At 66.4% G+C, this 56614-nt stretch carries 49 protein-coding genes and 2 tRNA genes (1 of these 51 running past the window's edge); 32 read left to right on the top strand and 19 right to left on the bottom strand.

The window, feature by feature from the left end; all coding sequences use genetic code 11:
• Nucleotides 1-1132, top strand: partial view of an NAD(P)H-hydrate dehydratase gene (locus ACSQ3M_RS04285; RefSeq protein ID WP_436148818.1) — the 3' portion only. 383 nt of this gene lie to the left of the window's left edge; the window shows 1132 of its 1515 coding nt (coding positions 384-1515); its start codon lies beyond the left edge, outside the window; its stop codon occupies nt 1130-1132.
• 66 nt (nt 1133-1198) lie between these two features.
• On the opposite strand, the gene ACSQ3M_RS04280 is transcribed toward ACSQ3M_RS04285, so the two are convergent.
• Nucleotides 1199-1777, bottom strand: a complete 579-nt coding sequence (locus tag ACSQ3M_RS04280; protein WP_436148817.1) for a PRC-barrel domain-containing protein — start codon at nt 1775-1777, stop codon at nt 1199-1201.
• A 195-nt stretch (nt 1778-1972) separates the two neighbouring features.
• Here ACSQ3M_RS04280 and ACSQ3M_RS04275 point away from each other — a divergent pair, with 195 nt between their 5' ends.
• Nucleotides 1973-2236 (top strand): hypothetical protein, encoded by a 264-nt coding sequence (locus tag ACSQ3M_RS04275; protein WP_436148816.1) that lies wholly within the window; start codon nt 1973-1975, stop codon nt 2234-2236.
• Between the two features lie 46 nt (nt 2237-2282).
• On the opposite strand, the gene ACSQ3M_RS04270 is transcribed toward ACSQ3M_RS04275, so the two are convergent.
• Nucleotides 2283-2357: transfer RNA gene (locus ACSQ3M_RS04270), tRNA-Lys, on the bottom strand.
• A gap of 81 nt (nt 2358-2438) precedes the next feature.
• Here ACSQ3M_RS04270 and ACSQ3M_RS04265 point away from each other — a divergent pair.
• From ACSQ3M_RS04265 to ACSQ3M_RS04200, 14 genes are all read left to right on the top strand, one after another.
• A complete protein-coding gene (locus ACSQ3M_RS04265) occupies nt 2439-3545 on the top strand; it encodes a hypothetical protein (RefSeq protein WP_436148815.1) in 1107 nt (368 codons plus the stop codon).
• Nucleotides 3546-3579: 34 nt separating this feature from the next.
• Nucleotides 3580-3891 carry an FtsB family cell division protein gene (locus tag ACSQ3M_RS04260; protein ID WP_436148814.1) on the top strand — a complete coding sequence of 104 codons (312 nt, stop codon included), beginning with the start codon at nt 3580-3582 and terminating at the stop codon, nt 3889-3891.
• A 219-nt stretch (nt 3892-4110) separates the two neighbouring features.
• A complete protein-coding gene (pdhA, locus tag ACSQ3M_RS04255) occupies nt 4111-5208 on the top strand; it encodes a pyruvate dehydrogenase (acetyl-transferring) E1 component subunit alpha (RefSeq protein ID WP_436148813.1) in 1098 nt (365 codons plus the stop codon).
• 66 nt (nt 5209-5274) lie between these two features.
• Complete coding sequence (locus ACSQ3M_RS04250; protein WP_436148812.1) at nt 5275-6678, top strand: pyruvate dehydrogenase complex E1 component subunit beta; 1404 nt, start codon at nt 5275-5277, stop codon at nt 6676-6678.
• 466 nt (nt 6679-7144) lie between these two features.
• Nucleotides 7145-8491, top strand: a complete 1347-nt coding sequence (locus ACSQ3M_RS04245; RefSeq protein ID WP_436148811.1) for a pyruvate dehydrogenase complex dihydrolipoamide acetyltransferase — start codon at nt 7145-7147, stop codon at nt 8489-8491.
• 6 nt (nt 8492-8497) lie between these two features.
• A complete protein-coding gene (locus tag ACSQ3M_RS04240) occupies nt 8498-9190 on the top strand; it encodes an SGNH/GDSL hydrolase family protein (RefSeq protein ID WP_436148810.1) in 693 nt (230 codons plus the stop codon).
• Nucleotides 9191-9268: 78 nt separating this feature from the next.
• Complete coding sequence (gene lpdA, locus ACSQ3M_RS04235) at nt 9269-10708, top strand: dihydrolipoyl dehydrogenase (RefSeq protein WP_436148809.1); 1440 nt, start codon at nt 9269-9271, stop codon at nt 10706-10708.
• A 70-nt stretch (nt 10709-10778) separates the two neighbouring features.
• Nucleotides 10779-11552 (top strand): alpha/beta hydrolase family protein, encoded by a 774-nt coding sequence (locus tag ACSQ3M_RS04230; protein WP_436148808.1) that lies wholly within the window; start codon nt 10779-10781, stop codon nt 11550-11552.
• 136 nt (nt 11553-11688) lie between these two features.
• Nucleotides 11689-11937, top strand: a complete 249-nt coding sequence (locus ACSQ3M_RS04225; RefSeq protein ID WP_436148807.1) for a GlsB/YeaQ/YmgE family stress response membrane protein — start codon at nt 11689-11691, stop codon at nt 11935-11937.
• Between the two features lie 46 nt (nt 11938-11983).
• Nucleotides 11984-12319 carry a GlsB/YeaQ/YmgE family stress response membrane protein gene (locus tag ACSQ3M_RS04220; RefSeq protein WP_436148806.1) on the top strand — a complete coding sequence of 112 codons (336 nt, stop codon included), beginning with the start codon at nt 11984-11986 and terminating at the stop codon, nt 12317-12319.
• A 72-nt stretch (nt 12320-12391) separates the two neighbouring features.
• A complete protein-coding gene (locus ACSQ3M_RS04215) occupies nt 12392-12667 on the top strand; it encodes a GlsB/YeaQ/YmgE family stress response membrane protein (RefSeq protein ID WP_436148805.1) in 276 nt (91 codons plus the stop codon).
• A gap of 98 nt (nt 12668-12765) precedes the next feature.
• Nucleotides 12766-13764, top strand: coding sequence for a lipoyl synthase (gene lipA, locus ACSQ3M_RS04210; protein WP_436148804.1), 999 nt, complete (start codon nt 12766-12768; stop codon nt 13762-13764).
• A gap of 13 nt (nt 13765-13777) precedes the next feature.
• Nucleotides 13778-14248: a type II toxin-antitoxin system RatA family toxin gene (locus ACSQ3M_RS04205; protein ID WP_436148803.1), complete on the top strand. Its 471-nt coding sequence runs from the start codon at nt 13778-13780 to the stop codon at nt 14246-14248.
• A 48-nt stretch (nt 14249-14296) separates the two neighbouring features.
• On the top strand, nt 14297-16408 hold the full coding sequence (locus ACSQ3M_RS04200) for a fused MFS/spermidine synthase (RefSeq protein WP_436148802.1): 2112 nt from the start codon (nt 14297-14299) through the stop codon (nt 16406-16408).
• A gap of 18 nt (nt 16409-16426) precedes the next feature.
• Here ACSQ3M_RS04200 and ACSQ3M_RS04195 read toward each other — a convergent pair whose 3' ends face one another.
• The gene (locus ACSQ3M_RS04195) at nt 16427-16924 is read right to left on the bottom strand and encodes a CinA family protein (protein ID WP_436148801.1); all 498 of its coding nucleotides are present in this window, start codon (nt 16922-16924) and stop codon (nt 16427-16429) included.
• A 4-nt stretch (nt 16925-16928) separates the two neighbouring features.
• The gene (locus tag ACSQ3M_RS04190; protein WP_436148800.1) at nt 16929-18122 is read right to left on the bottom strand and encodes a bifunctional 2-C-methyl-D-erythritol 4-phosphate cytidylyltransferase/2-C-methyl-D-erythritol 2,4-cyclodiphosphate synthase; all 1194 of its coding nucleotides are present in this window, start codon (nt 18120-18122) and stop codon (nt 16929-16931) included.
• A 182-nt stretch (nt 18123-18304) separates the two neighbouring features.
• Here ACSQ3M_RS04190 and dusB point away from each other — a divergent pair, with 182 nt between their 5' ends.
• From dusB to hflX, 7 genes are all read left to right on the top strand, one after another.
• A complete protein-coding gene (gene dusB, locus ACSQ3M_RS04185) occupies nt 18305-19327 on the top strand; it encodes a tRNA dihydrouridine synthase DusB (RefSeq protein ID WP_436148799.1) in 1023 nt (340 codons plus the stop codon).
• Nucleotides 19328-19435: 108 nt separating this feature from the next.
• Nucleotides 19436-20488 (top strand): two-component system sensor histidine kinase NtrB, encoded by a 1053-nt coding sequence (locus tag ACSQ3M_RS04180; RefSeq protein ID WP_436149288.1) that lies wholly within the window; start codon nt 19436-19438, stop codon nt 20486-20488.
• Nucleotides 20489-20512: 24 nt separating this feature from the next.
• Entirely contained in the window at nt 20513-21964 is a 1452-nt protein-coding gene (gene ntrC, locus ACSQ3M_RS04175) for a nitrogen regulation protein NR(I) (RefSeq protein ID WP_436148798.1), read from the top strand.
• Nucleotides 21965-22229: 265 nt separating this feature from the next.
• Complete coding sequence (locus ACSQ3M_RS04170; RefSeq protein ID WP_436148797.1) at nt 22230-24479, top strand: ATP-binding protein; 2250 nt, start codon at nt 22230-22232, stop codon at nt 24477-24479.
• On the top strand, nt 24476-25843 hold the full coding sequence (gene ntrX, locus ACSQ3M_RS04165; protein ID WP_436148796.1) for a nitrogen assimilation response regulator NtrX: 1368 nt from the start codon (nt 24476-24478) through the stop codon (nt 25841-25843). Before ACSQ3M_RS04170 ends, ntrX begins: the two co-directional genes overlap by 4 nt.
• Before the next feature lie 197 nt (nt 25844-26040).
• Complete coding sequence (hfq, locus tag ACSQ3M_RS04160) at nt 26041-26289, top strand: RNA chaperone Hfq (RefSeq protein ID WP_069880868.1); 249 nt, start codon at nt 26041-26043, stop codon at nt 26287-26289.
• A gap of 3 nt (nt 26290-26292) precedes the next feature.
• Nucleotides 26293-27693 (top strand): GTPase HflX, encoded by a 1401-nt coding sequence (hflX, locus tag ACSQ3M_RS04155; RefSeq protein WP_436148795.1) that lies wholly within the window; start codon nt 26293-26295, stop codon nt 27691-27693.
• Nucleotides 27694-27744: 51 nt separating this feature from the next.
• On the opposite strand, the gene ACSQ3M_RS04150 is transcribed toward hflX, so the two are convergent.
• From ACSQ3M_RS04150 to ACSQ3M_RS04110, 9 genes are all read right to left on the bottom strand, one after another.
• On the bottom strand, nt 27745-29367 hold the full coding sequence (locus ACSQ3M_RS04150) for a phytoene desaturase family protein (RefSeq protein WP_436149287.1): 1623 nt from the start codon (nt 29365-29367) through the stop codon (nt 27745-27747).
• A gap of 55 nt (nt 29368-29422) precedes the next feature.
• Complete coding sequence (hspQ, locus tag ACSQ3M_RS04145; RefSeq protein ID WP_436148794.1) at nt 29423-29752, bottom strand: heat shock protein HspQ; 330 nt, start codon at nt 29750-29752, stop codon at nt 29423-29425.
• Between the two features lie 115 nt (nt 29753-29867).
• Nucleotides 29868-30917 (bottom strand): HpcH/HpaI aldolase/citrate lyase family protein, encoded by a 1050-nt coding sequence (locus ACSQ3M_RS04140; protein WP_436148793.1) that lies wholly within the window; start codon nt 30915-30917, stop codon nt 29868-29870.
• Between the two features lie 127 nt (nt 30918-31044).
• A complete protein-coding gene (locus tag ACSQ3M_RS04135) occupies nt 31045-32157 on the bottom strand; it encodes a DUF2865 domain-containing protein (RefSeq protein WP_436148792.1) in 1113 nt (370 codons plus the stop codon).
• A gap of 181 nt (nt 32158-32338) precedes the next feature.
• A complete protein-coding gene (locus ACSQ3M_RS04130) occupies nt 32339-35485 on the bottom strand; it encodes an efflux RND transporter permease subunit (RefSeq protein ID WP_436148791.1) in 3147 nt (1048 codons plus the stop codon).
• Nucleotides 35485-36750 (bottom strand): efflux RND transporter periplasmic adaptor subunit, encoded by a 1266-nt coding sequence (locus ACSQ3M_RS04125; RefSeq protein WP_436148790.1) that lies wholly within the window; start codon nt 36748-36750, stop codon nt 35485-35487. Before ACSQ3M_RS04125 ends, ACSQ3M_RS04130 begins: the two co-directional genes overlap by 1 nt.
• A gap of 215 nt (nt 36751-36965) precedes the next feature.
• On the bottom strand, nt 36966-37376 hold the full coding sequence (locus ACSQ3M_RS04120; RefSeq protein WP_436148789.1) for an MAPEG family protein: 411 nt from the start codon (nt 37374-37376) through the stop codon (nt 36966-36968).
• Between the two features lie 99 nt (nt 37377-37475).
• Nucleotides 37476-38969, bottom strand: coding sequence for an IMP dehydrogenase (gene guaB / locus ACSQ3M_RS04115; protein WP_436148788.1), 1494 nt, complete (start codon nt 38967-38969; stop codon nt 37476-37478).
• Between the two features lie 178 nt (nt 38970-39147).
• On the bottom strand, nt 39148-39480 hold the full coding sequence (locus ACSQ3M_RS04110; RefSeq protein WP_436148787.1) for a hypothetical protein: 333 nt from the start codon (nt 39478-39480) through the stop codon (nt 39148-39150).
• Nucleotides 39481-39775: 295 nt separating this feature from the next.
• Here ACSQ3M_RS04110 and ACSQ3M_RS04105 point away from each other — a divergent pair, with 295 nt between their 5' ends.
• The 3 genes from ACSQ3M_RS04105 to ACSQ3M_RS04095 all read left to right on the top strand — a co-directional run bounded on the left by ACSQ3M_RS04105 (nt 39776) and on the right by ACSQ3M_RS04095 (nt 43233).
• The gene (locus tag ACSQ3M_RS04105) at nt 39776-41215 is read left to right on the top strand and encodes an MFS transporter (protein ID WP_436148786.1); all 1440 of its coding nucleotides are present in this window, start codon (nt 39776-39778) and stop codon (nt 41213-41215) included.
• Between the two features lie 46 nt (nt 41216-41261).
• Nucleotides 41262-43064, top strand: a complete 1803-nt coding sequence (gene recJ, locus ACSQ3M_RS04100) for a single-stranded-DNA-specific exonuclease RecJ (RefSeq protein WP_436148785.1) — start codon at nt 41262-41264, stop codon at nt 43062-43064.
• Between the two features lie 94 nt (nt 43065-43158).
• Nucleotides 43159-43233 (top strand) — tRNA-Glu (locus ACSQ3M_RS04095).
• Nucleotides 43234-43326: 93 nt separating this feature from the next.
• Here ACSQ3M_RS04095 and ACSQ3M_RS04090 read toward each other — a convergent pair.
• Nucleotides 43327-45015 carry a hypothetical protein gene (locus tag ACSQ3M_RS04090; protein ID WP_436148784.1) on the bottom strand — a complete coding sequence of 563 codons (1689 nt, stop codon included), beginning with the start codon at nt 45013-45015 and terminating at the stop codon, nt 43327-43329.
• A 261-nt stretch (nt 45016-45276) separates the two neighbouring features.
• Between ACSQ3M_RS04090 and ACSQ3M_RS04085 the strand changes: the two genes are divergently transcribed.
• Both ACSQ3M_RS04085 and ACSQ3M_RS04080 read left to right on the top strand, forming a co-directional pair.
• Nucleotides 45277-46248: an AEC family transporter gene (locus ACSQ3M_RS04085; RefSeq protein WP_436148783.1), complete on the top strand. Its 972-nt coding sequence runs from the start codon at nt 45277-45279 to the stop codon at nt 46246-46248.
• 35 nt (nt 46249-46283) lie between these two features.
• The gene (locus tag ACSQ3M_RS04080) at nt 46284-47387 is read left to right on the top strand and encodes a CaiB/BaiF CoA transferase family protein (protein ID WP_436148782.1); all 1104 of its coding nucleotides are present in this window, start codon (nt 46284-46286) and stop codon (nt 47385-47387) included.
• A gap of 188 nt (nt 47388-47575) precedes the next feature.
• On the opposite strand, the gene ACSQ3M_RS04075 is transcribed toward ACSQ3M_RS04080, so the two are convergent.
• Together ACSQ3M_RS04075 and ACSQ3M_RS04070 are read right to left on the bottom strand one after the other, a co-directional pair.
• On the bottom strand, nt 47576-48748 hold the full coding sequence (locus ACSQ3M_RS04075; RefSeq protein WP_436148781.1) for a UbiH/UbiF family hydroxylase: 1173 nt from the start codon (nt 48746-48748) through the stop codon (nt 47576-47578).
• A gap of 60 nt (nt 48749-48808) precedes the next feature.
• A complete protein-coding gene (locus ACSQ3M_RS04070) occupies nt 48809-50509 on the bottom strand; it encodes a SulP family inorganic anion transporter (protein WP_436148780.1) in 1701 nt (566 codons plus the stop codon).
• 128 nt (nt 50510-50637) lie between these two features.
• Between ACSQ3M_RS04070 and ACSQ3M_RS04065 the strand changes: the two genes are divergently transcribed.
• The 3 genes from ACSQ3M_RS04065 to ACSQ3M_RS04055 all read left to right on the top strand — a co-directional run bounded on the left by ACSQ3M_RS04065 (nt 50638) and on the right by ACSQ3M_RS04055 (nt 53107).
• Nucleotides 50638-51609, top strand: coding sequence for a quinone oxidoreductase family protein (locus tag ACSQ3M_RS04065; RefSeq protein WP_436148779.1), 972 nt, complete (start codon nt 50638-50640; stop codon nt 51607-51609).
• An 87-nt stretch (nt 51610-51696) separates the two neighbouring features.
• Nucleotides 51697-52761: a hypothetical protein gene (locus ACSQ3M_RS04060; RefSeq protein ID WP_436148778.1), complete on the top strand. Its 1065-nt coding sequence runs from the start codon at nt 51697-51699 to the stop codon at nt 52759-52761.
• A 103-nt stretch (nt 52762-52864) separates the two neighbouring features.
• The gene (locus tag ACSQ3M_RS04055) at nt 52865-53107 is read left to right on the top strand and encodes a hypothetical protein (protein ID WP_436148777.1); all 243 of its coding nucleotides are present in this window, start codon (nt 52865-52867) and stop codon (nt 53105-53107) included.
• An 11-nt stretch (nt 53108-53118) separates the two neighbouring features.
• Here the strand turns inward: ACSQ3M_RS04055 and rimO are convergent, their stop codons facing one another.
• Complete coding sequence (gene rimO, locus ACSQ3M_RS04050; RefSeq protein WP_436148776.1) at nt 53119-54438, bottom strand: 30S ribosomal protein S12 methylthiotransferase RimO; 1320 nt, start codon at nt 54436-54438, stop codon at nt 53119-53121.
• Nucleotides 54439-54744: 306 nt separating this feature from the next.
• Here rimO and ACSQ3M_RS04045 point away from each other — a divergent pair, with 306 nt between their 5' ends.
• Nucleotides 54745-55275, top strand: coding sequence for a hypothetical protein (locus ACSQ3M_RS04045; RefSeq protein WP_436148775.1), 531 nt, complete (start codon nt 54745-54747; stop codon nt 55273-55275).
• Between the two features lie 27 nt (nt 55276-55302).
• On the opposite strand, the gene ACSQ3M_RS04040 is transcribed toward ACSQ3M_RS04045, so the two are convergent.
• Complete coding sequence (locus ACSQ3M_RS04040; RefSeq protein ID WP_436148774.1) at nt 55303-56166, bottom strand: sulfurtransferase; 864 nt, start codon at nt 56164-56166, stop codon at nt 55303-55305.
• Nucleotides 56163-56600: an OsmC family protein gene (locus ACSQ3M_RS04035; RefSeq protein WP_436148773.1), complete on the bottom strand. Its 438-nt coding sequence runs from the start codon at nt 56598-56600 to the stop codon at nt 56163-56165. The genes ACSQ3M_RS04040 and ACSQ3M_RS04035 overlap by 4 nt, the downstream gene beginning before the upstream one ends.
• Between the last annotated feature and the right edge of the window lie 14 nt (nt 56601-56614).

The following is a 56614-nucleotide window of genomic DNA, read 5'->3' as shown; positions in this document are numbered from 1 at the left end:
CGGCGCAGGACTCCGTCGCCCGATCTCCGGCGAGCTCGCGGCTCTGGTTGGGCGGGTCAACGCCGCGGGCCGGCCAGTCGTCGCGGTCGATGTGCCGAGCGGCGTCCACGGCGACACCGGCCTCGCCGAAGGCCCAGCCATCCGAGCAGCCGAGACCGTGACCTTCTTCCAGCTGAAGCCCGGTCATCTGCTTCATCCCGGCCGCGCCCTCTGCGGCGTCCTCACCTTGGCAGACATCGGGATCAACCCCGAGATCGTTTTTACGCCAGGCAAGGTCGCGCCATCCGCTTTCCGCAACGCTCCGGCCCTCTGGCGTGCACATCTGCCGGACCATGCCGCCGGGGTTCACAAATACGGCCGTGGTGCTGTTGCAGTCGCCGCAGGCGGACTTTCGGGCGTCGGTGCGCCGCGGCTCGGCGCGCGCGCGGCGCTACGCATAGGCGCGGGCCTTGCTACGATAATCTGCCGGCCTGAGGCGCTCGCCGCGCATGCAGCGCGGGGACCCGACGCATTGATGCAGGCTTCGGCCGGGAATGCTCCAGCCTTCGAGGCGATGCTTTCGGAGCGAAAGGTCGATGCGCTGCTGATCGGGCCGGCACTCGGGCTCGATGCCGAAGCACGATCATGGGTGGCGGCCGCCTTGCGCGGAGCCTGGCCCTGCGTCTTCGACGCCGATGCACTTACACATATCGGTGCGCATCGGGCCTTCATTGCCCAGCTGCGTCGCCGCGCCGGCACTGCTGTGCTGACGCCGCATGAAGGTGAATTCAAACGCATGTTCGGTGAGATCCCGGGCTTCGAGCCGGGACGCGGCAAGCTCGAGCGGGCGCGGAACGCAGCCCGGCTGACCGGAGCAGTCGTCGTTCTCAAGGGCCCGGATACGGTGATCGCGGCGCCCGATGGACGTGCAGCGATCAACGATACCGGCTCGCCCGCCTTGGCGACCGCCGGCTCGGGCGATGTCCTCGGCGGGATTGTCGCGGGCCTGCTGGCGCAGAAGGTGCCGGCCTTCGAGGCCGCCTGCGCCGCCGTCTGGCTGCACGGGCGCGCCGGTGAAGCGCTCGGCATGGGCCTCATTGCCGACGACCTGCCGGAAGCCCTCCCGATTATGCTGGCCCAGCTCGACGATTGACCCGTTGGGCAAAGAAAAGGCCCGCCCCGAAGGGGGCGAGCCTGTGATGGTCTGGTCGAGCCGTCCTCAGCGGGCGGCGTAGGTCACAGCCGGAGCGGACGTCAGCTGATCCTTGGTCATCGTGATCTTGCCGTGATCCGGATACATCTCCGGGCCCCTCTTGGCTGCCGGCGGCGCGTTCATCGCGGTGCTGCCAGCGGCGCTGCCGCCGCCCGCACCGGTGCCGCCCGCCGGAGCAGGCGCCGGTGTAACCATTGGCTCCTCGCTCCATTGCACCTGCTCGAACGGAATCGCCACATCCTTCGAGCCGATGCCGAGGAAACCGCCGACGCCGACGGTGACGATCTCGATCTTGCCGGCCTTGTCGAACACCACCTCGGTGACGTCGCCGACCTTCTTGTTGTCGGGACCGTAGATGTCGACACCCATCAGCTTCGACGCCCGCCATTTGCCCTGGCCGGCGAGATTGTTCTCCGGAGCCTTGGCAGTCTCAGCCGCTGGCGCCCGGGCAGCCGGCGCGCTGGTCGCGGGCGAGGTCGGCTGCGGGCTCGGCGGCTGATTCGAGGGCGCAGAGGTCTGCGCAACGGCAGCGGCGGCAAGCATGACGCCGCCGATAGCCGTCAATGCAACGTGACGCTTGTACATCGGTGTCCTCCTGTCGTTTCCGCATTTGCGGAATGACCAAACAACGCGCAACCGGAGGTTTGGTTCGCATATGGGCAGCCATGCGTCTGTCGTCTGACAGGCGGGAGCCAGCATCGAGAGCGGCACCTTAGTGCTTCGGTAAGAGCTGGGCGTCTTTGCTGGTTGTCGGCCGCGCTGGCCTCGGAGCCTGACAGGATGAGCAGGAAGTTCGCGATTCTGGGATTGGCCACCCTCGTTTCGGCCGCGATGGTGGAGCCCGCCGCGGCCTTCTGGCCCCGCTCGCAATGGCTCGCCTGCTCGGAAGCCGCGACGGCCGCGGATTACCAGCGCTGGCGCTGCTGGGAACTCGATGGCTATGCGGGAGCGATCGCGCCGGGTTTCGGCGGTGCTGGTACCGAGGGGCAGATGCCGCCGCAGCGTCGGATGCGTCCCCGGGGAACGGTCAGCCGTCTCGGCTGAGGCCGGCGTGCCGGATCGAAGCCGGCACCAAGGTCCTAGATCGGGATGGTGAGCGGGGAGGGGATCGAACCCTCGACCACATGATTAAAAGTCACGTGCTCTACCACTGAGCTACCCGCCCTCACTGGGCCGCTGACATAGGCAGGCCGCGCCCATCGGTCAACATTGTTCCGGCGGACGCATCGTGGCAGAAGCCGCGCCAATGGCGAACGAACGCAGGACAGCAGCAAATTCGACCGGTGCGCAGCAAGGCTGGCGCGGCTGGAGCAAGGCGTTCGCGCTCGCCGCTCTGTCGTTGGCGGCTTTGCTGTTCGGTTTCATCGCTGTGCTCGATCCCTATGGGGCGCGCGTGCAGGCCGGCCAGCCGGCCCGGCCGCTGATGGATCTCAACCAGCGCTTCATGTACCCGCAGATCGTCAGGTCTGGCGCCTTCGATTCGGCGCTGTTCGGCACCTCGACGCTGCGCCTGCTCGACCCGGCGATTCTGTCGACGGGGCTTTCGGCCCGCTTCGCCAATCTCGGCATGAACGCCGCGACGCCCTGGGAGCAGACCCAGCTCGCCAGCCTGTTCGCACGCCGCGTCGCGGCGCCGAAGATCGTGATATGGGGTGTCGACCAGACCTGGTGCGAAGCCGATGCGGCCAGCGAGGCGCGCCGGCTGACACCGCGGCCGTTCCCGCCTTGGCTCTATGACGACAGCGTCTGGAACGACTGGCCAAAGCAGCTCAACTTCACCACGCTCGAGATCGCCTTGCGCCTGGCTGCGCATCGGCTCGGCCTGCAGCCGCAGCGCCTGCGCGGCGATGGCTACGAGGTCTTCACCCCACCCGAAGCGACCTACGATCTCGCCCGCGCGCGTTTCCACCTTTATCACGGCCACGGCGGCCATGCGCCTGAACTGACGCCGCAATCGCCGCCCGCCGAGGTTCCTGTGGCCGAGCGCGCGAGCTGGCGTTTTCCAGCGCTGGCCTGGCTGGAACAGGGGCTGGCGGCCTTTCCGGCAACGACACGGCGCCTGATCGTGCTGCCGCCGGTGCACGCCAGCGCGCTGCCGCGTGAAGGCAGCGCCGCCTGGCAGCGCCTCAACGCCTGCAAGGCTGAAATCGCTGCGATCGCTGCGCGCCAGCGGGCCGTGATTGCCGACTATGCGCATCCCTCGGTGCTGACTCGCAAGGATTCCAACTACTGGGATCCCGCGCATTACCGGCTGCCGATCGCACGCCGGATCGAGGCCGACCTGATCGCGCTGGGACGGGGAGAGGCGGCCCCCGCCGACCCGGCCCTCAACGTCGTCGGCGCGCCTCGTTAACGGCGCATAAACCAAGCGATTCTACCGTGGTCGCATGGTCATCCGTCGCGGCCTCCGCTCCATCCTCGTCACGCTCGCGCTCTACCTCGTGTCGAGCGCCGTGGTCGGCTATTTCCTGTTCCATGCGCAGCATGGCGCTCGCGGGCTCGAGACCCTGGGCGGCCTGCGCGAGAAGTTCGGCGAGATGGAGGCCGAGATCGCCGCATTGACCAGCGAACGGCAGGACTGGGAGAAGCGCCTGACTCTGATGCGCGACGAAGCCGTCGATCGCGACGTGCTCGAGGAAAGGGCCCGCGCCATCCTCGGCCGCGTCCATCGCAACGACGTCGTGGTGATGGGGCGCTAGCGCTCGGCTCGCTCGTTGTGTGGGCTTCTCGTAACCGGCCAATGAGCCGGCTTTCCCAGCGTCAATGGTCGCAAAAAGGTCGATTAACCGATAATCAGTTAAACTGGATTATCGCAGAAATCATAATAGCTTAGTCAATGCTGCAGTGCGAGATACCCGTCTCGCCAAGGCTTGGGGCTTCCTCTACAACCAAAGCAGTAGAGCTTGGAGGAACCGTTCATGGCCATTGCCGCTCGGAAGACGAACGCAGGCGCGCCTGCGAAGGCCGCCGGAAAGACACCTGCCAGGGCGACGGCTAAGAGTGCGGCGAAGGGTTCCGCCAAGGCGATCCCGAACGTTCCGACCTTCACCAAGGACGAGGAACTTCACGCTTACCGCGAGATGCTGCTGATCCGCCGTTTCGAGGAGAAGGCCGGCCAGATGTACGGCATGGGCCTGATCGGCGGCTTCTGCCATCTCTATATCGGCCAGGAAGCCGTGGTCATCGGCATGCAGATGGCCTCGAAGGACGGCGACCAGGTCATCACCGGCTATCGCGACCACGGCCACATGCTCGCCTGCGGCATGGAATCGCGCGGCGTGATGGCCGAGCTGACCGGCCGGCGCGGCGGTTATTCGCGCGGCAAGGGCGGCTCGATGCACATGTTCAGCCGCGAGAAGAATTTCTATGGCGGCCACGGCATCGTCGGCGCGCAGGTCTCGCTCGGCGCCGGCCTCGGCTTCGCCAACTGGTACCGCCAGGACGGGCGAGTATCGATGGCCTATTTCGGCGACGGCGCCGCCAATCAGGGCCAGGTCTATGAGAGCTTCAACATGGCGCAGCTCTGGAAGCTGCCGGTCGTGTTCGTGATCGAGAACAACCGCTACGCCATGGGCACCTCGGTCAACCGGGCCTCGGCGCAGACCGATTTCTCCAGGCGCGGCGTCTCTTTCGGCATTCCCGGCGAGCAGGTCGACGGCATGGATGTCCGCGCCGTGCGCGAGGCGGCTTCGCGCGCCATCGAGCATGCCCGCACCGGCAAGGGCCCGTACATCCTCGAAATGCAGACCTACCGCTATCGCGGCCATTCGATGTCCGATCCGGCGAAGTACCGCTCCAAGGACGAGGTCCAGCGCATGCGCGAGGAGCACGACCCGATCGAGCAGGTGCGCGGCCGTCTGACGCGCGAGCACAAGCTCGGCGAGGACGAGTTCAAGGCGATCGACGCCAAGGTCCGCGAGATCGTCAACGACGCAGCCGAATTCGCGACGCATGATCCCGAGCCGGACGTCTCCGAACTCTACACCAACATCCTGCTGGAGCCGGCGCAGGCGTAAAGCCGCGCCTAGCTTCCTCCCCGACATCGAGGCCCTTGCGGCCGCTCCAGAACTCCGGGTGCGTTCATGCCGATCGACATTCTGATGCCCGCCCTGTCGCCGACCATGGAACAGGGCAAGCTCGCCAAATGGCTCAAAGCCGAGGGCGACAAGATCAAGGCCGGCGACATCATCGCCGAGATCGAGACCGACAAGGCGACCATGGAGGTCGAGGCGGTCGACGAGGGCATCCTCGCCAAGATCCTGATCGCCGACGGCACCGATAACGTTGCGGTCAACACGCGGATCGGTGTGATCGCCGCCGATGGCGAGGATGCATCCGCTGCCGCCAGCGGCGCCGCCAAGGCAGATGCGCCGGCGCCCAAGGCCGCGGCAGAGCCTGAGAAGGCCGCAGAGGCCCCCGCCAGCCCGGCGCCCGCCGCGGCAGCGAGCGTCCCGGCTCAGGCGAAGTCCTATGATGCCTCCTCCGAATTCCCGGCTGGTGCCGAGGTCGTCTCGATGACGGTGCGCGAGGCACTGCGCGATGCGATGGCAGAAGAGATGCGGCGCGACGCCGACGTCTTCGTCATGGGCGAGGAGGTCGCCGAGTACCAAGGCGCCTACAAGGTCACGCAAGGGCTGCTGCAGGAGTTCGGCGCGCGGCGTGTGATCGACACGCCGATCACCGAGCATGGCTTCGCCGGCATCGGTGTCGGCGCGGCGCTGACCGGCCTGCGGCCGATCGTCGAGTTCATGACCTTCAACTTCGCCATGCAGGCGATCGACCAGATCATCAACTCGGCCGCCAAGACGCTCTACATGTCCGGCGGCCAGATGGGCTGCCCGATCGTCTTCCGCGGTCCCAACGGCGCCGCCGCCCGCGTCGGCGCGCAGCACAGCCACGACTACGCCGCCTGGTACTCGAACGTGCCGGGCCTCAAGGTGGTGATGCCCTACAGCGCCTCCGACGCGAAAGGTCTGCTGAAGAGCGCGATCCGCGACCCGAACCCGATCATTTTCCTCGAGAACGAGATCCTCTACGGCCGTTCCTTCGACGTGCCCAAGGGTGATGATTTCACGATTCCCATCGGCAAGGCCAAGGTCGTGCGCCCCGGCACGGACGTCACCATCGTCTCCTTCAGCATCGGCATGACCTATGCGCTCGGCGCCGCCGAGGCGCTCGCCAAGGAAGGCATCGAGGCCGAGGTCATCGACCTGCGCACCATCCGGCCGATGGACATCGAGACCGTGATCGCCTCTGTGCAGAAGACCAACCGCTGCGTCGCAGTCGAGGAGGGCTTCCCGCAGTCGGGGGTCACTGCCGAGATCGGCATGAAGATCATGGAGGCGGCGTTCGATTATCTCGACGCCCCCGTCGCGCGCGTCACCGGCAAGGACGTGCCGATGCCTTACGCCGCCAATCTCGAGAAGCTGGCATTGCCGAACATCGGCGAGGTCGTCGCGGCGGCCAAGTCCGTCTGCTACCGCTGAGAGAGAGCTGACCGATGGCGCCGTCTCGCGAACCGAACGGAAACCGTGCCCTGCTGGCCGCGTGTCTGTTCGGGTTCGGCGCGCTGCCGGCGGTGGAGGCTATGGCAGCGCCGACGAGGGCGATGGTCAAGCCGGCGCCCTTCATCAACGCTGAGTTCGAGCGTCTTGCGCCAGCGAGCCGCGCGCAGGCGGTCAATCAGCTGGCGCGGCGTATATGGGGGCGATCGTGCGTCAACTCTCGCCAATCCCTGGCAGCACTCGGGCCAAAGGCTGCGTCGTGGCACGTGTCCTGTGATCGCAGCGGACAGCTCGACTACATGATGCTCCTCCCGGTCCGGTCTCGGGATGAAGGAGTAGCGCTGATCTATTGTGGACCATCGACCGCAGGCGACCGTGCCTGTGCAGCGAACTAACACCTCTGTGATCCGATACGCGTTTTTCAGCGATCAAAAAGTGAGCTGATGCCATGCCCGTGAACATCCTGATGCCCGCGCTCTCTCCGACGATGGAGAAGGGCAATCTCGCCAAATGGCTGAAGAAGGAAGGCGACACGATCAAGTCGGGCGACATCATCGCCGAGATCGAGACCGACAAGGCGACCATGGAGGTCGAGGCGGTCGATGAGGGCATCCTCGCCAAGATCGTCGTGCCTGAGGGCACCGCCGACGTCGCGGTCAACGAGGTGATCGGCGTGATCGCCGGCGAGGGCGAGGACGCCAAGAGCATCTCCGCGCCGGCCAAGGCCGAGGCTCCGAAAGCCGAAGCCGCCAAGCCTGAAGCGCCTGCGCCGAAGGCGGAGGCCAAGCCTGAATCGACGCCGCAGGTCACAGCGGAATCCGGCTTCAACACCGGTGGCAAGACGGTCTCGGGCGATCGGCCGTTCGCCTCGCCGCTGGCCCGCCGCCTCGCCAAGGATGCCGGCATCGATCTCGGCAAGGTCCAGGGCTCCGGCCCGCATGGCCGCATCGTCGAGAAGGACATCGAGGCCGCCAAGCAGGGCGGGGCTGCCAAGGCTGCTCCCGCTGCCGGGGCGCCCGCAGCGCCCAAGCCTGCTGCCGCGCCGCTCGCAGCCGGCCCTTCGGACGAGCAGACCAAGAAGCTGTTCGCGCCGGGCTCCTATGAGGAGATCCCGCATGACGGCATGCGCAAGACGATCGCGCGCCGCCTGACCGAAGCCAAGCAGACCGTTCCGCATTTCTACTGCACGGTCGATTGCGAGCTCGACGCACTCCTGAAGTTGCGCGCCGAGCTCAACGCCGCGGCCCCTGAGAAGGACGGCAAGCCGGCCTACAAGCTCTCGGTCAACGACATGGTGATCAAGGCGCTGGCGCTGGCGCTGCGGGCGGTGCCGGACGCCAACGTCTCCTGGACCGACGGCTCCATGCTCAAGCACAAGCATGCCGATGTCGGCGTCGCGGTTTCGATCCCGGGCGGGCTGATCACACCGATCATCCGCGACGCCTGCCACAAGACGCTGAGCCAGATCTCCAACGAAATGAAGGACATGGCGGGCCGGGCTAAAGCGCGCAAGCTGAAGCCCGAGGAGTACCAGGGCGGCACCACGGCGGTCAGCAATCTCGGCATGTTCGGCGTCAAGGACTTCGCCGCGATCGTCAACCCACCGCATGCGACGATTCTGGCGGTCGGCGCCGGCGAGCCGCGCGCCGTGGTCAAGGGCGGTCAGCTCGCGGTCGCGACCGTGATGTCAGTGACGCTCTCGACCGACCACCGCGCCGTCGACGGCGCGCTCGGTGCCGAGCTGCTCCAGGCCTTCAAGGGCTATATCGAGAAGCCGATGGCGATGCTGGTGTAGGCGGCGATGACCCGCCAGGCCCGCATCCTCGCTTTCGGCGATTCTCTCACCTGGGGGCGGATCGCCAACCGACCTGAGCGGCATGGCGACGATGTGCGCTGGCCGCGCGTACTGGAGAAGGCGCTCGGCGGCTATGCCACGGTGATCGAGGAGGGACTCAACGGGCGGCGGATCGCGCTTGAGGATCCGCTGCGCCCCTATCGCTCCGGCATCTCGCTGCTGCCGCTGTTCATCGAGTGCCATGCGCCGCTCGATCTCGTCATCCTGATGCTCGGCACCAATGACTGCCAGCGCCAGCACTCGCTTGCCCCTTATGACATCGCCCGCTCGATGCGGATGCTGGCGCAGGTGGCGCAACGCCCGCCGGTCGAGCCCGGCATGCCGGTGCCGGAGGTGCTGATCGTCTCGCCGCCGCTGGTGCGCAGGCCGGATGATCCCGAGCACGAGGCCAATTACTTCATGGAAGGGGTGCCCGAGAAGATGGCGCTGCTGGCGACCTATTACCGCCGCATCGCCGACGAGATCGGCGCCAGCTTCTTCGACGCGGCGGCGGTTGCGACTGTGACCGGCGAGGACGGCATCCACCTCGACGCCGAGAACACCCGCGCGATCGGGTTAGCACTGGCGCCGGTCGTCGACGGCCTGCTCGGCCTGCCGCTACCGGCGCGGGGGCCCGCGCTGCGGATCGCGGGCCCATGAACCAATTTCGACCGGGGCATCTCCCCGTAACAGCAATGCCTCCCCATCAGCGGGGAGAGAAGAGCCGAGGCACCTCCCATGGCTGACTACGACATCATCATCATCGGCTCCGGCCCCGGCGGCTATGTCGCGGCGATCCGCGCGGCGCAGCTCGGCTTCAAGACTGCGATCGTCGAGCGCGAGCACCTCGCCGGCATCTGCTCGAACTGGGGCTGCATCCCGACCAAGGCGCTGCTGCGCTCGGCCGAGATCCTGCATTACGGCCAGCACGCCAAGGATTACGGCCTGGTTCTGGAGGGTTCGTTCAAGGCCGATCTGGAAGCGGTGGTGAAGCGCTCGCGCGGCATCGCGGTCAGGATGAATAACGGCGTCCAGTTCTTGATGAAAAAGAACAAGATCGACGTGATCTGGGGCGAGGCCAAACTCACCAAGGCCAATACCATCACCGTCGCGCCCACCAAGAAACCGGCGATGCAGCCGCAGGGACCGGTGCCGAAGGGCGCCAAGGGCGAGGGCACCTACACTGCCGACCACATCATCGTCGCGACCGGCGCCCGTCCGCGCGCGCTGCCGGGCCTGGAGCCGGACGGCAAGCTGATCTGGACCTATTTCGAGGCGCTGGTGCCGCCGACCATGCCGAAGTCGCTGGTGGTGATGGGCTCGGGCGCGATCGGCATCGAGTTCGCATCCTTCTACCGCACGCTCGGCGCCGAGGTGACTGTGGTCGAGGTTCTGCCGCAGGTCGTGCCGGTCGAGGATGCCGAGATCGGCGCCTTCGCCCGCAAGGCCTTCGAGAAGCAGGGCATGAAGATCCTGACCTCGACCAAGGTCACCAAGGTCGAGAAATCAGCGAACTCCGTCACCGCCCATGTTGAGGACGACAAGGGCAACAAGCAGACGATCACCGCCGAGCGGATGATCTCGGCGGTCGGCGTCGTCGCCAACGTCGAAAACCTTGGCCTGGAGGCAATTGGCGTGAAGCTCGATCGTGGCGTGATCGCGATCGACGGCCTCTGCCGCACCAATGTGAAGGGCGTCTACGCGATCGGCGACGTCGCCGGCCCACCCATGCTGGCGCACAAGGCCGAGCATGAGGCGGTGATCTGCGTCGAGGCGATCAAGGGCCTGCATCCGCACCCGATGGACAAGGCGATGATCCCGGGCTGCACCTATTGCCACCCGCAGATCGCCAGCGTCGGCCTGACCGAGGCCAAGGCCAAGGAAGCCGGTCACGAGCTCAAGGTCGGCCGCTTCAACTTCGTCGCCAACGGCAAGGCGGTGGCGCTCGGCGAGGATAGTGGCATGGTCAAGACCGTCTTCGACGCCAAGACCGGCAAGCTGCTCGGCGCCCACATGGTCGGCGCGGAAGTGACCGAGCTGATCCAGGGCTTCGTCGTCGCGATGAACCTCGAGACCACCGAGGAAGAGTTGATGCACACCATCTTCCCGCATCCGACCCTGTCGGAGGCGATGAAGGAGGCCGTGCTCGACGCCTATGGCAAGGTGCTGAACGCCTGACATGATCGGGCGCGAATAAGAGGAGCCGGCCCCCCTGTTAGGGGAGTTGCGTCGTGTTGGGGGGATGGCCGTGAGCTGGATGCGCCGTGGTTGGACGGTGATGCTTGCCTCGCTGCTGTTTGCGGCGCCGGCACAGGCTTGCGAAGGCGAGGCCTGCGCCAACGGGCTGGCCTATGAGGCATTCGGGCCGCCGCCGGGCCGCAGCCAGCCGGTGCTGGCCTTCTTCATCCATGGCGACGTCTCGGCGGGTGGGCCGGCCGACTACATGTACTCCTACGCCAAGCAGTTCGCTGCCTCGCGCAAGAACGTCGTCGCGATCGCGCTGCTACGGCCGGGCTATTACGACCGCGCCGGCAAGCGCAGCGACGGTTCAGACAATGGCCGGCGCGACACTTTCCATTCCGGCAACAACCGCGCCGTGGCCGGAGCGATCCGCGAGCTCAAGCAGAAATACAATGCGCGCGCGGTCGTGGCGCTCGGCCATTCCGCCGGCGCCGGTACGATCGGCGTCATCGCCGGCGACTATCCCGGGCTGATCAACGGCATTGTCCTGACGTCCTGTCCGTGCGACGCCGCGGCCTGGAACGCCAGCCGCGGGCGCCGCGGCGGCTTCTCCTCGCAGTCGCCGGTCGACTACCTGTCCGGCATCGGCTCCGGAACCGCCATCGTCGCGGTGACGGGGCAGGCGGACGACAATACGCGGCCGGACCTCGCCACCGACTATGTCGCCAAGGCCCAAGCACGGGGCCTGCCGGCGCGCCTGCAGCTTGTCGGCGGCGGCCATAACTTCACCGGCGCGCTGGCCGGCAACTCGGTTTCAGCGCTCGGCGCTATGGCCAGATAGCCTCGCGGTCCGCAGGAGAGGGCGCCGCCCGCATGGCGTCGAAGGCTCGAGGCGGCGGCGCGCCCTTGCGGAGTTGTTGCGCGATCGTGCAACATTCGGCTGCGTCTCGAACGGCCTTCGCGTCAGGAGCACTGCCATGGATCTGCGTGCAATTCTCATCGCCATCGCCATCGGCGCCGTCGCCGGCTGGCTCGCCAGTATCGTGGTGGGTGGCGGCGGGCTGATCCGCTACATCATCACCGGTCTGATTGGCGCTTTCGTCGGCAGCTTCTTGCTACAAGCCCTCGGTGTCAGCCTCGGAATCGGTAACCCGCTGGTCTCGCAGATTATCACCGCGACGATCGGCGCGATCGTGGTGGTGTTTCTGGCCCGGTTGATCGCCTGATCTCCCGGCGCTGGCATTCGCGCGTGGCGCAGGCCATATCCGGCCAATGACGCGCGCCCGCAAATCCAGTAAGCCCGATCGGATCGTTCCCGACGAAAAGGTCGAGATCCTGCCGCCAGGCAGGAAGCTCGCGCTCGACTGGCGCCGGCTTCTGCCTCCAGTGGCGTTCGGTACGGGCGCGGGCTTCATCGCCAGCCTCGTCGTTGGTGGTGGCGGCTTTCTGCGCCATGCCGTGGTCGGCGTGCTCGGCATGCTGGTCGGGCAAGGCATCGTCCGCGTCACCGGCTGGCGGGCGAGCACCGGCTACCGTTTCCTCGACTCGATGGCGATGGCGGTGATCGGCGCGATCCTGGTCGTGCTGCTCGCCCGTTTCATCGCCTAGCGGAACCAGTGTACGAACGGCGCGTTGTCGGTCGCGGCCGATGGGCCGGATTATGAGGGCAGGGGGATTGCCATGAACGACCAGATCTATGCCGCGCTCGGCACGCCGGGCTACGGCTTCTTCATGACGCTGCTGATCGGCATGATCGCCGGCTGGATCGCCGAGCGTGTCACCTCGTCCGACCACGGGCTCTTCACCAACATGATCGTCGGCGTCGCCGGCTCCTTCGTCGGCAGCCGCGTCGCCGAACTCATGGATATCTCGATCTTCGGCTTCTGGCGGACCCTGATCGCAGCGATCGCCGGCGCCTGCCTGCTGATCGTGGTCTGGCGCGCAGTGCGCAACTGAGCCTACTGCGGCGCCCTGGGTTGCCGGGACGCCGCTTCGGCATTAGCTAGACGGGAGTGGCTGCGCCCTGATGCGCGGCGCCAGTAACGGACCCGTCCATGGCCGTCGTGCTCGATCTTCTCAACCGCGATCCGCGCCCCAATGCCGGCAACCCGAAATCCGAGGTGAAGCCGGAGCTGCGTCACCCGGAAAAGCAGAAGCGGCCGGAGAATCCGATCCTGCGCAAGCCGGACTGGATCCGGGTCAAGGCCCCGGGCTCGCCGAAATGGGCCGAGACTCAGAAGATCGTGAAGGCCGAGAAGCTCGTCACCGTCTGCGAGGAGGCGGGCTGTCCCAATATCGGTGAGTGCTGGGAGAAGAAGCACGCCACCTTCATGATCATGGGCGACACCTGCACGCGCGCCTGTGCCTTCTGCAACGTCAAGACCGGCGTGCCCGTGGCGCTCGACGCCCAGGAGCCGCGCAAGGTCGCCGACGCCGTCGCCAAGCTCGGCCTCGAGCATGTCGTGATCACCTCGGTCGACCGTGACGACCTCAAGGATGGCGGCGCCGAGCATTTTGCGCAGGTCATTCGCGCCATTCGCAAGGCTTCGCCAGGCACGACGATCGAAATCCTGACGCCCGACTTCCTGCGCAAGCCCGGCGCGCTCGAAGTGGTGGTCGCGGCCAAGCCCGACGTCTTCAACCACAATCTCGAGACGGTGCCCGGCAAGTACCTGACCGTGCGCCCCGGCGCCCGCTATTTCCATTCGCTCAGGCTGCTGCAGCAGGTGAAGGAGCTCGACCCGACCATCTTCACCAAGTCCGGCATCATGGTCGGCCTCGGCGAAGAGCGGAACGAGGTTCTGCAGCTGATGGACGACCTGCGCTCCGCCGATGTCGATTTCATTACCATCGGCCAGTACCTGGCGCCCTCGCGCAAGCACCATCCGGTCGTGCGCTTCGTCACGCCCGACGAGTTCAAGAGCTTCGAGACCATCGCCTATGTGAAGCGCTTCCTGATGGTGTCCTCGACGCCGCTGACGCGCTCCTCGCACCATGCCGGCGAGGATTTCGCCCGGCTCAAGGCGGCGCGCGCAGCCAAGCTCGGCGACTGACCGGCACCGCATTATGCCGATGTTCAACAGCACCCGCCGGGTGAAGCACTCGCCCGCACAGATGTATGCGCTCGTGGCGGATGTGGAGAAGTACCCGCAGTTCCTGCCGCTCTGCGAGGGGCTGACGGTGCGCCGGCGCACGCCGCGCGAGGGTGGCGGCGAGGTCGTACTCGCTGACATGACCGTCGGCTACAAGGCGATCCGCGAGACCTTCACCAGCCGCGTCACGCTGGACCCGACGAATTTGAAGATCCTGGTCGAATATGTCGACGGGCCGTTCCGTTATCTGGAGAACCGCTGGAGCTTCAAGCCGCACGATAAGGGTTGCGAAATCGGCTTCTTCATTTCCTACGAGTTCGCCAGCCGCATGCTCGGATTGCTGATGGGCGCGATGTTCGACAAGGCCTTCCACAAGTTCGCCGAGGCCTTCGAGAAGCGCGCCGATACGATCTATGGGCGAAACAGCCCGGCCGCACTCACCTAGTTTTAAGCTGCCTATGGGATCGTCCCCCTGTTATCGCAGGGGGAAGGCATGGAAGCTCCAGTGATGCAGGGACGCGCCGGTATCGAGGCGCGCCGCCTGGGTGCCGTGTTGCCGGTCTATGCCTGCACGATCTTCCTCTCTGCTTTCCTGCTCTTTGGCATCCAGCCGATGTTCACCAAACTGGTGCTGCCGAAGCTCGGCGGCTCGCCGGCTGTCTGGTCGACCGCGATGGTCTTCTTCCAGGCCATGCTGCTGGCCGGCTATGCCTATGCGCACTGGCTGGTCAGCCGCTTCAGCGTACGGCGTGCAGCACTGATCCATATCACCGTGATGGCTGTCGTCCTGGGGACCTCGCTGCCGATCGGCATCACCGCGGGCTTCGAGCGCCCGCCGCAGCAAGGAGAATTCGCCTGGCTTCTGCTGCTTTTCACCGCTTCGGTCGGCTTGCCGTTCTTCGCGGTTGCTGCGAATGGTCCGCTGCTCCAGGCATGGTTCGCGCGCACGGGGCATGCTCACGCCCGCGACCCATATTTCCTCTATGCCGCCTCCAACATCGGCAGTTTCCTCGCTTTGCTCGCCTATCCGCTTGCGGTCGAACCAGCCTTGCGGTTGGCCACGCAGGCCTCGGCCTGGGCGTGGGGGTTCGGCTTGCTACTCGCCGGCATCACGGCCTGCGCCGGGTTGAGCATCGGGCCGTCGGCGAGCGGTCGTGATAAGGTCACACTCGTGGCCGAGCCGGTCCCGACCAGCCGCAAGTTGCATTGGCTTTTCCTTGCCTTCGTGCCGTCTGGCCTGCTGGTCGCGGTAACCGCTCATATCTCGACCGATGTCGCGGCCGGCCCGTTGCTTTGGGTCGCCCCGCTCGCGCTCTTCCTGCTGACCTTCGTCATCGTCTTCCAGCGCAAGCCGCTCCTGCGCCACGGCTGGATGCTGAACACGCAGCTGCTGCTCGTCCTCTGCTACATGGCCGCGATGGTGTTTAACCTGCGCCTGGGCTGGGGCGGTGAGCTCGTCCTTCATCTCTCCGTTCTGTTCATCACGGCCATGGTCGCGCATGGCGAGCTCGCACGGTTGCGGCCGTCCGCAGCGGAGCTGACGGGCTTCTATCTCTGGATGTCGCTCGGCGGCGTGCTGGGCGGGGTGTTCGCCGCATTGCTGGCGCCGCTGCTGTTCAACTCGGTGGCCGAATATCCGCTTCTGGTCGTGGCGGGCATGTTGTGCCGTCCGGGGTTCACCTCGGTCCGGCCGTCGCGCCTGCAAGGAGCCGCGCTCATCGGGCTCGCCATCACCGGATCGGGCGCTCTGATCGCCCGCGAAGCCTCCCGCACGGACATGGTTCGTTCGTTCTTCGGCGTGCATCGCATCGCCGAGATGCAGGATGGCCGCTTCCGTGTGCTCAGTCACGGCAGCACGATCCATGGCGCGCAGCGCCTGCGTCAGGACGACGGCACGCCGGTCTCGGGCCGCCCGGAGCCGCTGACCTACTACTTCACCGGCGGCGGCATCGCCGACGGGATCGACTCGGTCCGTCAGGTGAAGGGAGGCACGCTCGCGGCAGTGGCTGCGATCGGTGTCGGCACGGGCTCGCTCGCTTGCCAGGCCCGCGCCGGGGAGGATTGGCGCTTCTACGAGATCGACCCGGCCGTGATCCGGATCGCGACCGATCCGGCCCGATTCAGCTTCTTCAGCGCCTGCGCACCCGCACCGACATTCGTCATCGGCGATGCGCGACTGACGCTCGGCGATGCACGCGACGGATCGCTCGATCTGATCGTCGTCGACGCGTTCTCATCCGATGCGATCCCGGTCCATCTGCTCACTGGCGAGGCCCTGGCGCTCTATATACGCAAGCTCAAGCCAGATGGCGCCGTGCTTCTGCACATCTCCAACCGGAACATGGAGCTTGCCTCGGTCGTGACCGCGACCGCCGCCGCGCAGGGCCTCGCGACCTGGCTCAATACGCCGGTTCGCACCGCTGAGGATCTACGCGCGATGAAGACCGCGCCAGAGGTCGCCCTTGTCCTGCGCCCAGGCGTCGATCCCGGCCTGATCATACGACAAGGCTGGCGGGAACAGGTGGGGCCTGGTTCGATCCGGCCCTGGAACGACGACTATGCCGACATCGTCGGGGCGATCTGGCGCCGGCTCGCCCTCAACTAAGAAGTCTCGCGGTGGCGTTCAGCCCTGGACCAGCGCCGCCTCGCGCAGCAGGTCGAGCGCCTCCAGCACGCTCAGGCGCCTGATCTCGTCACGCCCTTGAGCGCCGAAGCGCTTTTCGCGATGCAGCGTCCTTGCACCATTGGCGCAGGCGAAATGCACGAGCCCAACCGGCTTGAGCTCACTGCCGCCATCTGGGCCGGCGATGCCGGTGATCGCGATGGCGAGCCGCGACGACAAGCGCTTCCGGCCGCCTTCGGCCATGGCACGTGCGACGGGCTCGCTGACAGCACCATGCTCGAGAATCAGCTCGGCGGGGACACCCGCCAGGATCGTCTTCGCCTCGTTGGAGTAGGTAACGAGGCCACCGAGCACCATGCTGGACGAGCCGGAGATCGCCGTCAGGGCGCCGGCGACGAGCCCGCCGGTGCAGGATTCGACCGTCGCGACGGTGATGCCGCGCTCGCGTGAGATGTCCAGGAGTTCGGCCGCGAGCGAACGGATATCGAGGTCGAACATAGCGTCACTCCGGCTCGGGAAGGCGGATGGTCGCGGTAGCAAGTGCCGCGAGCCCCTCACCACGGCCGGTGAAGCCGAGACGTTCCGAGGTCGTCGCCTTGACGCCGACCTGGTCGATGCGCAAGCCCGCGATCTCCGCGATGCGCACCCGGATCGGGTCACGATGCGGGCCGACCTTCGGCCCCTCGCAGACGATCGTCAGGTCGAGATGGTCGATGCGGCCGCCACGCTGCCGAACACGTTCGGCGGCGAAGGCAAGGAAACGGTCCGACGAGGCGCCGCGCCATTGCGGATCGCTCGGCGGGAAATGGCTGCCGATATCGCCATCGGCCAAGGCCCCCAACACTGCATCGGTGAGCGCATGCAGGGCGACATCACCATCGGAGTGGGCGGTGACGCCGCGGCTGTGCGGAACCCGGATGCCGCCGAGCCAGACATGGTCGCCATCGGCGAAGGCATGGACGTCATAGCCCGTACCCGTACGCGTCACGAGTGACCGGGCTATGCGCTGCTCGGCCAGCGCAAAGTCGTCCGGATGGGTCAGTTTCAGGTTCATCGAATCTCCCGCGAAGGTCGCGACGCGGTGGCCGGCCCATTCCATGATGGCGGAATCGTCGGTGAAGCCGCTGGATCCGGCGGCATGGGCAGCCCGGTGTGCGGCCAGCAGTGGCTGGAAGGCAAAGGCTTGCGGCGTCTGCACCGAGACGAGTTGCTCGCGCGGCAAGGTCGCCTCGATCAGGCCGGCGGTATCGACGCGCTTGACGGTGTCAGAGACGGCGAGCGCCGGGATCGCGGCGACATGCTCGGCACTGGCGACCAGCGCTCGCTCGATCAGCGCAGTCGAAACGAAGGGGCGAGCCGCATCGTGCACGAGCACATGGCCCGCGAAGCCGCTGGCGGCGAGCGCCTCCAATCCCGCGCGGACCGAATCCTGGCGGGTCTCGCCGCCATCGACCGGTGAGGCGAGCCGGGCCTGGTCACTCTCCGAAAGGTGGCTGATCGCCTCGACATACCGCGCCCCGTCGCCGACACCGATCACCACGAGCACGGTGCCGATCCGGCTCTCCGCCAAGAAGGGGGCGAGCGTGCGGCACAGAACCGGCCTGCCACCAAGCCGCCGATACTGTTTCGGAGCGTCCGCACCAGCGCGTAGGCCGCGGCCGGCGGCGACGATCAGGGCTGCGACGGCAGGCGTCATCGATCCTCGGGGCTCCATGAATAGGGCCTCGCTGATAGGACGGCGCGGCTCTGTCGCCAAGCCGCTACCGATGCCGCAATGGCGCTCCCGCAACCGTCGCGCACTCATTATGACGATATTGCGATGCAGCATGCTGCGAAATTCTCTTGCGCGGCGCAGCATATGTCTAATAAATCGGCAAAATGATAACTGCCTCAAATTCGGGCGAGCACGAGATTCCGATCGGTGGATTATTTCCGGCCTCGCGCGCCTTCCTGGCGCCGATGTCGGGCGTTACCGATCTGGCCATGCGCCGCATCGCCGCGCGCTTCGGCGCCGGCCTTGTCGTTTCGGAAATGGTAGCCTCCGACGAACTCGTCCGCGGCAGCGAAGAGGCGCGGCTGCGGGCCGAAGGCGCCGGTGTAACCCCGCATGTCGTCCAGCTCGCCGGTTGTGAGGCGCGCTGGCTGGCAGAGGCGGCGCAGGTCGCGGAAGCGTCGGGCGCTGATATCGTCGACATCAATATGGGCTGCCCGGCCAAACGGGTGGTCGGCGGCTGGGCCGGCTCGGCGCTGATGCGTGATCTCGATCACGCAATCGGCTTGGTCGAGGCGGTCGTGGCGGCGGTGAAGGTGCCGGTCACGGTCAAGATGCGACTCGGCTGGGACGATACCAGCCGCAATGCGCCTGAACTGGCACGCCGTGCCGCGATCGCCGGAGCGGCTGCGATCACCGTCCATGGCCGCACGCGCCAGCAGTTCTACAAGGGCCAGGCCAATTGGGCTGCGATCCGTCCGGTGCGGGCGGAGGGCAAATTCCCGCTGATCGCCAATGGCGATATCGCCACGTCCGCGCAGGCACAGCTCTGCCTGGAGCAATCGGGAGCGGATTACGTCATGGTCGGGCGCGCCGCGCTCGGCCGGCCCTGGCTGCCTGGCGCGATCGGGGCGGCGCTCGCCGGCCGCAAGCCGGCGGACATCCCGCTCACCGTCAAGCACGATCTGGCCCGCGAGCACTATGAGAGCCTGCTCTCACTGATGGGGCGCGAGAGCGGCGTCCGCCATGCCCGTAAGCACCTGGCCGCCTATGCCGACGAGGCGCTCGCCTGCGGACTTGAGCCCGACGAAACCTCGCGCCGCGAGTTGCTGACGACCAGCGAGCCTGCGCGCGCCATCGCCGCTTTGGGGCGACTGTTCTCCACCGACCCTCTCGGCGCTGCCGCCTGACCCCGGAAAGTCATGCCTATGACGATGGTGATGTTCAACGACGGCACGGAGGGGCAGCACGATCCTTTGTACGACCTTCTCGAAGTCCAGGCGCTCAACGTCCTGCCCATGCCCGTCCTCGTCATCGGGGAAGGGCACGGCATCCTCTACGCCAACACCGCCGCCGAAGACTTCTTCCAGGCCAGTACCCTCATGCTTAAGCGCCAGCGCCTCGACGATCTCGTCGCTTTCGGCTCGCCGGTGCTGGGATTGGTCGAGGAAGTCCAGCGGCGCGGCGCCAGTGTCAGCGAGTACCGGGTCGAGCTGGCCTCGCCTCGGCTCGGCATTGACCGGGTGGTCGACGTTTTTGCCTCGCTGCTGCCCAGCCAGCCAGATGCGGTGGTACTTTTGCTGCAAGAACGAACAATTGCCGAAAAAATGGACAGGCAATTGACGCATCGAGGGGCAGCCCGCTCGATCACGGCGCTGGGCGCAATGCTCGCGCATGAAATCAAGAACCCGCTCTCCGGCATCCGCGGCGCGGCGCAATTGCTCGAATCCTCCGTCCAGGACGAGGATCGCCTGCTGACCCAATTGATCTGCGACGAGGCCGACCGGATCGTGAAACTCGTCGAGCGGGTCGAGCTGTTCGGCGACGAACGTCCGAGCGAACGCGGACCGGTCAACGTCCATGACGTGCTCGACCATGTGAAGCGGCTGGCTCAGTCCGGCTTCGCCCGGCACATCCGCTTCAGCGAGATCTACGACCCGTCGCTGCCGCCGGTCGCAGGCAACCGCGACCAGTTGGTCCAGGTCCTGCTCAATCTGGTCAAGAACGCAGCCGAGGCAATCGGCAACGACGCGATCGACGGCGAGATCACGCTCACCACGGCCTATCGTCCCGGCATCCGCATGCAGGCGCCCGGTTCCAGCGCTCGGCTCGCCTTGCCTCTGGAAATCGGCATTCGCGACAACGGGCCCGGCGTGCCGCCCGACCTGCATCAGTACCTGTTCGATCCCTTCGTCACCACCAAGGCGCAGGGAAGTGGCCTTGGACTTGCACTCGTCGCCAAGGTGATCGGCGATCACGGCGGAATCGTCGAATGTGAGTCCGCGCCGCGACGCACGACATTCCGAATTCGATTGCCCCTGCACGAGGCCAAGCCGGCCCAGGCAGGGTGAGAGCGAGCAGGACATAGGAACCGCATGCCGACGGGTAACATTCTCATCGCTGACGACGACGCCGCGATCCGCACCGTCCTCAACCAGGCGCTCGCCCGCGCCGGCTACGAGGTGCGCACCACGGGTCAGGCGGCGACCCTCTGGACCTGGGCAGCGCAGGGCCTCGGCGATCTCATCATCACCGATGTCGTGATGCCGGATGGCAACGCCTTCGACCTCCTGCCGCGTATCAAGCGGGTCCGGCCTGAGTTGCCGATCATCGTGATGAGCGCGCAGAACACCTTCATGACCGCGATCAAAGCCTCGGAACGCGGTGCTTACGAATACCTGCCAAAGCCTTTCGACCTGAAGGAACTCGTCGCTATCGTCGGCCGCGCCCTGTCGCGTCCGCGCGGTGACGCGCCGCGCAGCCAGGCCGCCGAGCCCGACGACATCCCGCTGGTCGGCCGCTCGCCGGCGATGCAGGACGTCTATCGTGCCCTGGCCCGGCTGATGCCGATCGACCTGACGGTGATGATCAATGGCGAGTCAGGCACCGGCAAGGAGCTCGTCGCCCGCGCCCTGCACGACTACGGCAAGCGCCGCAACGGACCGTTCGTCGCCATCAACATGGCAGCGATCCCGAAGGACCTGATCGAATCGGAGCTGTTCGGCCACGAGAAGGGCGCCTTCACCGGCGCGCTGACGCGCTCGTCCGGCCGCTTCGAGCAGGCCGAGGGCGGGACGCTCTTCCTCGACGAGATCGGCGACATGCCGATGGAGGCGCAGACCCGGCTGCTGCGCGTACTCCAGCAGGGCGAGTACACCACGGTCGGCGGGCGCACCCCGATCAAGACCAATGTCCGCATTGTCGCCGCGACCAACAAGGATTTGCGCATCTCGATTGCGCATGGCCTGTTCCGCGAGGACCTGTTCTTCCGCCTCAATGTCGTGCCGATCCGACTGCCGCCGCTGCGCGAGCGCGTCGAGGACCTGCCCGACCTCGTTCGCCATTTCTTCGCGCTGGTCGAGAAGGAGGGGCTGACGCGCAAGCAGATCGATTCGGAAGCGATGGATGTGCTGCGGCGTTACCGCTGGCCGGGCAATGTCCGCGAGCTTGAGAATCTGGTGCGGCGTCTGGCCGCGCTCTATCCGCAGGACACGATCACAGGCCCCATTATCGAGGCTGAGTTGCAGCCGGCGACCGGAGGCCCGATGCAGATCGGGAGCAGCAGTGCGCCGGAGCGGGCAGAAACCCTGTCTGGCTCGGTTGAGCGCCATCTCAATCAGTATTTCGGCGGCTTCGGCGACCAGATCCCGCCGCCGGGGCTCTATCACCGCATCCTGCGGGAGGTCGAGCCGCCGCTGATCGCGGCCGCGCTGGCGGCAACGCGTGGCAACCAGATTCGCGCGGCCGAGCTGCTGGGACTTAATCGCAACACCTTGCGCAAGAAGATCCGCGAGCTCGACATGCAGGTGGTGCGCTCACCGCGCTGACGGCTAAAGCCGGATCCGATCCGGTTGCTTCGACCTGATCGGAGAACCCGTCTCTCACTTCGAGTTGGAAACCGTTTTTTCGATCGGCTTGCAGCGCAAGCCGATCGAAACGGGTTCCAGGCAGTGTGTCTGCCTTGCATCTGTCATATTTTGACAACACCGTTGCGGCGGCGCATCAGTGCGCCGTGCGTCGGCTTCCGCGATGGGGGCCGCCTGGCAACGGAGCTTCGGTATCATCTTGACGGCCTCGACCGGCGACATGCGCATGGCGCCCCGATCCGAAGACCCGCCCCGGCGGGTTTCGGGCTGGCTCGGCGCGCTCGTCGTCGGCTTCGCGCTGGTCTCGGCGCTCACGACCTTCCTGGTGCTTTCGGGCGCGACACCGGTCGCACCGGTCCACGAGGTCGTGGTCGGCGTCTTCATCATCAACGGCCTGCTGATCCTGTTGCTGCTGACCATCGTCGCTTTCGAGGCGGCGGTGCTGGTCCGAGCGCGGCGCAAGGGCGTGGCGGCGGCCGGCCTGCACGTGCGGATCGTCAGCCTGTTCAGCATCGTCGCGGCGCTGCCGGCGGTTCTCGTCGCGGTGATTGCGACCGCGACTCTGGAGCGCGGCCTCGAGCCCTGGTTCTCCGACCGCATGCGCGACGTGATCTTCAAATCCGTCGAGGTCGCCGACGCCTACACCACCGGACAGTGCCGGTCACTCGGTCGCGAGATCCGGCTGCTTTCGGACGATCTGGGGCGGGCAAAAACGGCTTATGACGCCGATCGGCGCTGGTTCGAGAGCTTCCTGACAGCGCGCGCCACGGCGCTCGGCATGCCGGTGGTCTGGATCATGAAGCCACCGGATACCATTCTCGTCCGGGCCAACATCGACGTTCTGCGGGACGCCAGCAAGCCGAATGCCGACGCCTTCGACGATGCCCAGAGCTCGCCGGAACCGATCTGCGTGCTTCCGTCGGCGGGGCGTGTCTTCGGTGCCCTGATGAAGCTGCCGAGCTATGACGGCGCCTTCCTCTATGTCGCCCGCGAGGTCGATCCGCTCGCGGTTGAGTTCCCGGCGGTGGCCCGCGGCGCTGCGGTCGAGTACCTCGGCATCGACGCCCGGCGCAAAGGCGTGCAGATTGCCTTCGCTTCGATGTACGCGCTGATCTCCGTGATCCTGCTGCTTTCGGCGATCTGGCTTGGTCTCAACTTCGCCAACGGCTTGGTCGCGCCGATCCGGCGGATGATCCACGCGACCGATCAGGTCTCCAGTGGCAATTTCTATGTCCAGGTGCCGATAAGGCGGTCGGAAGGCGACCTCGCCCATCTCGGCGAGACCTTCAACAAGATGACGGCCGAGCTGCGCCGTCAGCGCGACGGCCTCGTCACTGCAAGCGAAGTGATCGACCGGCGACGGCGGTTCACCGAGACGGTCCTCTCCGGCGTCTCCTCCGGTGTCCTCGGCATTGATGAAGACGGACACGTCACCATCAGCAACCGCTCGTCCGAGGCGCTGCTCGGTGCCGGCGGCCGGCTGCTCGGCGAGCCGGTGACGCGGGTCGTTCCGGAGATCGCCGCGTTCGTGTCGGAGGCGCTCGCCAGCCGGCAGCGCTTGAGCTCCAGCCAGGTCGCGATCACGCGTGGCGGCCGCGAGCGCCTGGTCAACATCCGGGCCACGCGCGAGGGCGAGGGGGCGGGCGCCGGCCTCGTGGTGACACTCGACGACATCACCGATCTCGTCTCGGCACAGCGTACCGCCGCCTGGGCCGACGTGGCGCGCCGCATCGCACACGAGATCAAGAACCCGCTGACGCCGATCCAGCTCTCGGCCGAGCGGATCCGCCGCAAGTTCGGTCGCGTCATCGTCGACGACAAGGACATCTTCGACCAGTGCACCGCCACCATCGTGCGCCAGGTCGAGGACATTCGCCGCATGGTCGACGAGTTCTCTTCGTTCGCCCGGATGCCCAAGCCATCGCCGGCGCGCGACGACATCGTCGAGACGGTTCGGCAGGTCATCTTCCTGATGCGGGTCGGCAATCCCGAGATCGACATGTCCGACAACCTGCCCGCCGCGCCGGTCCTGGCGCATTTCGATCGGCGCCTGATCTCGCAAGCTCTGACCAACGTCATCAAGAATGCGACCGAGGCGGTTGAGGCCGTGCCATCCGAGCAACGTGGCAAGGGCCGCATCGAGATCGGGTTCGAACGGCTCCAGGACGGCCGGATCGTCATCGACATCCTCGACAACGGCAAAGGCCTGCCGGCCGACCAGCGCCAGAAGCTGCTCGAACCTTACATGACCACGCGCGACGGCGGCACCGGGCTCGGCCTCGCCATCGTCGGCAAGATCCTCGAGGACCATGGCGGCGGTATCGAGCTGCTCGACCGGCCAGACGGCGCACGCGGGGCCAGGATCAGGCTCTGGTTCGTCGAGACCGGACCGCCACCAGCCGGCGAAGACAGACCAGAGACGGGCAATAGGACGGCGGACAACGCCACACGACAAGTGAACGGGACGAAAGCATGAGTGCTGACATTCTCGTCGTCGACGACGAGGTCGATATTCGCGAACTGGTTGCCGGCCTCCTGGAGGACGAAGGCTACCGCACGCGCAAGGCGGGCTCCGCCGACGAGGCTCTGGCCGCGATCGCGGCGCGGCGGCCCAATCTCGTCTTCCTCGACATCTGGCTGCAGGGCAGCCGGCTCGACGGGTTGCAAGTGCTCCAGCTGGTCAAGGAGAGCCATCCCGATTTGGCGGTGGTGATGATCTCCGGCCACGGCAACATCGAGACGGCCGTCTCGGCGATCAAGAGCGGCGCCTACGACTTCATCGAGAAGCCGTTCAAGGCCGACCGGCTGGTGCTGGTCGCCGAGCGGGCCCTGGAGGCGTCGCGGTTGCGGCGCGAGGTGCGCGAACTGAAGACCCGTTCGGTCCAGGCAAGCCGGATCGTCGGCCGCTCTACCGCGGTCAACCAACTGCGCCAGACGCTGGAGCGCGTCGCGCCGACCAATGCGCGCGTGCTGATCACCGGCGAGCCGGGCTGCGGCAAGGAACTGACCGCGCGCACGCTGCACGAGGCGTCGACCCGCTCGTCCGGCCCCTTCGTCGTAATCAACGCGGCGACGATCACGCCCGACACGATGGAGGAGGAGCTCTTCGGCGTCGAGGGCGGCGACGGGCGCTCGCGCCGGGTCGGCGCGCTCGAGGAGGCCCATGGCGGCACGCTCTACATCGACGAGATCGGCGACATGCCGCGCGAGACGCAGAGCCGCATCCTGCGCGTCCTTGTCGACCAGAATTTTCAGCGCGTCGGCGGTGCGACCCGGGTCCATGTCGACGTCAGAATCATCTCGTCGAGCAGCCGCGACCTCCTCAAGTTGATCGCTGACGGCCAATTGCGGGAGGATCTGTATCACCGGCTCGGCGTCGTGCCGATCCGCGTGCCGGCTTTGTCGGAGCGGCGCGAGGACGTACCCGAGCTGATCGAGTTCTTCATGGACCAGATCTCGGTCGGGGCCGGTCTGCCCAAGCGTCGGATCGGCGGCGACGCGATGGCGATCCTGCAGTCGCACGAATGGCCGGGTAATATTCGCGAGCTGCGTAACAACGTCGAGCGGCTGATGATCCTGACCAAGGGCGACCCCACGGCGGAGATCACGGTCGACATGCTGCCGGCCGAGGTCGGCGCCATGGTGCCGACGACGCCATCCGGCTCCGGCGGCGAGAAGCTGATGAGCCTGCCGCTGCGCGATGCGCGCGAGATCTTCGAGCGCGAGTATCTGATGGCGCAGATCGCCCGCTTCTCCGGCAACATCTCGCGCACCGCGGAATTCATCGGCATGGAGCGTTCAGCCCTGCACCGTAAGCTCAAATCGCTGGGGGTGGGCTGAAGTCCGGCTGTCGTGTTGCGCTGTACGCAGGGCGGCAGGCCGAATTTCGCGCCTCGCAACCCTTGCGCGTTCTCGCCGGGTCACGATCTAATGAGGCGTCGGTGTCCCGAATGCCCGGCGATTGGCGCCGAAGCCTAACGGGACGATCTGGATCGCATCCGCAAGCCGATTTGCGATCCCAACAACAGGGGCTACCCATGGCCGCAGAACGGGCCCAAAACCTTCAGGACACGTTTCTCAATCATGTCCGCAAGCAGAAGATCCCTCTCACCATCTTTCTCGTGAACGGCGTCAAATTGCAGGGCGTCGTGACCTGGTTCGACAATTTCTGCGTGTTGCTGCGCCGGGATGGACACTCCCAACTCGTCTACAAGCACGCGATCTCGACCATCATGCCGGGCCATCCGGTGCAGCTGTTCGAGCCCGAGGAAACGGACAAGGCCTGAGCCGTGGCCGGCAAGGCCGGGGCAGGCGACGAGCGCTCGGTCGGTCTCACGATCGACGCGGCCGAGCATGCCCTGGCGGCCGATACCCGCGCCTTCGTAGTCGGCCCTTATCGGGCGCGCCACAGCGCCGGTCGGGGTGCAGCGGCTGACGAGAACCAGCGCAGCCATGCAGCACGGCTGGACGAGGCGTTCGGACTAGCCAGCGCCATCGATCTCCAGATCGTCGAGGCGATCCCGGTCGTACTGGGCGCGCTGCGTCCTGCGACCTATCTCGGTAAGGGCAAGGTCGAGGAGCTCAGCGAGCGCGTCAAGATCGAGGAGATCGGTCTTGTCGTGATGGACTGCGCCTTGTCGCCGGTCCAGCAGCGCAATCTCGAAAAAGCCTTTGGCTGCAAGGTCATCGACCGCACCGGCCTGATCCTCGAGATCTTCGGCCGACGCGCCCGCACGCGCGAGGGCGCGCTGCAGGTCGAGCTCGCCCACCTCAACTATCAGAAGAGCCGCCTGGTCAGGTCCTGGACCCACCTGGAGCGCCAGCGCGGCGGCTTCGGCTTCCTCGGTGGCCCGGGCGAGACCCAGATCGAGGCCGACCGGCGCATCATCCAGGAGCGGATGAGCAAGATCGAGCGCGAGCTCGAGAGCGTAAAGCGCACGCGCTCGCTGCATCGCGCCAGCCGCAAGCGCGTGCCTTATCCGGTGGTTGCACTGGTCGGCTACACCAATGCGGGCAAGTCGACGCTGTTCAACCGGCTGACCTCGGCCGAAGTCCTGGCGCAGGACATGCTCTTCGCCACGCTCGACCCGACGGCGCGGGCGCTGAAGCTCCCGCATGGCGCCAGGATCCTGCTGTCCGATACGGTCGGTTTCATCTCAGACTTGCCGACGCAGCTCGTCGCCGCCTTCCGCGCCACTCTGGAGGATGCGATCGAGGCTGACGTGCTGCTGCATGTCCGCGACGTCTCGCACGAGGACACGCAGGCCCAGGCAGCCGATGTGCAGGGCATCCTGCGCGATCTCGGCATCGATCCTGATGATGGCGATCGCGTCATCGAGGTCTGGAACAAGGCCGACCTGCTTTCGGGCGACGAGCGTGAGCGCCAGGGGGCACTCGCTACGCTCAAGCCGGGTGCTTCACGCCCTGTGCTGGTCTCAGCCCTGACAGGCGAGGGGATGGGCCCGCTGACCGATGCAATCGAGCAACGCATCGCGCGAACCCGGCCGGTCTACCGGCTCACTTTGCCGCCGGGCGACGGCAAGTCGCTGGCCTGGCTGCACGCCAATGGCGAAATCCTCGACCGCGAGGATGCGGAGGACGGTGCGCTGGCACTGCTGGTCAGGCTGCCGCCCGAGCGGGAAGGGGCCTTTACCGCACGTTTCCCGCAGGCTGAGCGCAGCAGCGGTTAGCATCGGTTTTGAACAGATAGGGTTGCGGCGATCCCTGATTGATCGCTTCGGTTACGCTCGCAACGACCGCAGCCCGAAGCGCCGAGGCTGCAGATCGGTGAGCACGGAGCGGGCTGCGTTATGGCCCGGCGCGCCGGTGACGCCCCCGCCCGGATGGGCACCGGAGCCGCAGAGATAAAGGCCCGGCACCGGCATGCGATAATCGGCGTGGCCGAGCACCGGGCGGGCGCTGAAGAGCTGGTCGAGCGTCAGGCGACCGTGGAAGATGTCGCCGCCGATCAGCCCGAAACGCTCCTCCAGATCGCTTGGCGCCAGAGCCAGCCGGCCGATGACCGAGGCGCTGAAGCCCGGAGCGTAGCGGTCCACGGTCTCGATCATCAAATCGGCCACCGTGTCGCGATGTTCGTCCCAGCGCCCGCCGTCCGGCAGGCTTGGCGCGACATGCTGGCAAAACAGGCTCGCGACATGCCGACCGGGCGGGGCGAGGCTGTCGTCGAGCGTCGACGGGATCAGCATCTCGACGATCGGCTCGCTCGACCAGCCCGACAGCCGCGCCTGCGCGTGGGCGCGATCCATGTAGGCGAGCGACGGCGCAATGATGATGCCTGCGGTGAGATGGTCGCCCGGTTCGGGCAGGCAGGCGAAGCGCGGCAGCTCCGACAGCGCCAGATTCATCCGGAATGTACCGGAGCCCGAGGCATAGCGGCGGATGCGCTCGCCGAAATCGGTCGGGACGGTCGCCGGGTCGACGAGCCGCTCGAACAGCAGGCGCGGATGCAGGTTCGACACCACGGCGCGCGCGCGCACCACCTCGCCCCGCTCGGTTACCGCGCCGACGGCACGGCCCTTCTCCGTCAGCACCTGCGCGACCGGCGTCTCCAAACGAATCTCGACGCCCTGTTCAGCGCAGGCCTGCGCCATTGCCTGCGTGATCGCGCCCATGCCACCGAGCGCATGGCCCCAGACGCCGCGCTTGCCGTTGACCTCCCCGAAGACGTGATGCAGCAGCACATAGGCAGAGCCCGGCGTGTAGGGGCTGGCATAATTGCCCACGACGCTGTCGAAGCCGAATAGGGCCTTGATCGGGTCGCTTTCGAACCAGCCGTCGAGCCAGTCGCCCGCCGACTTGGTGAAGAGGTCGAGCAGGTCGCGCCGGCCGGCCTGGTCGAGCCCCGCGACGCGTCGCCCGAGCGCAGCCGCTTCCAGCATCTGCGGCAAGGCGGCAAGCCAGCCGCCTTCACCGAGATTGGGCGGCGCCTGCAGCACGAGGTCGCGCAGCATGGCGGCGACCCGTTCCAGCCGCTCGCCATAGGCCTGGAGCCGTTCGGCATCGTGAACCGAGAACTTTGCCACCTCCGCTTCCGTGCGTCCCTCGCCGGCGGCGAGATAGCGCCCATCCGGCAGCGGCATGAAGTTCGCCATCCGCCGCTCGACGATCCTGAGCCCATGCCGCGCCAGCTCCATCTGCTCGATGATGCGCGGGTTGAGCAGGCTGACCGTGTAGCTCGCGGTGGAATTGCGGAAGCCGGGGTGGAACTCCTCGGTGACGGCTGCGCCACCAACCACGGCGCGCCGCTCCAGCACGGTGACCTTCAGCCCGGCCTTGGCGAGGTAAAAGGCGCAGACGAGCCCATTATGGCCGCCGCCGAGAATGACGATGTCGGCATGGCTGATGCTCACGAATCCGTCCCTTCGTCAGCAAAAAGCCCAATTACCAGAAGGTTGAAGCTCAGTTCAGCTCCGACCTGTCGATCCGATACTTGCCCTTGCGGTCGCGCCGAAAATATTCGCGTGCCTGCGGGTGCCGGACCGGCTGGCCGGACTCGTCGATCACGAGATTTTGTTCGGAGACATACGCGACGTACTCGGTCTCCTCGTTCTCGGCGAAGAGGTGATAGAAGGGCTGATCCTTGGACGGACGCAGATGCTCCGGGATCGCCAACCACCATTCATCCGAGTTCGAGAACACCGGATCGACGTCGAATATCACGCCCCGAAAGGGATAGACGCGATGGCGCACCACGTCGCCGATGCGGAATTTCGCAGTGCGTGATTCCATGTCCTCGTTCAGTCCCAGACCGGCCCGTCACTGCCGGTATCGTCGCCGCTTCCAGCGCTTGACCTAGGATTACGTCGCAAATGCGTCAATATCCAAGGATGTCGCGCCAGTTCTTTCAAAAGCCGTAGCGCACCGCCAACGCCGGATCGCGGGCCGCCACCTGCCGCGCCAGGTCGACGATGACCTTGGCCTGCTTCCAGGTCGCATCGTCCTGCATCTTGCCGTCGATCATGACCGCGCCCGAGCCATTGGGCATCGCCTCCAGGATACGCACAGCAAAGGCGACCTCGTCGGGATCAGGGCTGAACACGCGCTTGGCGATCTCGATCTGCGAGGGGTGGAGCGTCCAGGCGCCGGCGCAGCCGAGCAGGAAAGCGTTGCGGAACTGCGCCTCGCAGGCGGCCCCGTCCGAGAAATCGCCGAAAGGCCCGTAGAACGGCTTCAGCCCCGCCGAGGCGCAGGCGTCGACCATCTTCGCGAGGGTGTAATGCCAAAGATCCTGCTGCGCGACGGCGCGCGAGCCGCCATCCGGAGCCGGATCGGCGATAACCTTGTATTCCGGGTGGCCGCCGCCGACACGCGTCGTCTTCATCGCGCGCGAGGCGGCGAGATCGGCCGGCCCAAGGCTCATGCCGTGCATGCGCGGGGAGGCGGTCGCGATCGCGTCGACGTTCTTCACACCCTCCGCCGTCTCCAGGATGGCGTGGATCAGTACCGGCTTGGGCAGGGCGTGCCGCGCCTCGTATTGCGCCAGCAGCTGATCGACATAATGGATGTCCCAAGGCCCCTCGACCTTGGGCACCATGACGACGTCGAGCTTGCCGCCGATCTCGCCCATGATCGCGGCGATATCGTCGAGGAACCAAGGCGAGTTCAGCGCATTGACCCGCGTCCACAAGCCAGTCGCGCCGAAATCGGTCGCCTTGGCCAGTTCGACGAAGCCGTCACGTGCCGCCTGCTTCGCCTCGACCGGGATAGCGTCCTCGAGATTGCCGAGCACGATGTCGACCTGGCCGGCGAGTTCGGGAACCTTGGCGCGCACCTTCTCCAGATGCGGCGGCACGAAATGGATCATCCGCTCCAGCCGCAGCGGCAAATCGCGATAGGGTTCGGGCGCGCCGATCGCCAGCGGACGGTAGAACTGGCGCGGCGTCTTGGTTGTCATGCTCGGCTCCATGCTGCAATGCAGCGAATGTGCCGGAAGGCCATTCGGTCGTCCATCGATCTTTCGGCGAACCTTGGGTGAATTGTCCTAGGATTAAAAACCCAGGACAATCATCCCAAATTGCAGCTCAGTTCCGCGCGAACGGTGTCTGCAGGACCACGCGCGGCGAGGCATCACGCGGATTGAGCATGCCGCGCAGGCCGAGTGCGTCGCTGGCGTAGTTATCGTCATGCAGGCTGGCCTCGCGGACTCGCATTTGCCGGCGCAGCGTACGAACTTGCGCTTCGGCGTGCGAGATTCCGACCTTCGTGTCGATCTGCCGGCGGTCGCTGGCGGTCAGCTCGGGCGAACCGCGGAAGTCGCGGAAATCGGCGGCGGTATAGGGCCATTTGCCGGAGCCGGTGAAGGTGCGAACCCGCCCGTCGAGCACGATGCTGTCGCCCGGCCGCAAGGTGAAGTCGCGCAGCAGCGAGACACGGCGATCATTCGCGGTCGCGATCGCCGGCCGGCAAGCTGCATCGGCGCCGCGCTCATAGGCATAGGCCATCGGCAATGCGCGATAGGTCTTGCCATCGCTCGCCACCGCATCGTCGATGGTCGCAGCACCGGCAGCGACCTTGAAGACCTTCACCGGCACGCCGGGATTGGCAGCCTGGCAGAGCGCCTCGTGCGCCCTGTAGTCGGACTGGCTGCGCAGATGGCCGATCGGCGCCTGGAAGCCGTCGCAGAGGCGTACGCAGATGGTTCGCGTCACATCGGCTGCGCCGGACACCGTGTCGTAGCGGATCGCCGGCAGCTTTTGCTTCTGCTGCGCCTGCTTCTGCTGCGCCTGCTTTGGCGCCACCTGCACTGGCTTGAATGGATTCAGGTCGACCGGCGGTGGGCTGAGGCGTCCTTCCGGGCGAGGCTGGAAGAACGGCACGGACCAGGTCTGGCGGGCCGGAGCATAGGCCGATATCGGAACGGAGGCATAAGTCGCCCGTTGCGGTGCGCGCTCTGCCCGGCGGGCGGCTTCCTCGCGATGGAAGGCGCGAATGCCGGCATCATCCTCGGCCTGAACCAGGGAGACGGTCAGAACCGTGCCACTTGCGCCGAGCGCCAGCCCGAAGCCGGCCATGGCCGCGAGGCGCAGGCCGCTGCTGCGGCCACGCGAAACGGGGTTCACTGTCGTCGAGGAGCTGGAACCGGTCGGCAGGACAGGATCGGAACGCAGATAGTCGACATTACGGACACGAAGCACCGCGATTACTCCATCGCTCGCTAGTTCATTGTCCGCCGCTTGATTGGCTTAATTTACTTTTCGTTAAGACTCAACGGCTGCCCAGCCGCAGTCCCTGCAAAGCCGGCGTCATCGTTAATGCGCGGATCGCGGTGAGAGGGGCTGCCGGTCCTGAAAGAGCGGCAGCCTGGGATGCACAGGTTCAATCCGGCTGGCGATGGACCGCCTGCGGGATCGCGATCGGCACTGCGCCCGGAATAGCTGCCGCTTCCTCCCGCTCGCCGCGACCGCGGCCCGAAAGCCAGCTGTCGACCTTGTCGAGATAGAAATAGACGACCGGCGTGATGTAGAGCGTCAGCAACTGCGAGACGATGAGGCCGCCGACCACGGCGATGCCGAGCGGCTGGCGCAGCTCCGCGCCGGCGCCGGCGCCGAGCGCGATCGGCAGCACGCCGAAGATCGCAGCGAAGCTCGTCATCATGATTGGCCGGAAGCGGACGAGCGCCGCATCGCGGATTGCTGTCAGTGCGTCGTCGCCCATCTTGCGGCGCTCGATCGCGAAGTCGACCATCATGATCGCGTTCTTCTTGACGATGCCGACCAGCATCAGGATGCCGATGATCGCGATCACCGACAGGTCCATGTGGAAGTACTGCAGGGCGAGCAGGGCGCCGAGACCGGCCGAGGGCAGGCCGGACAGGATCGTGATCGGGTGGATGAAGCTCTCGTAGAGAATCCCGAGGATGATGTAGATCACCAGGATCGCGGCGAAGATCAGCAGGCCCTGGCCCTTCAGTGCGTCCTGGAAGAGCTGGGCCGAGCCGGCGAAGCTGGTGACGATCGAGGCGGGAAGGTTGACCTCGCGCTCGGCTGCGCGGATCGCGTTGACAGCGTCGCCGAGCGAGATGCCGGGCGCCGTGTTGAACGAGATCGTCACCGCCGGCTGTTGCGAGATCCGGTTGACGGCGAGCGGCCCGACGCTCGGCTTGATCGTCGCGACCGTCTCGAGCGGCACGTTCTGGCCATTGGCGGCCTTGAGCAGTAGGCGCGACAGCACCGCGGGGTCCTGCTGGTAGGCGCGCTCAGCCTCCATGATGACCTGGTAGTCGGTCGACGGGGTGAAGATCGTCGCGATCTGGCGCGAGCCGAAGGCGTTACCCAGCGCCTGGCGGATCTGGTCGCTGGAGATGCCGAGGCTGGCGGCGCGCTCGCGGTCGATATCGATCGAGAGCTGCGGGTTACGCAGCTGCAGGTCGATATTGGCGTCGCGCAATTGCGGCAGCTGCGCCAGGCGCTGCTGCATCAGCGGCGCGTAGTTGAAGAGGGCGCCAAGATCGGGCCCCTGCAGCGAATAGAGGTACTGCGCCCGCGAGGAGCGGCCGGCGTTGAGGTTGATGTTCTGGACCTGCTGGAACACCGCCGTGATGCCTGGCACCTCCGAGACGGCGCGGCGCAGGCGCCCAATCACCACATCGGCCTTGTCGCGCTGATCCTTCGGCTTCAGCGCGATGAACATGAAGCCGTTATTGGTGGCGTTGAAGCCGCCGATGTTCGAGGTCAGGTAGTCGATCGCCGGATCGGCCTTGACGATCTCGGCGACGCGCATCTGACGCGCCGCCATCGCCTCGAACGAGGTATCCGGCGGACCTTCGGTGGCGCCGCGCAACAGGCCGGTGTCCTCGGTCGGGAAGAAGCCCTTGGGCACGTCGATATAGAGCTGGACCGAAACGTAGACCGTGCCGAGCGTCAGCAGCAGCATCAGCAAGCGCGCCTTCAGCACGGCGTCGAGCGTCCAGCGATAGGCGCTCAGCATGCCCTGGAAGCCGGCCTCGAACACGCGTTCGACAATGTTCGGCTTCTTGTGATGATCATGCGCCTTGAGGAAACGGGCGCAGAGCATCGGCGTCAGCGTCAGCGAGACGAAACCCGAGACGATGATCGCCGCCGCGATCGTGCCGGCGAACTCGGCGAAGACCTTGCCGACCACACCGCCCATGAAGAAGACCGGGATGAAGACCGCGACCAGCGAGATGGTGATCGACAGGATGGTGAAGCCGATCTCGCGCGAGCCGTCGAGCGCCGCCTGGAACGGTTTCTTGCCCATCTCGATATGCCGGATGATGTTCTCCAGCATGACGATCGCATCGTCGACGACGAAGCCGACGGCGAGCGTCAGCGCCAGCAGCGAGATGTTGTCGAGCGAATAGCCCAGCGCATGCATGATCGCGAAGGTGCCGACCAGCGAGATCGGCAGCGCCAGGGTCGGGATCACCGTCGCGGCGAAACTCTTCAGGAACAGGAAGATCACCATGACGACGAGGGCGATCGCGATCATCAGCGAGACCTCGACATCCTCGACCGCCTCACGGATCGGGATCGAACGGTCGTTGAGCACGACCAGATCGATCGCCGCCGGCAATTGCGCACGATAGGCGTCGAGCCGGCTCTTGATGCTGTCGACGACCTGGACCGTATTGGCGTCCGACTGGCGATAGACCGCCAGCATGATCGAGCGCTGGCCATTGTACCAGCTGCCGGTCTGGTCGTTCTCGACCGAGTCCAGGATCTGCGCCACGTCGTTGAGGCGGATCGGCACGCCGTTCTTCTGCGAGATGATCAGGTTGCCGTATTCGCTGGCGCGTTCCATCTGGCCGGTGGCGCCCAGCACCATGCGTTGGTTGGTGCCGTTCAGCGTGCCGACGGGGGAATTCGAGTTCGCGGCGGCAATGGCCGTGCGGACATCGCTGAGGGCCAGGCCGCGGGCGGAGACGGCGTCGGGGTTGACCCGCACCCGCACGGCATATTTCTGCGCGCCGAAGATGTTGACCTGGGCGACGCCGGGCAATTGCGAGATCTGCTGCTGCAGGATGTTCTCGCCAAACTCATGGACCTCGTAGAGCGGCTTGGTCGCCGAGGTCAGCACCATGAACAGCACCGGCTGGTCGGCCGGATTGACCTTCCTGAAGCTCGGCGGCGCCGGCAATTCGGGCGGAAGCCGCCGAGTCGTGGCGCTGAGCGCGGCTTGGACGTCGAGCGCCGCACCGTCGATATTGCGGTTGAGGTCGAACTGCAGCGTGATCGAGGTTGAGCCCTGCTGCGACACCGACGACATCGAGGTGATGCCGGAGATCGAGGCGAATTCGCGCTCGAGCGGCGCCGCGATCGAGGAGGCCATCGTCTCAGGGCTGGCGCCGGGCAGGCGAGCACTGACGTTGATGGTCGGGAAATCGACCCGGGGCAGGGCCGCGACCGGCAACTGCTTGAAGGCGAACAGCCCGAAGATCAGGAACGTCGCCATCAGGAGGGTCGTCATGACCGGGCGACGGATGCAGGCCTCGGGCAGGTTCATCAGCCGGCGCTCCCCCGTTGGGAGGTCAGATTGGGCGCCGGCGGGCTCTGGCCGCCGCGACCGCGCTCGATCGTGCGCGCCCCATCGGTCAAAAGCAGTTGCCCGTCGATCACCACGGTCTCGTCGCCGGTCAGGCCCGACGCAATGACGACGCGATCCTCGATATTGCGGGCGACCACGATCGGCCGAGCCCGGGCGGCACCGTTCTCGATGACGAAGACATAGGAGCCGTTCTGCCCGGTCTGGACCGCCTCGCGCGCAACGGTGACGGCGTCAGGCTCTATCCGCAGCGTCAGCCGGACTTGGCAGAGCGCGCCGGGCCAGAGCGCCTCATCGGGATTGTCGAAGCTGGCCCGTATCTGGATCGTGCCCGTCGTCGCGTCGACGGAATTGTCGACCACCGCGATCGTGCCTTCGACACTCTTGCCGGCGCCTTGCTGGGTCGCCTGGACGGCGGCCGTCTTCGCCTGCATCGCCTCGCGGATTTCCGGCAGATAGCGCTGCGCCACGGCGAAGCTGACATAGATCGGGTCGATCTGGTTGATCGTCGCCAGCGTCGCTGAACTGTCGCCGCTCTTGGCGATGTTGCCTTCCTTCAGCGCGGCGACACCGACCCGCCCCGAGACCGGAGCGGTGATCGTGTAGTAGCTGAACTGGACACGCAGGCTGTCGACGGCAGCTTCCCCGCCTCGGATCGCAGCACGCAGCGTGCTCACGGCGGTGCGGGCGTTGTCGAGGCGCTGGTCGGTGGCGATCTCACGCCGCGAGAGTTCCTCGGCCCGCCGCAGATCGGACTCGGCTGCGACGAGCGAGGCCTTGTCGCGTGCGACATTGGCCTCGGCCTGGCGCGACTGCGCCTCGAGCTGGCGCGAGTCCAGCCGGAACAGCACGTCACCCTTGTTCACGGTGGCGCCGTCGCGGAACTCGACCGCCATGATCTGGCTGTCGACGCGCGAGCGGATATTGACGGTGGAAATCGCCTGCACCGTGCCGATCGCATCGATCCGGACGGGCATCGGGCGGCGCTCGGCCTTGGCGGTGACGATGGTCACCGGCGGCCGGTTCGCCTGGCCCGGACGATTGCTGCCGGCTGCGGGGGCGGCTGAGGTTGCAGCCGGCTTTGCCGGCGCCGGGATCACCTTGCCGTAGGGTACCTGGTCGAGCGGCCATGGCACAGGGCGCCCGGTCACATGAAGAAACGCGCCCGCGGCGAGAACGCCCGCGGCCGAGAACAGAGCCACACGCCCGAAAGTCAGCACTGCCATAGAAAGCCTTGCGCCACGGGGAGCACCATGCCGACCCTGCCGGACGGCCGCTCCCCAAACCATCCTCACCGCAAGTATTTAGCATGAAGAGGGCGTAGTTTGGACGCAAGTGTCGATTACGGTTTATCGGTCGCTGTAGCGAGGATGTGACAGAGCCGACAAATCGGCAGCGAGAACTCGCCGCTGCACGTCTTGCGTGCGCAAAGAAAAGACGCTCAGACGACGGCAATCACAATGCCGAGCCACATCAAGAACAAGCATACGACGCCGACCGCGAAGACGATGGCGCGCTGTTGCAGCCTGTTCGAGCCGGTGTGGATCAGTGTATGGACAATTCGGGTCGCGACATAAGCCCAGGCCAGCGCCGCCATGACATAGCCGGTCGCGCCGACATGCATCGCGATCAGGATCAGCGCGAAGAACAGCAGCGGGGTCTCGAACTGATTACTGAAATTGGCCGCGGCGAGCCGCGCCGGCTCCGGATAGCGTTCAGTCGAGACCGCGATATCCGCCAGCCGGACCTCGCGATTGGCGAAGGCCTTCTGGCGCCGCAGGAACACGATGACGAGGACGACGAATGTCCAGAGAATCTGGGCCAGCGCCGGATAGATCAGCTTGAGCGTCATGTCGTCCTCGTCCTGAAGCATCGGGCCGAAAAGCGGTCGCCGTTTTCGGGCTGATCCGAGGCTCGATGAAAAGCTGGATCGCCTTGTGGCGATCCAGCGTTAAGAGCGCGTCGGATAGTTGGGGCTTTCGCGGACGATCGTCACGTCGTGGACGTGGCTCTCGCGCAGGCCGGCGCTGGTGATGCGGATGAAGCGCGCCTTGGCGCGGTAGTCCTCAAGATCGCGGCCACCGACATAGCCCATCGCGGCACGCAGGCCGCCGGCGAGCTGGTGCAGCACACTCGAGACAGGCCCTTTATAGGCGACCTGGCCCTCGATGCCTTCCGGCACCAGCTTCAGCGCGTCCTTGATGTCCTGCTGGAAGTAGCGATCCGCCGAGCCGCGGGCCATCGCGCCGACCGAGCCCATGCCGCGATAGGATTTGTAGGAGCGGCCCTGGTACAAGAAGGTCTCGCCCGGGGTCTCGTCGGTCCCCGCGAGCAGCGAGCCGACCATGGCGCAGCCGGCGCCGGCGGCGAGCGCCTTGGCCAGATCGCCGGAATACTTGATGCCGCCATCGGCGATCACCGGGATGCCGGCCTTTTGCCCGGCAGAGGCCGCATCCATGATCGCGGTGAGCTGCGGCACGCCGACGCCGGCGACGATGCGGGTGGTGCAGATCGAGCCCGGGCCGATGCCGACCTTGATCGCATCGGCGCCGGCATCGATCAGCGCCTGCGCGCCGCCAGCGGTTGCGACATTGCCGGCGATGACCTGGACGGCGTTGGAGAGCTTCTTCACCCGCGTTACCGCTTCCAGCACCTTGGCGGAATGGCCATGCGCGGTGTCGACGACGATGAGGTCGACGCCCGCCTCGATCAGTAGCTCCGAGCGCTCGAAGCCGAGATCGCCGGTCGTGGTGGCGGCTGCAACCAGAAGCCGGCCATGAGAATCCTTGGCGGCATGGGGATGGGCGACCTGCTTTTCCATGTCCTTGACGGTGATCAGGCCGATGCAGCGATAGTGATCGTCGACCACCAGCAGCTTCTCGATCCGGAACTGGTGCAGCAGGCGGCGCGCCTCGTCCTGGCCGACGCCCTCGCGCACCGTGATCAACCGGTCCTTGGTCATCAGCTCGGAGACGGGCTGCTCGGGATTGGCAGCGAAACGCACGTCGCGATTGGTCAGGATGCCAACGAGCTTGCCGTTATGGCCCTGCGGGCCACGCTCCACCACCGGGATGCCGGAAATTCCGTTGTTCTTCATAAGCGCCAGCGCATCGGCCAGCGTCTCGTCCGGATGGATGGTGATCGGGTTGGCGATCATCCCGGATTCGAATTTCTTGACGAGGCGGACCTGCGCCGCCTGCTGATCGGGGTCGAGGTTGCGATGCACGACACCGAGGCCGCCGGCCTGCGCCATCGCGATCGCCATCTTCGCCTCGGTGACCGTGTCCATCGCCGAGGCGATGATCGGCAGATTGAGCGAGATGGTCTTGGTCAGCTTGGTCGAGATGTCGACATCGCTCGGCATCACTTCGGATGGGCCGGGCTCGAGCAGCACGTCGTCGAAGGTCAAACCGTCGCGAATGAGACCGTCAGTGATCGTCGCCATCGTCAACTCCGGGGCCGGTGCGGCCGGCACTGAAAGGGGCAGGGCGGATATGCCCTAAGCCGAGTTGACGAGGCCCGATATCACGCGTGTGGCGCGCCCGCTAGGGGCGCTGCAACAAAAACTGTCGAGGCGGCCGCGGCGCGGGGCCGCGACCGTCAGAATTGCGAGAGATGCTGGCTTACTGCTGCTGCGACGGCCGGGTCTTGCCGGCCTGCTGCGCGACCGGAGCCGCGCCCTTCGGTTCGACGCCGAAGCAACCCATGCCCATCATCATGCCGCCCTTGGCATTGGCCATCTGCTGGCACATCTTCTGCCGGTCGCAGTTCATGGTCCTGAGGATGTCGCCGGAGCCGGGCGTGACCATGCGCCCGGCGCAGCCTTCCTCCCAGCTGGTGGATTGAGCCCTCGCCGGTGTGGCGGCACCGAACAGGGCGCTGCCGGCGAGGATTGCTGCGATCACGGCGGCGCCGAGCGCAGCGGAACGGTTCGAATGCTGAATCTGACTAGTCATGGGAACACCTCTCGCGACCGTCTCGGCCGCGTTAGCAATGCGACGGACGTCGCCCCTTCACTTGTTCAGATAGGTACGGATTTCCAGAAACGATCTGCACACGGCGCATAACGGTGCCGTGATCAGGTCTTGGCATTGATGAAATCGCATGATTGTGAGCCGACTGTCGCTCGCGAGAGTGAACATTGGCAGCAGCTCCGCCATGTCGTCAGCAGAGGGCGGAACGAGCGTCAACGCGCTCGCCAGTGTGTTCTGCGCGGATTAAAGCGGGCATTGCATCATCCGGATCGATTCCTTGCAGCGCGCCAAGCTCCTGCCCCTGATCGTCGCCTGCGCGCTGTTCATGGAGAACACCGATTCGACGGTGATCGCGACGTCGCTGCCGGTGATCGCCCAATCGCTCGGCGAGGATCCGATCGCGCTGAAGCTGGCGCTGACCTCCTATCTCGTCAGCCTCGCCGTGTTCATCCCGATATCGGGCTGGATGGCCGACAAGTTCGGCGCCCGCACCATCTTCCGCACCGCGCTCTGCATCTTCATGCTCGGCTCGGTGCTCTGCGCCTTCTCGAATTCGCTTGGCGCCTTCGTCGGCGCGCGCTTCATCCAGGGCATGGGCGGGGCGATGATGGTGCCGGTCGGGCGGCTCGTCATCCTGCGCAGCGTCGAGAAATCGCAGATCGTCAGCGCGCTCGCCTATCTGACGGTGCCGGCGCTGGTCGGCCCGGTTGTCGGGCCGGTGGTCGGCGGCTTCATCACCACCTATTTCGACTGGCGCTGGATCTTCTTCATCAACATTCCGATTGGCCTGCTCGGCATCGCGCTGGCGACGATGTTCTTCGAGGACATCCGCGAGGAAGACGTCGCGCCGCTCGACATCACCGGCTTCCTTTTGTCCTCCAGCGGCTTTGCCGCCCTGATGCTCGGCCTTGCCACCGGCGGGCGCCATCTCGTGCCCGCTGCGGTTTCCTATGGCTGCGTCGCTTTCGGCATCGCGGCGCTGATCCTCTACTGGTTTCACGCGCGCCGGCTGGCCTATCCGGTGCTCAACCTCGCGCTGCTGCGCATTCCTACCTACCGGATCGGCGTGATCGGCGGCTCGGTCTTCCGCGTCGGCATCGGCGCTATTCCCTTCCTCCTGCCGCTGATGCTGCAGCTCGGCTTCGGCCTCGACGCGCTGCAATCGGGATTGATCACCTTCGCCTCTGCTGCCGGCGCGCTGATCATGAAGACGCTGGCCAAGACCATTCTCGCGCGCTTTGGCTTCCGGGGCGTGCTGACCTTCAACGCGCTGATCGGCTCGGCTTTCCTCGCAGCCTCCGGCCTGTTCACGCCGACGACGCCGCATTGGCTGATGCTCGGTGTCCTGCTCGTTGGTGGCTGCTTTCGCTCGCTGCAATTCACCGGCATCAACGCGCTGAGCTATGCCGATGTCTCGAACCGCGACATGTCGAGCGCGACGAGCCTCTCCAGCGTCGCTCAGCAGTTGTCGCTCAGCGTCGGCGTCACCATCGGCGCCTTCGCGCTCGAGTCGGCCAATCTTCTCAATGGCGGCAAGGCACTCGGCGCTGGCGATTTCTGGCCGGCCTTCGTCCTCGTCGGCCTGATTTCCGCCTCCTCGGTCTTCTGGATGGTGCAGCTCAAGCCCGATGCCGGCGCCGAGGTCTCCGGTCATGCGCCGGTGAGCGCCCGCAAGGTCACCGCGCAGGCGATCGAGGATCAGAAGCCGCTCGAGTGATGCGCCAAGGATTGACGAGGCCGCGCCACTGCGCCAGCGGTTGCGCATGAACTCCGGCCAGAATCGCCTGTTCCTCGGTGTCGGGCACTCGGCGCTTGGACGCCCATGGCGCGACCGGCTCGACGCTGCCGGCCTCGCACAGGCCGAGGCGCTGGCGCAGGTCGAGGGCGTGCCCGATACGCTGGCCCGAATCCTGGCCGGGCGCGGCGTCCTCTCCAGCGAAGCGCTGCGCCATCTCGAGCCAAAACTGCGCGATCTCCTGCCGGACCCATCGGTTCTGCGCGACATGGACCGTGCCGCTGAACGATTGGCGCAAGCGGCGATATCAGGCGAGAAGGTCGCGATCTTCGGCGACTATGATGTCGATGGCGCCTGCTCGGCAGCGCTGCTCGCCGGCTTTCTCGCCGAGGCGGGTGCGCGGCCGCGTATTCATATTCCCGACCGCCTGATCGAGGGCTATGGCCCCAATGCCGAGGCGATCGCCATGCTGGCAGGCGAGGGGGCGACCCTGCTCGTCACCGTCGACTGCGGCACGACCAGCCATGAGCCCCTGCAGCAGGCTGCGCGGCTCGGGCTCGACATCGTCGTGCTCGACCACCACCAGGCGCCGGAACTGCTCCCCAGCGTCCAGGCGCTGGTCAACCCGAACCGGCAGGACGACCTCGCCGGCCTCGGCCATCTCTGCGCCGCCGGCGTGGTGTTCCTCACACTGGTCGCGACGAATCGCGAATTGCGCCGGCGCGGCGCCTGGCAGGCAAAGGGAGGCGAGCCCGACCTGCTCGCAGCGCTCGACCTCGTCGGGCTCTCGACCGTCGCCGATGTCGTGCCGCTGATCGGTCTCAACCGCGCCTTTGTCCGCCAGGGCATCGCCATGATGCGCACGCGCCAGCGGCCGGGGCTCGTGGCGCTGCTCGATATCGCAGGCCTCGACGGGCCGGTGCAGCCCTGGCATCTCGGATTCCTGCTCGGCCCGCGCATCAATGCCGGCGGACGCATCGGCGATGCGGCTCTTGGTGCAAGGCTGCTTCTGACCCGCGACGAGGTCGAGGCGCGCACCATTGCGGCCGAGCTCAACCGTCTCAATCAGGAGCGCCAGGAGATCGAGCGGGCCGCGGTCGAGGAGGCCGTGGCCGAGGTCGAGCATCGTTTCGAGGACGCGGCCTCGCATCCGGTGCTGGTCGTCGGCTCGGCCGAGTGGCACCCAGGTATCGTCGGGTTGATCGCAGGGCGTTTGAAGGAGCGCTTCCGCCGGCCGGCTTTCGCACTGGCACGCAATGGCGATGGCGGTGCGACCGGCTCTGGTCGTTCGATCGCCGGCGTCGATATCGGCGGAGCCGTGCGCCAGGCGGTCGAGACCGGCCTCGCGGTCAAGGGTGGAGGCCATGCCATGGCCGCCGGCGTGACGCTGGCGCCAGGACAGGAGGCCGCCTTCGCAAACTTCATCAGCGAACGGCTGGCCTCAGGCGTGGCGAATTCGCGCGAGGCCGAGGCGCTGCTGATCGACGCTGCGATCAGCGCAGGCGGGGCCAATCCCCGCCTGCTCGCCGAGATCGATCAGGCCGGACCGTTCGGCGCCGGCTGCCCCGAGCCGGTCTTCGTGCTGCCGGCACATCGCCTGACGGAGGTGATCGAAGTCGGCGCGGGCGGGCATCTGCGGATCAAGCTGCGGGCAGGCGACGGCGCCACGATCGGCGGCATCGCCTTCCGCGCCGCGCGCGAACCGCTCGGCCAGGCACTGCTGGCGGCGCGCGGCGAAAGCGTGCATCTCGCCGGCACGCTGACGCTGAATCGCTGGGGCGGCAGTGAGAAGGCGGAGCTGCGCGTGGTCGATCTTGCCCGGCCTGCCTGAGCAGTTGCGAAAAACCCTGACAGCGGGCTTGCCCAAGCTTCGCCGGGACACTATAGCTCGCCCCGCCTCGTTAGAGCGCCTCGCGCTCCGGCCTGCGGTCTTCGTCTATCGGTTAGGACACCAGCCTTTCACGCTGGGGAGACGGGTTCGACTCCCGTAGACCGCGCCACTCTCATTCAGAGCCGCAAGCATCAGAATCAATAGTGTTGGCGCCACCGAACAGGGCCAAGCCGCTATCGGTTCGCGCTTCCGCAGGTCAGCCCTACTTGCGCAGATACATGTCCCAGCAGGGTGAAAGCGCGACGAGCTGGCGGCCTTCGAGGGCCTGCGCGTATTGCTTCCAGATCGCTGCCCGTTTCACCTCGACGGGGCATTTCGGCCGCATGATCGCGTCGATGTCGCGCAGGGCCTGCAGCATTTCAGCCGTGACCCGAGGATTGGTGCGTTCGGTGTCGATGCCGAGCGCGACATGAAGCGGCGCGGCGCGGCCGAGCAGATGGTTGAAGGGGCTGACGAAATCGAGCGCGAAGAAGCCGTTGAGCTGGCGAACGTTGCTCGCCTCCCAGCGCTTGATCGCGTCGATGCCTTGCTGGATCTCGAGCAGCCAGGTCGCCTGATGGTCGATTTCCGAGAACAGCGTAGCTGACGGAAGCAGGCCGCGACGGACGAGGTCTTCATAGGCATCGTTGTATTTCGGGTAGTGGTCGACCTGCGCGATCGCGCGCTCGGCCAGCTCCGGCTTCAGGCTGACACGGCCGAGCGGCCCCACATCCGGCACGTCCAGCGCCTGGTAGCGCGGCGCAGCAATCACCGCCCGCGCACCTCGCTCGAGAAAGCTCACGGCGCTCGGCAGCGAGACTGCCATGACGAGTACGAGAACATAAGGACGCAGCCCGTCGCCTGATCGAGGGTGATATTCCCTGAGGATCAGGATCAGCACCGGCCAGAGTCCGATGAATTCGAGCGATCCGCTGTTCTGAGTCTCGCCCAGGATGAGGGCGAAGAGGCTCGCGGTCAGCCAGCCGAGCGGCGACGCCAGCAAGCTCGCCAGCGACTGCTTTTCACGGCGAGCAGCAATGGCGAGTACACCGAGGAGCATCAGGCAGGGGGCGATCACATTGAACTTGATCGAACCCAGCGTCAGGAAACGCCGCAAGAACGAAGAGGAATTGAGCATGGCGAGGACGAGGACGTCCTCGACATAGGCATAGACGACGCCGGTCGTGATCTCGATCACACAGAGGCAGGCTATGACCGCGCCGGCGGCGATCGCAGCATCACGGAAGCGCAGACGACCGGCCAGAACCGCATAGCCGACGAGAACGGCGCCGGACACAGGGCCGGTGACCTTGACCAGGAACAGCGCTGTCATCAGCACCGCGACGAGCGAGATCAGCAGGATCCGGCTCTCAACGAAAAGAAGCGCCGCCAGCAGGAGATACAGGAGCAAAGCGACGTGGCGGTTGTAGTAGCCGAAGCCGTCGAAGCCGGGCGACGGATAGAGGCTGTGAAGGTTGATCGGCAGCGAGGTCAGGAACAGGAGCGGTATCAGGATCGCCAGGGCCAGGCGACGTGACCGCGGGGCGACATCTCGGACGATCAACGCCGCAATCGGCAGCAGGACAGGCACGATCGCCCAGTTGGCGAGCAGGGCCGGCTGGGCCTGCGGGAAAAGCGCCTTGATGCCGGCTGTGAGATAGAAGCCAAGCGGGCCGATCGACGTGAAGAAATCGATATTGGGAATCTGGCCCTGCCAGATGCGCTGAGCAGCATCGAGATAGATATCGGTGTCCCAGTAATTCGGCCCGAGCGGCAGGCGTATGGGAAGCGCGAGCCCGAGGATCACCAGCGTCAGGAACAGCACGATCCAGAACGTCGGAGACATCACGAAATCGCGCCAGAACGCCCCGGTTTCCGGATCATCTGCCGCCGCCTGAGTGCTGGTTGTCATTGCCTGTTCCACGAGCCGTTCGCGGAACGTGGCAGAAATATGTTACCGATCGCTTCCACTGGATCGGAATTTTGCAATTTCCGGTTGTATCGACATCGGGCGACCGGATTCCCCGGCGTCGCGTCCTGCGGCTGGTGCGGGGGCCTGCCTCCGCTACCGGGTTCTCATGCGCTGACGGCCATCCTATAAGGCGGCGCCGTCGCCATCGTCGGTCGGGCGAGAAACCGTCAGCGGTTCTCGCTCCGCCCCAGGGACCTCCGCATGGCCGACATCGCCAACCTGTTCAACCTGGTCGCGCCCTTCTTCGGCCTGATCCTGCTCGGCTTCCTCGTCGGCCGCTACAAGCGCCTGCCGGGGGAAGGGCTGGCCTGGATGCAGTTCTTCCTGATCTATGTGGCGCTGCCCTGCCTGTTCTATCGGCTGATCGCCGACAAGCCGCTGAGCGAATTGACCAATTGGGGCTTCGTCGCGGTGACCACCCTCGCGACCTTCTGCGCCTTCGTGCTCTCCTTCGCGCTCGGCTGGCGCCACAATCATGGCGATATGCCCCAAGCGGTGATGCAGGGCGTCGCCGGCTCCTATTCGAACATCGGCTATATGGGCCCGCCGCTGATCCTGGCTGCGCTTGGGCCGGTCGCCAGCGCGCCGGTGGTGTTGATCTTCGTTTTCGACAATCTCCTGCTGTTCTCGCTGATCCCGTTCCTGATGGCGCTGGCCGGCGTCGAGAAGCGCAGCTTTGCTGCAACCGCCCGCGAAGTGGCCTGGCGGGTCGTCAGCCATCCCTTCAACATCGCGACGGTCGTCGGCGTGCTTGCAGCCTTCCTGAAGCTCGAATTGCCGACCGCACTCGACAAGATGACGCTCTGGCTTTCGCAGGCAGCCGCGCCCTGCGCGCTCTTCCTGCTCGGGGTCACGGTGGCCTTGCAGCCGATGCGGCGCATGCCCGGCGAACTGCCTGCGCTGGTCGCGATCAAGCTCCTGCTGCACCCGCTGCTGGTCTGGCTGCTGCTCTCGGCGCTCGGCAATTTCTCGGCGCCCTGGGTCTATGCCGCGGTAATCATGGCGGCGCTGCCGCCGGCGCTGAACATCTTCGTGATCTCGACGCAGTATCGCGTCGGCGTCGAGCGCGCCTCGGCCTGCATCCTCGTCGGCACGATCGTCTCAACGGTGACGCTGACGGGCTTCCTGTGGCTGGTGAAGACGGGCAGGATGCCGGCCGACCTCTTTCCCTGACGGCCTGTTGGGCCGCTCTCTGCGGACCCGACGCGATGCAGCCGCTCTCCGATCTCCTCGTCCTCGATTTCTCGACCCTGCTGCCCGGGCCGATGGCGAGCCTCTTCCTCGCCGAGGCTGGCGCACGCGTCATCCGGATCGAGCGGCCGGACGGCGAGGACATGCGCCGCTTCCCGCCGCGCTTCGGCGAGACTTCCGCTCCCTTCGCCGCGCTCAACCGCGGCAAGCAGAGCCTTGCCATCGACCTCAAGGCGCCGGGCGCGCTGGCGCGGCTGACACCGTTGATCGAACAGGCCGACATCGTGATCGAGCAGTTCCGGCCGGGCGTTATGGCGCGGCTCGGCTTCGGCTACGAGGCACTGAAGACACTCAATCCGCGGCTGGTCTACTGCTCGATCAGCGGCTTTGGCCAGGAGGGGCCGCGCGCCTTCGAGGCCGGCCACGACATCAACTACCAGGCGATCGGCGGATTGCTCGGCCAGTCGCTCGCGCAGGGCAGGCAAGCACCCTTGCCGCCAACCCTGGTCGCCGACATCGCCGGCGGCGCCATGCCCGCGGTCATCAACATCCTGCTCGCCTTGCGCGAGCGCGATCGCACCGGCCAAGGCTGCCATCTCGACATCGCCATGACCGACGCGATGCTTGCCTTCGCCTGGTACGCGCTGGCGCAGGGACAGGCATCAGGCCGCTATCCCAACGGCGGGGAGGGGCTGCTGACTGGCGCCAGCCCGCGCTACGGCCTCTATGCGACGGCGGATGGCTGGTTCCTGGCCGTCGGCGCGATCGAAGAGAAGTTCTGGTCGAGCTTCTGCGAGGGTATCGGGCTCGACGCTGAGTTGCGTGACGACCAGCGCGATCCGGCAGTGACGATGGCCGCGATTACCGCGATCATAGCATCCCAATCGGCAGAACATTGGCGGGCAACGATCGAGCCGCTCGACTGCTGCTGCACGGTGGTCCGGACGCTCGACGAGGCGCTGGCCGATCCGCATCTCACTGCGCGTGGGCTGCTGGACCGACAAGTGGAGGAACCGGGTGGGCGCCGCATGGTTTCGACGCCGCTACCGCTTGCGCCCGTCTTCCGTGATGCTGCGCCGGCATTGCGGGCGAGCCCGCCGATCGGCGACTACGAGATTTGAAACAGCTCGGATACAGCAGTCTTAACCCGGCGGGTGACCCGTCTTTCCGGGGCAGGCCGAAGGCCTGAGCCCGGAATCCAGAACCGATACTTTATCCGGAAAAGCCTGTCGGTTGCCGAGCCTTCGCAACATACGGGAATCGGTTCCGGGCTCGCGGCTTTGCCGCGCCCCGGAATGACGAAGCACTCTCAGCCCGCGGCGGTACCACCGGCAAGGCCGTGCCGCATGACCAGGCGACGCAGCGGCGCGATCCGCGACAGCGCCAGCAAGCCGGCGCCGCGCATCAGGTCGGCCGGCAGCAGATCGGTCAGCAAGGTCCGGTTGAGCGCATCGACAGCGCCGGTGCGCAAGCGGACATCGGCTTGGCGCGAGCGGTCGTAAGCGGCGAGCGCCGCCTCGTCGCCAGGGTCGTCGGCGCCTCCAACCGCATCGCGCAACGCCGCGACGTCGCGCAGTCCGAGATTGAGCCCTTGCGCCCCGATCGGCGGGAAGACATGCGCGGCTTCACCGATCAGCGCCATGCGCGCATCGGCAAAGCGGTCGACCGACAGGCCGCCCATTGGCACACGGCCGCGCGGACCTGCGACCGTCATCGCGCCGAGGATCGAATGCGTCTGACGCTCGACCGCGCGGGCGAAGGCAATATCGTCGAGCCCGGCAATGCGCTCGGCCTCAGCCGGCTCGAGCAGCCAGACCAGCGAGGAGCGCCGGCCCGGCATCGGCACCAGCGTGCAGGGGCCGGAACGGGTGTGGAATTCGGTCGAGGCATCGCGATGCTCGCGGCGGTGGCTCAGGATCGCGGTCAACGCTACCTGCGGATAGCTCCAGTCGCGCGCGGTGATGCCGGCAGCCTCCCTGACGCGCGACTTGCGGCCATCGGCACCGATGACGAGCCGAGCCTCGACAGGGTCGAAACCGTCGCCTGCCAGCCGGACCGCGCCGGTACCTGGCGTGATCTCGGTCACAGCCTGGGGGATCATGCGAATGCGCGGCTCCGCCGCTGCCTTCGCCGCCATCGCCTCGACCAAAGCGGCGTTCTCAATGTTCCAGCCGAAGGCCGGCAGGCCGAGCTCGGCCGCCTTGAACTCGACCGGCGGCTGCCGGAATAGGCTGCCGGTGTCGTCGACCAGGCGCATCACCGCGAGCGGCGCGGCGACTGCGTCGAGCGCCTCCGTCAGCCCGAGCGCCTCGAGCAAGCGCCAGGAGCCGTCGAGTAGGGCGACCGTGCGGCCATCGCGCGGCGCGCTTGTCGGTCCGAACAGCACGACCTTGCGCCCGGCGCCAGCCAGCGCGAGCGCTGCCGCAAGCCCGACCGCGCCGGCTCCGACAATGGCGATGTCGCAATGCTGCTGGTCCGTCATGGCCTTTCGGTAGCCGATGCCGATGCCGCTGGCGAGCGCCCGCTTGCCGCAGCCAGGCGCCTACCCCCAGACCACGCCTTGGGCGGGCTTCTGAGCGACCTCCCGGAAGGAGACGAGCCGCTCATCGATCCCCTCATGGCCGAGCACGGCTCGCACCTGCGGCCCAGCGCTCCAAATCTCGACGACAGCGCCATGGCGCCGCGCTTTGTCGATCACCGTCTTGAGCGAGACGGCTGCGCTGGAATCGGCGAAGGGCACACCTGAGAGGTCGAGGACGATGCGCTGAGGGAAAGGTCCGACGCGATCCAGAACCGTCGTGACATGGCTGCTGGCGCCGAAGAACAGCGGCCCGGTAATCCTGTAGCGGAAGACTTCGCCGTTGCGCTGGCCGTTGCCGTTCGCCTGCGGCTCGTCCCGGCCCTCCTCGTCATAGTCGACGAGCGCGCTGTCCATGCCGGCCTCGACCGTGACGATATTGGCCATGCGGTGCATGAAGATAAGCGAGCCGAGCACTACGCCGACGCCGATCCCGATCATCAGGTCCTCGAACACCACCAAGAGGAAGGTCGCGAGCAGCACAAGCGAATCGGCGCGCGAATGCTTCAGGATCGCGCCGAAGGCGGCCTTCTCAGCCATGTTCCAGGAGACCACGGCGAGCACACCAGCCAGTGCCGCGAGCGGAATGTACGAGGCGAGCGGCGCTGCGACGAGCATGAACAGCAACACGAAGGCCGCGTGCAGCATGCCAGCGACCGGCGTGGCACCACCGGCGCGGATGTTCGTCGCCGTGCGGGCGATCGTGCCGGTGACGCAGATGCCGCCGAACAGCGGCGAGCCGATATTGGCGACGCCCTGCGCGACCAGCTCCATGTTCGAACGGTGCCGTCGCCCGCTCATCCCGTCCGCGACCACAGCCGAGAGCAGCGATTCGATGCCGCCGAGCACCGCGATCGCGAGCGCCGCCGGCAGTACCGAGATCAGCTTGTCGAGGCTGAAAACCGGCAGATGCGGGGCGGGCAGGGCGCGCGGAATGCCGCCGAAACGACTGCCGATCGTCTCGACTGGCAAATGCAGCAGGAAGGTCGCGGCGGCCGCGAGCGCAACCGCAATCAGGAGGCCGGGCCAGTCCGGCCGCCAGCGCCTCAGGCCCAGGATCGTCGCGATCGTCAGAGCCGATAGGCCGAGCGCCGCCGGGTTGAGCGTGCCGAGCGCGGCGGTTAGCGTCTGCAGCTTCGGGATCAGCGCCGCCGGCTCCTTGCCAGGCAGTTGTAGGCCGAGCAGGTCGCGGATCTGGCTGGCGAAGATGATGATCGCGATGCCGGTGGTGAAGCCGACCAGCACCGGGTGCGGGATGTATTTGATGTAGGTGCCGAGCCGCAGCAGGCCGACCGCGATTAGAATGGCGCCGGCCAGCATGGTGGCGAGCAGAAGCCCGTCGAAGCCGTGCTGGTCGATCGTCGCCGCGATCAGGACGATGAAGGCGCCCGCCGGCCCGCCGATCTGGTGGCGGCTGCCGCTCAGCGCCGAGACGAGGAAGCCGCCGACGATCGCCGTAAACAGTCCGGCTGCCGGTGTGGCCCCGCTGGCGATGGCGATCGCCATGGAGAGCGGCAGCGCGACGATCGCGACCGTCAGCCCAGAAAGCGCATCGGCCCGTAGCCTCGATAGTCCATACCCCTCTCGGAGGGCCGAGATGAGCTTCGGGGTGAAAGCCTCGCGCAGGACCGGATGGCTGCCGAGCTGGGCGCCTTGGCTGTTCATCTCAGAGACCGATCATGCAGTTCTGCCAGACCGACTCGGCGTTTGCGCGGGTCTGATGTGCAGTGCAGCCGTTGCGCCGAGGGAAGGCAAGTCCCTATCGTTGCCGCCATCGACATCAGGAGATCGCCATGGCGAAAGCTATCCGCGTACACAAGACCGGTGGGCCCGAAGTGCTGCAACTGGAAGAGATCAGCCTGCCGGCGCCGGGGCCGGGCGAGATCCTGATCCGCAACTGCGCCATCGGGCTGAACTTCATCGACACCTATTTCCGCACCGGACTCTATCCGGCGCCGCTGCCGTTCACGCTCGGCAATGAATCGGCCGGCGACGTGCTGGCCGTCGGCCCCAATGTCAGCGAGTTCAAGCCCGGGGATCGCATCGCGGTGGTCGCTGCGCACGGCGCCTATGCCGAGGAACGCATCGTTCCGGCGTCGGCGGTGGTCGCGCTGCCCGAGAACGTCTCCTACGAAGCCGCCGCCAGCATGATGCTGAAGGGGCTGACAGCCGAGTATCTGCTTCACCGCACCTACAAGGTGAAGCCGGGAGATACCGTCCTCGTCCATGCCGCCGCCGGTGGCACCGGCTCGATCCTCTGCCAATGGGGCAAGGCGCTGGGCGCCACAGTGATCGGCACGGTCGGCAGCAAGGAGAAGGCCGAACTCGCCAAGGCGAACGGGGCGGATCACGTCATCCTTTATCGCGACGAGGACGTCGCGGCCCGCGTCAAGGACATCACCGGCGGCCAACTCTGCGATGTCGTCTATGACGGCGTCGGCAAGGACACCTTCATGGCTTCGCTCGACTCGCTGAAGCCCTTCGGTCTGCTGGCGAGCTTCGGCAATGCCTCGGGCGCGGTCGAAGCCTTCAACCTCGGCATCCTCTCGGCGAAGGGCTCTCTCTACGTCACCCGCCCGACGATGAACACGCATACGTCCAAGCGCGAGACCCTGGTCGCGATGGCGAAGAACCTGTTCGAGGCCGTGGGCTCCGGCAAGGTCAGCGTCGCGATCAACGCCCGTTACGCCCTGAAGGACGCTGCCGAGGCACACCGGGCATTGGAAGGACGCGGCACCACGGGCTCGACCGTACTCGTGCCGTAACCGGCGGCGCAATTTCCGCCTGAATCGAAAGCCATGCTTCTGCGGTTCGGTCAGACGACCGGACCGTTTCGGTTTCAGGTATCCCGCTTGCACATCGCCAGGCTCGCCGTCACGTCGATCACCGTCATCGGCCTCGCAACGGGCGGGGCAATCATCGCTCCGCCGGGGCTACAAAGCTGGCGACTTCATCAGGCGAAAGATGATCCGGCTGAGCTGTCGCGTTTGCGCCTCGACGGCGTCGCCACGGCGGATCGCCTTGCCGACGAGATCGATCGAGCGGTTGCGGCCGGCGATCCCGATCTCGCCGAAAGCTTCGTCGCGCTCGCAGCCGAGCGCGGGATCGCCATCACATCCGAGCAACTCGCGCGGATCGAAGTCTTGCGCGAGACTGCGCTGACGCGAGCCGTTTCCGATTTCGGGCACGGCTTCGTCGCAGGTGATCGCGAGAGCGATGCCGCCTTCGCCGGCGCACTGGTCGGCGACATCAGCGGCTTCGGTGATCTGCGCGACCTTGCCCGCGAGGGGCGCAAGCTTGCTGGCGGCGAACAGGTGGATGAGACGGTGATGGCGCTCGCCGCGGTCGGTCTTGCGATCAGCGCCGCAACCTGGATCAGCCTCGGCGGAGGCCTTCCTGCCCGCGGCGGCCTCAGCACCGTCAAGGCGGCGAGCAAGGCGAAATTGCTCTCGCCGGTGCTCTCCGCAAATCTCGGCCGCATGGCGGCGGGCGCACTCGATCGGCCAGCCTTGGCAGCGAGCGTTGGTGCGGCCGCCCGCCTCGATCTTGCGGCGGCGAAGGTGGCCGCAGGCGGTATCGTCCGGCCGGTTGCGCTGGCCCGCTTCACCGCACTCGGCCAGGATGCGAGCGCGCTCTATGCCCGTACCGGTCAGCGCGGTCTGCGTCAGGTGCTCTCTGTGGCCGAGGATGCGGGGGACGTCGGCAGGGCGGCGAAGCTCGCGGCGGCTAAGCCATCGACAGCACGCGCGGCCCTCAAGCTACTTGGGCGCTCGGCGCTGGTGCTCGGCGCCCTTAGCTTGCAGGCAGCCGGCTGGATGCTGGCCCTGCTCGGCTACGCCTTGGCCGTCGCCATGGCAGCGCAGCGCTTCGGCTGGTGGCTGGGGCGACTGGGCCGGGCCCGCCACGCCACCGTCTGACGGACTGCGCTTTCTGCAGAAAAGCGAAAGTTCCGAAATCGAAACGCGAAATCCGTTCTGGAACGGTCAAGGAGGAGGCAACACCCCTTCCGGATCCCGCGTCATGAAACGTCATCTGCGCCGCGCTGGTCTTTGCCTCTCCTGCCTGACCGTCCTCAGTGTCGGCGCGGCGCAGTTTGCTGCAAAGGCGGAGTGGGAGATGTCGCAGTCGGGATCGACGATCACCGCTCCCGTCGTCCGGATGGAGCGTCCCCGCCTGACACGCCCTGTCGAACCCAAGCGCAATGTCTGCCCGCGCTCAATCCGCTTCGTCGAAGCCGATCCGTCGCATACCGGCACCGTCTGAACCGAAACTACTCAGACCGCGATGCCGTGCAGGTCATAGGCGTCGGCGCGCTCGATCTTCACCGTGACGATATCACCCGGCCGTAGCGGCCGGCGGCTCGAGACATAGACGTTGCCGTCGATTTCGGGCGCATCCCATTTCGAGCGGCCCTTGGCGACGGTCGGTCCGGCCTCGTCGATGATCACCGGAATGCGCTTGCCGACACGAGCCTTGACGATGCGGGCCGAAACCTCGGCCTGCGTCTTCATGAAGCGATGCCAGCGCGCTTCCTTCTCGTCCTCCGCGACCAGCGGCAGGCCGAGATCATTGGCTGTCGCGCCCCTGACCGGCTCATATTTGAAGCAGCCGACGCGCTCCAGCTTCGCTTCCTTCAGCCAATCGAGCAGGAAGGCGACATCGTCCTCGGTCTCGCCGGGGAAGCCGACGATGAAGGTCGAGCGGATGGCGAGGTCCGGGCAGATCTCGCGCCACTTCCTGATCCGCTCCAGCGTCTTCTCATGATGGGCCGGCCGCCGCATCGCCTTCAGCACGGAGGGCGAGGCATGCTGGAACGGGATATCGAGATAGGGCAGCACATGCCCTTCCGCCATCAGCGGGATAACCTCATCGACATGCGGGTAGGGGTAGACATAGTGCATCCGGACCCAGACGCCCATCTGGCCGAGCTCGCGCGCCAGCTCGAAGAAGCGGGTGCGGACCTCGCGATCCTTCCACATCGACGGCGCATACTTGATGTCAAGCCCGTAGGCGCTGGTGTCCTGCGAGATCACCAGCAGCTCCTTGACGCCGGCCTTGACCAGCTTCTCGGCCTCGCGCAGCACCTCGCCGATCGGCCGCGAGACCAGGTCGCCGCGCAGCTTGGGGATGATGCAGAAGCTGCAGCGATTATTGCAGCCCTCTGAAATCTTGAGATAGGCGTAGTGCCGCGGCGTCAGCTTGATGCCCTGGTCCGGGACGAGGTCGAGGAAGGGGTCGTGCTTGGGCGGCACGGCCTGATGCACCGCCGAGACGACGCTCTCATAAGCCTGCGGCCCGGTGATCGCCAGCAGGTTCGGAAAGGCATCGCGGATCTGCTCGGGCTCGGCGCCCATGCAGCCGGTGACGATGACCTTGCCGTTCTCGGCCATCGCCGAGCCGATCGCTTCGAGCGATTCCTGCTTGGCGCTGTCGAGGAAGCCACAGGTGTTGACGATGACGACGTCGGCACCCGCATGGCTCTTGCTCAGCTCATAGCCCTCGGAGCGTAGCGAGGTGATGATGCGTTCGGAATCGACCAGTGCCTTCGGGCAGCCGAGAGAGACGAACGAGATTTTCGGCGCGACGGCATTCATCGGCGGCAGAACTCGAAAACGGAGCGAGGGAAGGGCGCGGCAAGGCCGGCGCGTTGGCGTTTCCTTTGATCCTTTTTGGACAAATTTGCAAATGCGTAGCCCTCAGGGTGGCCCTGCCGAGGCCCCGGCTCATATCCGCTACCGCTCGGCAATCCGAAATTCTCGGCCATCGCGCGAAAAGCACCGAAATCGCGACAAATCCAAATCATCCTCCCGGCGATCTGCCTGAGTGGCCGCGCCGGAAGAAGCCTAACGCCCAAGCGCAGTGGCAAGAGCCGCCGCGCAACCCCGATCAGGAGGCTGGCTATGGCTACGATTTCGTTGACCTCGCGCACGACATTGCTGGCGCTCTGCCTGTGCGCGGCTCCTCTGGCATCCGCTTCCGCTAGCGAAGGCGGCGGCGGTGGTGGCGGCGGCGATGATCGCTGGGCGGTCTTGCACAATCAACCGCAGCTCGGCCAGCAGCCTGCCGCCAGCTATGCCCATCCGGGCCGAGTCGGCCGCGCTGGCAATGCGCGCCCCGGCGGCGGAGGCGGTGCCATGCAGCATCAGGTCGGCGTGGCCTCGGCTGAAACCGTCCTGCCGGACGGCACCCGTGTCCGCTCGATCGGCCTCGCCAGCGGCGACCGCTTCGTCACCACGGTGACGCCGGATGGTGTCGTCCGCACCGGCTTCCGCCCGGCCGGGCAACGGGCTGATCAGGCGGGCGCCCGCAGCCGCACGACCTATAATTCGCAGACCGGCATCACCTCGACCTGGACCACCCAAGCCGACGGCACCCGCGTCGGCGTCCATGTCGACCGCCAGGGCAATCGCGCGGTCTCGACCAGCCGATAGTGCGCGCAGTCCTAGAACCGGGGGCGCTCAGGCGCCCCCGCTCGCGACCGGCCGCTCCGGATCCTGTGTCCAGTCGGTCATCGAGCCGTCATAGAGCGAGACCTCGTCGCGGCCGAGCAGCTCCGACATGACGAACCAATTCAGCGAGGCGGTGTGGCCGGTGTTGCAATAGGACACAGCCGGTCCGGTCGGTACCGAGCCGAACAAGGTGGTGAGATCGCCGGCCGGCTTGAAGCGCCCGGTCGCCGGGTCGAAGGCTGCGGCATAATCGCGCGAAACGGCACCGGGAATGCGCCCCGCGCGCGCCGCCTCAGCCGCTTTTTCCTTGCCTTCATAATAACTGGCAGAGCGGGCATCGACGAGCGTCGCCAGCTTGCTGCGCGACGCCACCAGTGTCGCATCGGCGGTGCTGCGCAGCTCCTGCTGCATCACGACGGGATAGGGCGATGCCTGCTTGGGCTTGGCCGGCCCGGTCTCGATCGGAAGCCCCGGCTGGGTCTGCCAGCCCTTGAAGCCACCGTCGAGGATGGCCTGCTGGCCATGACCGATCAGCTTCAGCGTCCAGTAGACACGCGTCGCAGCGGCGAGGTCGCTGGCAGTGAGCCCAGCCGGCACGATCACGACCTTGCTCGGCGGCGTGATCCCGAGCCGTCCCGCCAGTTCGGCGAGATGCTCGAGTGGTGGCAGCATGCCCGGCGCATTGCCGACCTTGGCACGCCAGCCATCGGCAGCGTAGTCACTGTGCACGGCGCCGGGGATATGGCCGGCCTCGAAAGCCTGACGCCCGCCCTCGGCGGCGGCGCGAATGTCGATGATGACGAGACCAGGCGAGCCCAGCGCATCGGCCAGGGCTTTGGGAGATACCAGTCCCGAGGTCGGGATATCTGTCATTCCGCGGCCTCCTGCTGCAATTCGTCGATGACCACGAGCGAGGTGGTCATTTCGGCGGTCGCCCCCAGCATGATCGAAGCGGAACAGTATTTTTCCTTCGACAATGTGACGGCGCGCTCGGCCTTAGCCTGCGACAGGCCGCGACCGCTGACGCGATAGGCAATGTGGATCCTGGTGAAGACCTTGGGGTCCTCGCTCGCCCGCTCGGCCTCGACCTCGACCTCGCAGCCGGTGACGGTTTCGCGGCCCTTCTTCAGGATCTGGACCACGTCGAAGCCGGTACAGCCGGCGAGCCCGATCAGCAGCATCTCCATCGGCCGGGTGCCGATATTGCGGCCGCCATATTCAGGCGCGCCGTCCATCATCACGGCATGGCCGCTGCCGGCCTCGCCCATGAAGGCCATGCCCTCGACCCATTTCGCCCGTGCCTTCATGGCCGTCTCCTGTC

Origin of the sequence: Allobosea sp. LjRoot90 (genome assembly GCF_964254315.1) — a bacterium.
Taxonomy (GTDB): Bacteria; Pseudomonadota; Alphaproteobacteria; order Rhizobiales; family Beijerinckiaceae; genus Allobosea.
The sequence above is the reverse complement of the archived record's forward strand: the minus strand, read 5'-3'. Positions and strand labels throughout refer to the sequence as shown.

What these genes read in the sequence shown, in the direction of transcription:
- recJ (WP_436148785.1), top strand. Translation starts at nt 41,262, where the DNA reads ATGAACTCCGGCCAGAATCGCCTGTTCCTCGGTGTCGGGCACTCGGCG.
- ACSQ3M_RS04065 (WP_436148779.1), top strand. Translation starts at nt 50,638, where the DNA reads ATGGCGAAAGCTATCCGCGTACACAAGACCGGTGGGCCCGAAGTGCTG.
- ACSQ3M_RS04090 (WP_436148784.1), bottom strand. Translation starts at nt 45,015, where the DNA reads ATGACAACCAGCACTCAGGCGGCGGCAGATGATCCGGAAACCGGGGCG.
- ACSQ3M_RS04170 (WP_436148797.1), top strand. Translation starts at nt 22,230, where the DNA reads ATGGCGCCCCGATCCGAAGACCCGCCCCGGCGGGTTTCGGGCTGGCTC.
- ACSQ3M_RS04245 (WP_436148811.1), top strand. Translation starts at nt 7,145, where the DNA reads ATGCCCGTGAACATCCTGATGCCCGCGCTCTCTCCGACGATGGAGAAG.
- ACSQ3M_RS04195 (WP_436148801.1), bottom strand. Translation starts at nt 16,924, where the DNA reads ATGTTCGACCTCGATATCCGTTCGCTCGCGGCCGAACTCCTGGACATC.
- ACSQ3M_RS04085 (WP_436148783.1), top strand. Translation starts at nt 45,277, where the DNA reads ATGGCCGACATCGCCAACCTGTTCAACCTGGTCGCGCCCTTCTTCGGC.
- ACSQ3M_RS04280 (WP_436148817.1), bottom strand. Translation starts at nt 1,777, where the DNA reads ATGTACAAGCGTCACGTTGCATTGACGGCTATCGGCGGCGTCATGCTT.
- ACSQ3M_RS04070 (WP_436148780.1), bottom strand. Translation starts at nt 50,509, where the DNA reads ATGAACAGCCAAGGCGCCCAGCTCGGCAGCCATCCGGTCCTGCGCGAG.
- guaB (WP_436148788.1), bottom strand. Translation starts at nt 38,969, where the DNA reads ATGGCGACGATCACTGACGGTCTCATTCGCGACGGTTTGACCTTCGAC.
- ACSQ3M_RS04035 (WP_436148773.1), bottom strand. Translation starts at nt 56,600, where the DNA reads ATGAAGGCACGGGCGAAATGGGTCGAGGGCATGGCCTTCATGGGCGAG.
- ACSQ3M_RS04120 (WP_436148789.1), bottom strand. Translation starts at nt 37,376, where the DNA reads ATGACGCTCAAGCTGATCTATCCGGCGCTGGCCCAGATTCTCTGGACA.
- rimO (WP_436148776.1), bottom strand. Translation starts at nt 54,438, where the DNA reads ATGAATGCCGTCGCGCCGAAAATCTCGTTCGTCTCTCTCGGCTGCCCG.
- lipA (WP_436148804.1), top strand. Translation starts at nt 12,766, where the DNA reads ATGGCCGTCGTGCTCGATCTTCTCAACCGCGATCCGCGCCCCAATGCC.
- ACSQ3M_RS04240 (WP_436148810.1), top strand. Translation starts at nt 8,498, where the DNA reads ATGACCCGCCAGGCCCGCATCCTCGCTTTCGGCGATTCTCTCACCTGG.
- ACSQ3M_RS04220 (WP_436148806.1), top strand. Translation starts at nt 11,984, where the DNA reads ATGACGCGCGCCCGCAAATCCAGTAAGCCCGATCGGATCGTTCCCGAC.
- ACSQ3M_RS04275 (WP_436148816.1), top strand. Translation starts at nt 1,973, where the DNA reads ATGAGCAGGAAGTTCGCGATTCTGGGATTGGCCACCCTCGTTTCGGCC.
- dusB (WP_436148799.1), top strand. Translation starts at nt 18,305, where the DNA reads ATGATAACTGCCTCAAATTCGGGCGAGCACGAGATTCCGATCGGTGGA.
- ACSQ3M_RS04140 (WP_436148793.1), bottom strand. Translation starts at nt 30,917, where the DNA reads ATGACAACCAAGACGCCGCGCCAGTTCTACCGTCCGCTGGCGATCGGC.
- ACSQ3M_RS04075 (WP_436148781.1), bottom strand. Translation starts at nt 48,748, where the DNA reads ATGACGGACCAGCAGCATTGCGACATCGCCATTGTCGGAGCCGGCGCG.
- ACSQ3M_RS04190 (WP_436148800.1), bottom strand. Translation starts at nt 18,122, where the DNA reads ATGACGCCTGCCGTCGCAGCCCTGATCGTCGCCGCCGGCCGCGGCCTA.
- ACSQ3M_RS04225 (WP_436148807.1), top strand. Translation starts at nt 11,689, where the DNA reads ATGGATCTGCGTGCAATTCTCATCGCCATCGCCATCGGCGCCGTCGCC.
- ACSQ3M_RS04265 (WP_436148815.1), top strand. Translation starts at nt 2,439, where the DNA reads ATGGCGAACGAACGCAGGACAGCAGCAAATTCGACCGGTGCGCAGCAA.
- ACSQ3M_RS04055 (WP_436148777.1), top strand. Translation starts at nt 52,865, where the DNA reads ATGAAACGTCATCTGCGCCGCGCTGGTCTTTGCCTCTCCTGCCTGACC.
- pdhA (WP_436148813.1), top strand. Translation starts at nt 4,111, where the DNA reads ATGGCCATTGCCGCTCGGAAGACGAACGCAGGCGCGCCTGCGAAGGCC.
- ntrC (WP_436148798.1), top strand. Translation starts at nt 20,513, where the DNA reads ATGCCGACGGGTAACATTCTCATCGCTGACGACGACGCCGCGATCCGC.
- ACSQ3M_RS04080 (WP_436148782.1), top strand. Translation starts at nt 46,284, where the DNA reads ATGCAGCCGCTCTCCGATCTCCTCGTCCTCGATTTCTCGACCCTGCTG.
- ACSQ3M_RS04040 (WP_436148774.1), bottom strand. Translation starts at nt 56,166, where the DNA reads ATGACAGATATCCCGACCTCGGGACTGGTATCTCCCAAAGCCCTGGCC.
- hspQ (WP_436148794.1), bottom strand. Translation starts at nt 29,752, where the DNA reads ATGGAATCACGCACTGCGAAATTCCGCATCGGCGACGTGGTGCGCCAT.
- ACSQ3M_RS04215 (WP_436148805.1), top strand. Translation starts at nt 12,392, where the DNA reads ATGAACGACCAGATCTATGCCGCGCTCGGCACGCCGGGCTACGGCTTC.
- ACSQ3M_RS04180 (WP_436149288.1), top strand. Translation starts at nt 19,436, where the DNA reads ATGCCCGTCCTCGTCATCGGGGAAGGGCACGGCATCCTCTACGCCAAC.
- ACSQ3M_RS04130 (WP_436148791.1), bottom strand. Translation starts at nt 35,485, where the DNA reads ATGAACCTGCCCGAGGCCTGCATCCGTCGCCCGGTCATGACGACCCTC.
- ACSQ3M_RS04260 (WP_436148814.1), top strand. Translation starts at nt 3,580, where the DNA reads ATGGTCATCCGTCGCGGCCTCCGCTCCATCCTCGTCACGCTCGCGCTC.
- ntrX (WP_436148796.1), top strand. Translation starts at nt 24,476, where the DNA reads ATGAGTGCTGACATTCTCGTCGTCGACGACGAGGTCGATATTCGCGAA.
- ACSQ3M_RS04125 (WP_436148790.1), bottom strand. Translation starts at nt 36,750, where the DNA reads ATGGCAGTGCTGACTTTCGGGCGTGTGGCTCTGTTCTCGGCCGCGGGC.
- ACSQ3M_RS04045 (WP_436148775.1), top strand. Translation starts at nt 54,745, where the DNA reads ATGGCTACGATTTCGTTGACCTCGCGCACGACATTGCTGGCGCTCTGC.
- ACSQ3M_RS04110 (WP_436148787.1), bottom strand. Translation starts at nt 39,480, where the DNA reads ATGACTAGTCAGATTCAGCATTCGAACCGTTCCGCTGCGCTCGGCGCC.
- ACSQ3M_RS04250 (WP_436148812.1), top strand. Translation starts at nt 5,275, where the DNA reads ATGCCGATCGACATTCTGATGCCCGCCCTGTCGCCGACCATGGAACAG.
- ACSQ3M_RS04200 (WP_436148802.1), top strand. Translation starts at nt 14,297, where the DNA reads ATGGAAGCTCCAGTGATGCAGGGACGCGCCGGTATCGAGGCGCGCCGC.
- hfq (WP_069880868.1), top strand. Translation starts at nt 26,041, where the DNA reads ATGGCCGCAGAACGGGCCCAAAACCTTCAGGACACGTTTCTCAATCAT.
- lpdA (WP_436148809.1), top strand. Translation starts at nt 9,269, where the DNA reads ATGGCTGACTACGACATCATCATCATCGGCTCCGGCCCCGGCGGCTAT.
- ACSQ3M_RS04205 (WP_436148803.1), top strand. Translation starts at nt 13,778, where the DNA reads ATGCCGATGTTCAACAGCACCCGCCGGGTGAAGCACTCGCCCGCACAG.